Origin of the sequence: Motilimonas thetidivivens, from assembly GCF_046452435.1 — a bacterium.
In the GTDB taxonomy this organism is placed as follows: Bacteria; Pseudomonadota; Gammaproteobacteria; order Enterobacterales; family CBDFNC01; genus Motilimonas.
Genome location: NZ_JBKFDK010000011.1, coordinates 1 through 57671 on the forward strand (window position 1 = coordinate 1; position 57671 = coordinate 57671).

Sequence of the window (57671 nt, forward strand, 5' to 3'; positions counted from 1 at the left end):
TGCCGTGTCAGTGGATGCGCATTATAGGGAGATTCGTTTTCGGCGCAAGGCTTTTTTTGAACTTTTTTCTATTTTTTATTTTTTGCTCAAAAAGCATCCAATTCAGTCACTAATCTGTCTTTTTGGGATTCGAATTTGTTTGCCGACTTTTAACTATCGTTGGATTAACTACGCTTTATTTATCTCGAACATTTCCAGCTAATTGGATTAATGATGCAGATCCCATTTTTAGCTTTAGCAAATGGGTTGCTTTAGGTAACATAGCCGCCTTTTTTTAGCCATGGCATTCGGAGAGTATTAATTAATGTCTTTTGCATTAGGTCAGCGTTGGATTAGCGATACAGAATCAGATTTAGGCTTGGGCACCGTCGTTGCCATAGAAGGACGCGTCGTCACCTTGCTTTTCCCCGCCTCTGGGGAAAATAGAAATTATGCGAAAGATGATGCACCTGTCACCCGCGTGATGTTTAACATTGGTGATGAAGTACTTAGTCATGAAGACTGGTCACTTATTGTCAGTGACATAGAAGAAGAAAATGGCTTAATCACCTATATAGGTACACGTACCGATAACCAAGAAGCGGTTAGCTTGCGTGAAACCATGCTTAACAACTTTATTAAGTTTAATAAGCCTCAAGACCGACTGTTTGCCGGCCAAATTGATCGTACCGAACACTTTGTGTTGCGCTACCGAGCATTACAGCATCAGCATCAGCAGCAGCAATCTGAACTTCGCGGCCTAATGGGAGCACGAGTTGATCTGATCCCCCACCAATTCTATATCGCCGAGGAAGTGGGCAAACGTCATGCGCCGCGCGTATTACTGGCTGATGAAGTAGGTTTAGGCAAAACCATTGAAGCTGGCTTAATCATCCACCAACAGTTGATTTCTAATCGTGCCAAGCGCGTACTTATTCTGGTGCCAGAAACCCTCACTCATCAATGGCTAGTTGAGATGATGCGCCGATTTAACCTGCACTTTAGCATCTTTGACGAAGAACGTTGTATTGAAGCTTTTGCCGAAGCCGATAACCCGTTTGAAACCGAGCAGTTGGTATTATGTAGTTTAGACTTTCTGCGTAAAAAGCGTCGTCGCTTTGAGCAAGCATTAGCAGCAGATTGGGACTTACTCGTTGTTGACGAAGCCCACCATTTAGAATGGGATGAAGCGCAGCCAAGTCGCGAATATCAGATTGTTGAAGAATTAGCTCAGGCCACGTCAGGTGTGTTGCTATTAACGGCAACGCCGGATCAACTAGGCCACCAAAGTCACTTTGCTCGGTTACGCTTACTCGACCCTGACCGTTTTTATGATTACCAAGCATTCGTGGCCGAAGAAGCGCAATATAAAGAAGTTGCTGATACGGTGAATATCCTCACCAGCAACGAAGATTTACCCGCGTCAGCGATTAGCAAATTGCAAGAATTATTGGCTGAACAAGATATTTCTGAGCTCATTAAGACGATACAAGATGGCGATGACCAAGCGCAAGACCAAGCTCGCCACCAGCTAATTGCTCAACTGTTAGATCGCCACGGCACCGGTCGAATCCTATTTAGAAACACTCGCGCATCGATAAAGGGCTTCCCAAAACGTCATTACCATCCTGTTGCCTTACCGCTTCCAGAGCAGTATAAAACGGCGATCAAGGTTGGCCAAATGATGTCAGCCAGCAGCCCTATCGAAACCAAAGCGAAGCAGTTTTTATACCCTGAAGAAATTTTCCAAGAGTTTGAAGGCGCGTCATCATCTTGGTGCAGCTTTGACCCTAGAATCGATTGGCTACTTGAACTACTTAAGGCCAACAAACAAGATAAGGTGTTAGTGATCTGTGCCAAGGCACAAACCGCCCTCGCCTTAGAAGAAATACTGCGCACCCGCGAAGGCATTCGCGGCACGGTATTTCATGAAGGCTTATCGATAATTGAACGAGATCGCGCAGCTGCTTGGTTTGCTCAAACCGAAGCCGGCGCTCAAGTAATGATCTGTTCTGAAATCGGCTCTGAAGGACGTAACTTCCAATTTGCTCGCCACTTAGTGTTATTTGATTTACCAATTAACCCAGATTTGTTAGAGCAACGCATTGGCCGCTTAGACCGTATCGGGCAAAAAAATGACATAGAGATCCACGTCCCCTACCTTGAAGGTACGTCGCAAGCCTTGTTGCAACAATGGTATCACCAAGGCCTTAATGCGTTTGAGCTTACATGTCCTGCCGCTCGCATTATTTTTGAGCAACATAAAGCCGAATTGTTAACTCTTTTAGCTGCGGATAAACCGGATGACGCCGCCATTGCAGAATTGATCAATTCAACTCAAGCACAAGAACAAAACCTGCGCCGACAAATGGAGCAAGGCCGCGATAAACTGTTGGAGCTAAACTCTTCAGGCATACTTAGCAACAGTAGCGTGCTAGAAAAACTGCAAGCTGAAGACGATAAACCCGAGTTTCCGCTGTTTGCGCTCAAACTGTTTGATATTATCGGTGTTAACCAAGACGACAAGGGTGAGAACTGTTTAGTCCTGCACCCAAGTGAGCATATGCTTGTTCCCAATATGCCCGGCCTGCCTAATGACGGGGCAACGGTAACCTTTGATCGTGCAACCGCACTCAGTCGAGATGATGTCCACTATTTAAGCTGGGAGCACCCCATGATCCGCGGCGGCATGGATATTATTTTAAGTTCAGACACTGGCTCTACCGCTGTGTGTTTACTTAAAAATAAAGCCTTACCCGCTGGCTCAATTTTATTAGAGCTGATTTATGTAGTCGAAGCACCAGCCAGTGAGCACAGTCAACTGCAGCGCTTTATGCCTACCACGCCGGTAAGGATCTTATTAGATAAAAATGGCAATAACTTAGCAGCTAATGTCGCGTTTGATACATTTAACAAGCAACTCACTCCCGTTAATCGTCATCTGGGCAGCAAATTGGTGAATGCATCACAGACATTTATCCATCAACTGATTAGCCAAGCCGAAGAACTTGCAAAAGCACAAATGCAGCAGATTGTTGCAACAGCCATAACTAAAATGGAGCAACAACTTGGAGCTGATAAAGCACGCCTAGAAGCATTAAAATCAATCAATCCAAGTATTCGTGAGGAAGAGATACAATTTGTCACAGACTTATTAAATCAATCCGCTGATTTACTAAATCATACTCAAGTTAAACTCGATTCATTGCGCTTTATTGTTTCAACCCAAAACTAATTAATCCTCATTCCAATCGCTATATCACGACTCTAATGATATAGCGATTGGCAAACACGTCTTTAGATCATTTCCTTGCACTTTACGTAAAATCCACTTAGTTTGAAAAGCAAGCACCTTGTATTTTAAGTCAGGTTTATCGTGTATTTTGCCCGTAGATATTTACTCATCATGCTGTTTAGCTCGTTATTTTCTGTGATTAGTTTTGCTGAAGAAACACCAAGCGACCCCGTTGATGACGCAAATCCGGTCACCGAGCAAGCGGATCCCCCAAGTGAGTCCAGTGCAAATGATTTCGACAAATGGCCACAACCGCCCAGTCAAACCCAGTTATTAAGCCAAGACTTAACCCAAACTTATCTACCTGAAAACACCATTGAGCTGGATCCTGACAAGCAAATCACCGTCGTTGTACATCAATCACAACACAGCCCGACAAAAGGTTATGTATTAGTTCAGCCGCAGTGGGACTCGGTTCCTTTTGACCTGCGTAAAACGCAGATGCATAAAACCCTCACCCGCAAAGGCTGGCACGTGATTACCCTGTTACCGCAGCGAAAGTTGATTTTAAATGGTAGTCCTGAAGAAAAAGCTCAGCAATATGAGCAATACTTGACCGAAACGGCCGAGCGACTTGCTGCGATAGCGCAACTACCCGAAACTCAATCTGGTCATGCCGTCATGATCGCCGAGCAAAATATGGCTGTAACTATGCTTTCACTATATCGCCAACAGCTTTCCCCTTTGCCTGATGCCATCGTGCTGTTGGCTGCAAACCAATTGTCTACCTCTGAAAATCAAGCCTTAGCGAATGATTTGAGTGGGATTAGCATCCCCGTATTAGATATTTTCCAAACATCACCGCAACAAATTAGCCCGCTTCAAGAAGTACGAGCCCAAGCAGCCCAGAAAAGTGGTAAGCGCAGCTTTCGTCAATTGGCATTAACTAGCTCATTTATTGACGAGGACATAGGCAAATACATCAATGGTTGGACCAAAAGTCTTGGCTATTAATTTAACGGGTAAAAAAACTGGCAGCTAGCTAGTAATTAAGAGAGCTTTCAATGAATAAACAAGTCGTGTTTCTCGATCGCGCAACTATCCCAACTCATATTAAAATTCAGCGCCCTGATATACCTCATCAATGGCAAGAATACTTAAACACCACCACAGATGATCTTGTTACTCGGGCCCAATCAGCCCACGTCATCATTACCAATAAAGTAGCGATTAGTGCAAACTTGCTCGATGCTTGTCCAAACTTAGAATTGATTGTGGCCGCCGCGACAGGCACCAACAACATTGATTTAGCTGCCTGCCAACAACGCAATATCGCCGTTTATAACGTGCGCCACTATGCCGACCAAGGGGTGCCCGAGCATGCCCTCACTTTGATGCTAGCCTTATTAAAACAATTGCTCCCTTATTGTCGCGATGTACAAGCAGGTCGCTGGCAACAAAGCCCGCACTTTTGTTTTACCGACTATCCAATCGAAAACCTTGCGGGTAAAACCTTAGGCATAATAGGTGCCGGCGCGTTAGGACAAAAAATGGCGCAAATTGCGCAGGCTTTAGACATGAAGGTGTTGCTCGCCGAGCACAAGCATCAAGTTGAAATAAGAGCGGGGCGAACTGCGTTTACGCAGGTGCTACAGCAAGCAGATATAATCAGTTTGCATTGCCCATTAACGCCCGCCACTCAAGATCTATTTAGCGAACCCGAATTTGAACAAATGAAGCCCAGTGCTTTGTTAATCAATACCGCCAGAGGCCCTTTGGTTGATGAACATGCCTTAGCAACTGCGATCTTAAAAGGCCAAATAGCGGGCGCAGCAACCGATGTAGCAAGTGTTGAGCCACTGCGCCAAGACAATCCTCTGGTGCCTTTGTTGTCACTGCCTAACTTTATCATGACGCCCCATATAGCTTGGGCCAGTGAACAAAGTTTAAATGCATTGAGCCAACAACTTAGCAAAAACATCGAGGATTTTTACCAACACAAGCCAAGCAACCGAGTGATTTAGGGCGTACGACTGCGACTAATCAATTGTGATAGGTTATGCCGACCCCTTCATTTGTTTGATTAGTTCGTAGGCTTGCTGAATATCTTGTGCTTTTTCTTTAGCCATCGCCATCATTTCGGGCGGTAATCCCTTGGCAACGAGCTTGTCAGGATGATGTTGATTCATCAGTTTACGATAAGCTTTTTTCACTTCTGCCATAGACGCCGTTTCGGTCACCCCTAATAGCTGGTAAGCATCACCTAATTGTTGCTGTCGATTAACAGAATGACCGGCTCTACCTTGACGGTGAAACTTAATTTCAGCTTCAAGCATAGAAATCAAACGCAATAAATCTTGTTGACTAAAACCCAGCACCTGCGCCACTCGTTCTAACACCTGCTGCTCATTAGGGTGTAGCTCACCGTCGGCATAAGCTGCCTGTAATTGGATTTCTAAGAACATTTGCAACACATTACTGCGGCCACGACAGCTCGCCACAAATTCAGTTAAGGTCTGCTCAAGTGGAAAGTCAGCTTGTTTACCTTGGCGAAACGCCTCTTGTGCGGCTTGTTTATGTTGCGCGTCCAAGTTAAGGCGATCCATTAATAAGGTTGCTACGCCTATCTCAGCTTCGGTCACCCTCCCTTTGGATTTGGCTATATGCCCCATAACCGAAAAGGTGGCATGAAAAAATAATTGCTGCTGGCGCTGCGCTGATTGTTGTGCTGCTTTAAGCAAGCTGGCCCGAAAACGCCCCGATTGGCCGACAGCTTTATCTAACTTGTGCCCCAGCCAAATACCAATCAGCGCGCCAATAATATGGTGGGCTAACATATAGCCAAAAAAGCCGCCCAGTAATTTGCCCCACATATTTTACTTCCTTATCATTCAGATGGCGGTATTGTGACAAACCGCGCGGCATTAAAGCAATTATCAGCATAAAAATATCACCATTTCTCTTAACTGAGTTGGCGAGCTTGGCCGATTGCTTTATCATAGAGAATCACCATATTGCTTGGCCACGGATGGTTAATCTGTCATACCTAGCGATGCTCCTGTAGAGCTTGATTTTTGCGATTAGAGAATTTCAATGATAAAACGGACACTTGTCATCATGGGCACCCTTATTGCCCCAAGTGCATATGTTAACGCAACCGACAATAGTTTAAACGAAAGCAATGTGGTGACCATCGCCGATCTTCCTTTGACTCAACGTTGTTATGCTTATGTGCCTGAGGTGGTTGATGCACCGGATCAAGATCCCAGCCAAACGCAAGTTGAAGTGTATTCAGATACCACATCAAGCCAAGGCAAAACCTTCACTTATCAAGGCAATGTAAAAGTCATTCAAGGCATTAAAACCCTTAATAGTGATGAGTTAACTTACAATAGCGAAACTCAAAAAGCTCAGGCCAAAGGCAACATCAATTTCACCGATGGTCAACTAACCGTCAGTGGTACTCAGATAGATGCTGATTTAAGTAATGACTCGGCCACGTCATTTGATACTCAATATCAATTCCATGGCAAAGGTGGACGTGGTGATACCAAAGAGCTAGAAGTCATTGACCGCGAACATTACAACCTTTATCAAGCCAGTTATACCTCTTGCCCACCTGGCGATAAAACTTGGGAAGTCAGAGCCAAGCATTTAGAAATTGATAACGAAGAAGAAATAGCCACAGCAAAACATGCCACATTTAGACTGTTTGATGTGCCTATCTTTTATTTCCCTTATTTTACTTATCCGATCGGCTCAAACCGTAAATCTGGTTTACTTGTGCCCAGCATTTCTAGTAGTTCAGATAACGGGATTACCTTAGAACAGCCCATATATTGGAACATAGCACCAAATCAAGATGCCACTATCACCCTAAAATCTATGGTTAATCGTGGTGTACAAGCACTAGGGGAATACCGTTATTTAACAGCAACCAGCCGTGGCCAGTTAAACGCTGAATATCTCTATAACGATAAAAAGCTACACCAAGACCGATACCTTTACCATTGGAAGAATAGTTCCCGCGTGGGTGAGCATTTTCGCTTTAACGGCACCTATACCAAAGTGAGTGATGATGACTATTTTAACGATCTTGGCTCAACAGTTGGCTCTCGCACCGATAACCAATTATTAAGAACAGCCAATGCATCTTGGCTAGAAAAAAACTGGAATGCTGAAGTTGAGGTAAGAGACTTTCAGGTTCTTGGTGGCGACTCGCCGCACTTAGTGATGCCGAAATTAGCATTCAACGGCTATTACCCCACGAATTGGAACCACATTGAAGCAAGCCTATTTAGTGAAATAACCAGGTTTGATCATAAAAACGATGATGTTTACACGGGCTCTCGCTTCCATATCGAGCCTAAGGTCATCGTGCCCTTGTATTCACAAGCCGCGTTCCTTAATACCGAGCTTGGCTATATGCTTACCCATTATGAACAAGATATACCGAATACAGTTAAAGAGGCTTGGTATCGTGATCTCGATAAAAGCGTCACTCGTTCATTACCAAAATTTTCAATGCACGGGGGGCTTAACTTTGAACGCGAAACCCAAATGTGGGGAAGTGAATACACGCAAACATTGATTCCTCAAATTAAATATTTATATATCCCACACCGTGATCAACGCAATATCGGCTTATACGATACTTCCGCATTGCAACTCGACTATTACGGTTTGTTTCGAGAGCAACGCTACTCTGGTATTGACCGCATTGCCGATGCTAATCAAATAACCCTTGGCGTATCTACTGGTTATCTGGATGAAAATTTTAAAGAACGTTTCCGTCTCGCTATCGGTCAAATGTTCTACTTCAATCAATCCGATACTTATCTGGTAGGCGATCTAGTTAAGCAAGACAGTAACCGCTCTTCTCTCGTTGCCGAAACCGATTTTAACTTCGCTGATAACTGGTATTACCATGGTGGTATTGAAGTCAATACCGAAGACGGTGAAATCAGTCGAGGTAACAGTACACTTGAGCGTCGCTGGGCGTGGAACAAACTGATGCAACTGAATTATCGTTACGTCAAACCACCTGAAAACCCAGAAAACAACTACATTAAGGGTGGCATCAATCAGGTTGGCGTAAAGGCGTCTTGGCCGTTTAACGATCAATGGAGCGCTATCACAAGTTATTATTACGATACCGACAACGAGCGCTTCTTTGAAAGCTTATTCGGTGTCAAATATGAAGACTGTTGTTGGTCAGTTAGCTTAGTCTACGATCAACACATGAAAACATCATACGGGCAAATAGGCGACATTAAGAACAACTATGACTTGTCCAGCGGCGTCAAACTGCAAATCGAGCTAAAAGGGTTAGCTGGGTTTGGCAACAATGCCAGCTCAGATATAAACCAAGGTTTGTTCGGCTACGGCCGCCCATTTGCGAATAAATAAACATTGCTAACGAAGTAAGAAAATGATGATCAATAAATTGTTAAGCTACACGTTATCCACTTCACTGCTTATAGGCAGTTTAGTCGTTCACGCCGCCCCAGTAGAAGTCGATAAAGTGGCAGCTATTGCCGATCAAGATGTGATCATGGTCAGTGAAGTGAAAGCCTTATCTAAGCAGGTTAAGCGCCAATATAAAGCGCAGCAACAGCCGTTGCCCAGTGAAACTGTTTTACACAAACAAATTTTAGAAAAGCTAATTCAAGATAGCTTACAAGTACAGATGGCCGAAAAGTTGGGGATGAAAATCAGCGAAGCTCAACTTGAACAGACCATACTAGGCATCGCTAAAGACAAGAATCAAACCTTACCAGAATTACAAGCAAGCCTTGCCGAACAAGGAATTAGTTATGCTGAGTTTCGCCACTCCGTGCGTGAAGAGCTACTGATTTCAGAAGTATCAAGGATTCAGGTAAGACGTCGCATCAACATTTCAGAACAAGAAATTGATAACCTAGTGAAAATGATGAATAGCCAAGGGGGTAAACAACTTGAATACCGCATTGGTCACATCATGTTAAAACTCAGTGATGATGCAACCGCCAACGAGATCGAAGCTAGCAATAATAAAGCTGAATCGATTGTAACCAAGCTGCGTTCGGGTGCAGATTTTACCGAACTCGCCCTTGCTGAATCACAAGGCCCTAAAGCACTTGAAGGTGGCGACTGGGGCTGGATGGGCGTTAACGATATGCCAACCTTGTTTGCCAAAGCGGTTGAAGGGGCGAATGCCAACGATATTATCGGCCCATTCAAAAGTGCGAATGGCTTGCACATTATTAAAATTATCGACGAACGCGGCCAAACTAAGGTCACTTCGACAGAAGTTAATGCTCGCCATATCTTAATTAAGCCTTCCATCATTCTTAGCGATGAAAAAGCCAAGCAGCTACTTGACCAATATCGTTCTGATATTATCTCCGGCCGTAAGACATTTGCTGAGTTAGCTAAAGCTCATTCAGAAGATCCCGGCTCGGCAGTAAAAGGCGGTGAGCTAGGTTGGGCCGATCCTGAGTTATATGTACCGGCCTTTAGAGATGAAGTTAACCGGTTAGATATGCGCGAAATCAGCCAACCGTTTCGCTCGACTCACGGCTGGCACTTAGTGCAAGTCATGGGTAAACGCACAACAGATGTTACCGAACAAGCCAACAAACAAAAAGCGTACCAAATTCTATACAGCCGCCGCTATAACGAAGAGGCACAAAGCTGGTTAAATGAGCTGCGTGAAGAAGCTTATGTTAAAATAATGGACAATAAATAACCATGCAGCCCGCTAGAATCGTTATTACACCTGGAGAGCCAAGTGGCATTGGCCCTGATTTAGTATTAGCCCTCAGTCAATACGATTGGCCAGTACAATTAGTTGTCGCCGCCGATCCGAGTTTGCTAGAAGCAAGAGCCAAGCAGCTCAATCTTGATGTGGCTATTTCATTGTATGAGCCAAATCTAGCACCACAGCCGCAAAGTAAAGGTACACTGACCGTTGCGCCTATTTATTTAGGAGCCCCAGCGGTGGCAGGGGAGCTTAATGAAGCCAATGGCCGCTATGTGCTCGATACCTTATCATTTGCTTGTCAAGGCAACCTATCTGGTGAGTTTGCCGCTGTGGTCACAGGTCCCGTACATAAAGGGATCATTAACCAAGCAGGGGTTTCGTTTAGCGGTCATACTGAATTTTTTGCCCAAGAGTCGAATACCTCGGATGTGGTGATGTTACTCGCGACAACAGGTTTACGCGTTGCGTTAGTCACCACTCACATTCCATTGGCCTATGTAGCAAAAGCCATCACGCCAGAGCGTTTAACTAACATCATCGAGATTTTAAACAACGAGCTGAAAGCTAAATTTGCCATTGCTAAACCCAGGATCTATGTCTGCGGTTTAAATCCCCATGCCGGTGAAGGTGGTCACTTAGGCCGTGAAGAAATTGAAGTGATCAGTCCGACCTTAGACGTGCTGCGAGCCCAAGGCATTGATCTTATTGGCCCCCTACCCGCGGATACCTTGTTTCAGCCCAAATATTTAGATGATGCTGATGCCGTGTTAACCATGTATCACGATCAAGGCTTGCCTGTACTTAAGTACAAGGGATTTGGTAATTCGGTCAACATTACCTTAGGCTTACCATTTATTCGTACTTCGGTTGATCATGGCACCGCGCTAGAACTAGCTGGTACAGGTCAAGCAGATCCAGGCAGTATGCTTACCGCGCTCAATCAAGCCATAGAAATGGTAGAGAAAAAACAATTATGAATTCAAAAGTACATCAAGGTCACCGCGCGAGAAAACGATTTGGCCAAAACTTCCTGCATGATCAAAATGTGATTGCCAGCATCGTAGCCGCAATTAACCCAAAAAATGATCAAACCTTAGTTGAAATCGGTCCGGGGTTGGGCGCGTTAACTGAGCCGGTTGCTGAACTGGTTGAGCGATTAAATGTGGTTGAATTGGATAAAGATCTCGCCGAGCGACTTACTTCACATCCGTTTATTCGCCATAAGCTGACCATTCACCAAGCCGATGCAATGCGCTTTGACTTCAACCAGTTGATTGAAGATGATAAGCCGCTACGGGTGTTTGGTAACTTACCTTATAACATCTCAACGCCTTTGATGTTCCATCTATTTACTTTTGCCAATAAAGTCAAAGATATGCACTTTATGCTGCAAAAAGAAGTGGTGAATCGTCTGGCAGCGGGTCCTAATTGTAAAGCCTATGGCCGCTTATCCGTAATGGCACAATACTACTGTGCAATTACGCCTATTTTAGAAGTGCCACCGGGCGCCTTTAAACCTGCGCCAAAAGTTGATTCAGCCGTGGTACGACTAGAGCCTTATGCTGAGCTCCCTGTGGTTGCAAAAGACGTAAAATTGCTCAACAAAGTCTGCACCATGGCGTTTAATCAAAGACGCAAGACCCTGCGCAATAGCTTAAAGAAGTTATTCACCGAGCCACAGCTTGAGCAACTCGGCATAGATCCTAATCATCGTCCAGAAAATGTGACCGTCGCGCAGTACGTAGCGCTTGCAAATTGGCTTTACGACAACCCTATCGAAGAAATGCCTGATAACATTAGCGATGACTCAATGGCTGATTTCGACGAGGAATAAAATGGATAACGAGCAAATTCAAATCAGTGTTGCCACGCAGTATATTCCGGCCCAATCTGAACCAGAACAAAATCGGTATGTCTTTGCTTACACTATCACCATTCGTAACAATGGTGATCAAGCTATGCAGCTACTCCATCGACATTGGTTAATCACCGATGCCGATGGCAAAAAAACCGAAGTTGAAGGCCCGGGTGTCGTCGGTCAGCAGCCCGATATCCAACCCGGCAGCGCGTTCGAATACACCAGCGGCACCGTACTTGATACCCCCCTTGGTGTAATGCAAGGCAGTTACACCATGCAGGCAAAAGACAAAAGCCTTTATCAGGTGGCGATCCCCGCTTTTCGCTTGGCTCAACCCAATATTTTGCACTAATCATGGCGACCTATATTGTTGGCGATATCCAAGGCTGCTTCGCTGAACTGCAGCAGTTATTAGCTCGAGTTGAGTTTGATCCGCGCAATGATGAACTCTGGTTAGCAGGTGATTTAGTGGCCAGAGGACCACAATCTTTAGCGACATTACGCTATATAAAATCCCTTGGAAGCAGCGCACAAATCGTATTAGGGAATCACGATCTGCACCTCATTGCGGCTTGGCTTGGTTTCGCCAAAGTCAAAAAGAAAGATCAAACCTCAGCTATCTTAGGCGCACCGGATTGTGACGAACTCATGCATTGGCTGCGTCGACAGCCGCTGATTGTAGCGCATCCTCAACATCAATTTATTATGGTACATGCTGGTATTTCACCACAATGGACACCGCAGCAAGCGCTAACACTGGCTGAAGAAGTTCATCAAGTGTTGCGCGGCGATAGCTATGGTGCATTCTTTCAGCATATGTACGGAGATCACCCCAATTATTGGTTCGATGATTTAACCGGATTCGCTCGATTGCGGTTTATCGTTAATGTGTTTACTCGCATGCGTTATTGCTATTGCGACGGCAGTTTAGATTTTCAAAATAAACAACCACCACAGAGTAATTCCGATACCAGTTTACATCCTTGGTTTGAAATTGATGGACCCCATATAGGCTCGCAAACAATCCTATTTGGTCATTGGGCTGCTTTAATGGGCGCAACCAAGCGAAGCGACGTGATAGGCTTAGATACAGGCTGTGTTTGGGGTAACCAACTCACCATGTTGCGCTGGCAAGACCAAGCCTTATTCAGCCAGCCGAGTCTCAGTCAGCGCAGTGCATAAGTAAGTAGCTTAGCTAACCTAAATTCTGGTTAATGGAACCAGCCAATAAATATCGTATGAATAAGTAGCAAAACTTCGTTTTCAGGGATGAAAACGCAGAGAGTATAGGGACATATTCAGCGCGTTTTTGCGGATTATTCATACGATATAGCCTAGCCAAAGTTCTGGTTAACCAGCTAAGCGCGTCAATTTAGTAAAAACAAGATCATATTGATTGGCCTCATCGGCATGATGCGTAGCAAGCTGCAACGAATGCCACTGATTACCCGCTTCATAATCGGGAAACTGAGTATCCCCCTCTATATCGGCTTGGATAAATGTCAGATACAAGGTATCAGCGAGTGGCAAAAAGGCTTGATAAATCGCTCCACCACCTATCACCATCACTTCTTCATGCTCTGCAACTAAAGCTAATGCCGCCTCAGGACTTGCGGCAACCGTCACGCCTTCAGCATGCCAGCTTGAGTCACGGGTGATCACCACATTCAACCGGCCAGGCAAAGGACGACCAATCGACTCGTAGGTACGCCGGCCCATCAGCACAGGCTTGCCTAAGGTCGTTGCTTTAAAAAACTTTAAGTCGGCCGGTAAATGCCAAGGCATTTGATTGTCTTTACCAATCACACGATTGTTTGCCATCGCGGCAATCATAGCAATTTTCATAGCTAATACTCGTTTTATACAATGGGGCGGCCACGATAAATCAAAATAGAAGGAATGGCGAGACCAAAACTAAGTGCAAGCAAGATAAACAAGGTTTTCAGGCCATTTTCTATTACGGTTTGAAACAAATGATAGGTAAACCCACCCGCGTTCATTTCAACTAAGCCAAGCATGGTCGCAAACGCATAACTTCCTGGGATCATAGGGATCGCAGCGGCCACGGTGAAAACAGGGCGCGGGATCAAATGTTTACGTGACCAATACAAGCCAATAAAGCCGATTAAAGTGGTAGCAGCTAGGGATGCCCACTCGATAGGCAGACCAAACTGCATTGTTAGGGTCCTAAAACCGTGCCCTATTGCTCCGCCCACAGCACAATACACCAACATCTTTTGCGGCACATTAAATACCATGGCGAAACCCACTGCTGGGATCGCAGCCCAAAACATGTCATCCAACAAGAGTAAAATAAGCTCCATTAACTCAGTCCTCCGGAAATATTCATGACGCCCATCGCAGCAAAGATCCCAGCTGCCACGCTAAAAGTAAGTAAGGTAGCAGCGGTCCAACGGGCAATCCCCATATTAATATGGCCTTTTACCATGTCTGACACGGCATTGATCAAAGGAAAACCCGGCACCAATAGCAATACGCAGGCTGCCATGGCTAAATCAGGTCGATTACCTAACTGATAAATCACGCCGAGACTGGAAATCAAGGTGGCAATAAACGCGGTGATGGCAAAGTTAATAAAGGGATTATGGTGACGATGTGCGAGCTCTTGGCGTACAAACATAGCCGTTGCTGAAGCAACAAACGTCACGCCAAATACCCACCAATCACCGCCGAATAAATGGCTAAAACTGGCACAAGACAAGCCGATCATGAATACCACCAACCAACGGTTGTACTTCATCGGCTGGAGCTTATCTAGCTTACGATTGACTTCAGACGCACTGAGCAGCTGTTTTTCGGCCATCACACAAATCCGTAATACATCACAGACCATTTGCATGTTAATACCACGATCATACACCTTGCGCGTGGTGGTAATACATCGGCCTTCGAATAAAGAAGTCAGCACTAAGGCATCGGCTGAAACGGCAAGCTCAATACTTTGGGCACCAAGAGCGGTGCCTAAACGCACCGTGGTTTGTTCAATTAATCGGCTTTCTGCGCCGTGTTGTTGCAGCAGCTGACCCGCTTTAATGGCAATCCGAGTTATTTCGGTTTGCTGCTGTTTGGTGAGAGGTCTTTGATAAGACATAACTGCAATAAAACTCTTTAGCTAGAATAGTTTTGCTATTTTAATCAATAAACTGAATAAGTATTTAACAAAGAGCAAAAATTACGCTTTTAATTAACTAAAATTTTGCCTGCACCTTGATCAAGCGCAGACTGATTTTAAAAAGCTTGGCTTAACAAAAAGCCGCATTAAATGCGGCTTTAAGGAAAATTACAAATTATGGCTGGTAGATAAACTCGATACCTTCTTCGTCATCTTCATCCCAGTCATCGTCATCATCCCAATCATCAGTGGCTTCTTCGACAGCAGCCTTGTGGTAGTTATCCCACTTAAATTCCACTTGCTCTTGAGTTTCTGCTTCTGCATCTTCCTTAGGTAGACTTTCCATAAACTCGGCAAGATCTAAACAAAGCGCGTTGGTGCCCTGTTTGCTTGCTGCAGCAATTTTGTAGTACTTGTCATTCCAATCCAATGCAGCCAGCACTCGTTCAATGGTTTCTTCGGCTTCATCTTCCAGCACAAGATCGATCTTATTAAAGATCAACCAACGCGGTTTACTCGCCAATTTCGGGCTGTGTTTTTCTAACTCTTCAACAATGATCTTGGCATTCTCAGCAGGATCCGATCCATCGGCAGGAAGTAGATCAATCATGTGCAATAGCACACGACAACGCTCTAAATGCTTAAGAAAACGCACACCTAAGCCAGCCCCTTCTGCCGCGCCTTCAATTAAGCCCGGAATATCGGCAACAACAAAGCTACGCTCACCGCTTAAGCCAACCACACCTAAACTTGGGATCAAAGTGGTAAATGGGTAATCAGCCACCTTAGGCGTCGCGGCTGACACAGCACGAATAAAGGTTGATTTACCTGCATTTGGTAGGCCTAACATGCCAACATCTGCCAGTAACATCAGCTCGAGGAGTAACTCACGAACTTCACCCTTGGTGCCCATGGTTTTTTGTCTTGGCGCGCGGTTAACGCTACTCTTAAAACGTGTGTTACCTAAACCATGGAACCCACCTTTGGCTACCATGAGTTTTTGGCCATGAAAGGTAAGATCCCCGATCACTTCGCCGGTATCGAGATCCGATGCACGTGTACCCACAGGTACCATCATGATCTTGTCTGATCCACGCGATCCAGTACAGCCACGACTCTGGCCATTTTGACCTCGATCTGCGGCATAAAAACGTTGAAAACGGTAATCAATCAAAGTGTTGAGGTTCTCGTCAGCGACTAAGAATACATCACCACCATCACCACCATCACCGCCGTCGGGGCCACCATTAGGAATGTATTTTTCACGGCGGAAGCTAACCACACCATTGCCGCCATCTCCGGCTTGCACTTTAACCTTTGCTTCATCAACAAATTTCATTACTTACTCCCGCCGCAAATAGGTTAACTACTTGCTACTAAACCGAATCTCAGCCTTGGCAAAGTTGCCTGCCGAGTCATAAATTAGCCAATCAATCCAACTAGACACTATAGCAAAAAGTGATGTGGTGCACACTTCTTGTTTGTTCAGCTAGATCCGAAAAAACAAAAAACCCGCCGAAGCGGGTTTTTTTAAAGTTATCTTGTTACTGATTATTCAGCAACAATGCTAACGTATTTACGGTTTAGGCGACCTTTAACTTCAAATTTCACAGTGCCTGAAGCAGTTGCGAAAAGAGTGTGGTCTTTACCTAGGCCTACGTTAGTGCCAGCGTGGAATTTAGTACCACGTTGACGAACTAGAATGTTACCCGCAAGAACTGATTCACCACCAAAGCGCTTAACACCTAAGCGTTTGCTTTCTGAATCGCGACCGTTACGAGTACTACCACCAGCTTTTTTACTTGCCATCTTTTAGTACTCCTATTAAGCGTTAATTGCAGTGATTTTCACTTCAGTGAACCACTGACGGTGACCGGCTTGTTTGCGAGAATGCTTACGACGACGGAACTTAACGATTTTTACTTTATCGCCACGACCGTGAGAAACAATTTCAGCAACTACTTTGCCGCCTGCTACAAATGGTGCGCCAACTTTAACGTCATCGCCATTTGCTACTAATAAAACTTCTTCAAAATCTACAGAAGCACCTGTTTCAAGATCTAGTTTTTCTAGACGTAGAGTTTGGCCTTCTGTAACACGGTGCTGTTTACCACCGCTTTGAATAACAGCGTACATGTCTATTACTCCGTGCTGGCTATAAATTTGAGCCAGATAACTTAATCACAATGGGGGCGGATTGTACGCAAATGATCTCGTACTGGCAAGTTGAAAATGCAAAAAATTTAAAATCTTTCTAGATGATGTTAAAGCACTGCTAAAATCATAGTTTTGTTGTAAAATGCCGAGCTGATTTCAGTCTTCACCCAGTTAAATAACAGAGCGCAAAATGGACCTAAAACAGATTCAACTCTTAGCAAAAACCGATATGGATCAAGTAAATCAACTCATTGCTAAGCGATTAAGTTCAGATGTAGCATTAATCAATCAATTAGGTCTGTATATCATCAACAGCGGCGGCAAACGCATTCGCCCTTTACTCACGGTATTAACCGCCAGAGCGCTGGGTTATCAAGCTGATCAACACGTCCAACTAGCCGCCATCATTGAGTTTATCCATACCGCAACCTTGCTGCATGATGATGTGGTTGATGAGTCAGAATTGCGCCGCGGCCGTGAAACGGCTAATAACCTATTTGGTAATGCGGCCAGTGTGTTAGTGGGAGATTTTCTCTACACCCGTTCATTTCAAATGATGACGGAGCTAGAAAACATGAAGGTGATGAATATCCTATCGGATGCCACCAATGTGATTGCCGAAGGGGAAGTCATGCAGTTGATCAACTGCAATGATCCTGACACCACCGAAGCCTCTTACATGCAGGTAATTTACTGTAAAACTGCTCGTTTGTTTGAAGCTGCTACCCACCTGATGGCGGTGATCAGCAATCAAGATCCTGCGATCGAACAAGCCATGCAAGACTATGGTAAATACTTGGGAACCGCTTTCCAACTCATTGATGATGTTATGGATTACACCGCAGATGCGAAAGAAATGGGTAAAAATGTCGGTGATGATCTTGCAGAAGGTAAACCCACACTGCCTTTGATCCGCGCTCTACAACAAGGGGATCCCGCCCAGCAACAAAGGATCCGCGAGGCGATCGAGTTAGGTAATGGCATGGATCATCTTGATGAGATCTTAACGATCCTCAAACAGACCAAATCCATCGAATATACGCAGCAACGCGCTCAGGAAGAAGCAGACAAGGCGATCGCAGCATTAGCTATCTTACCCGAGTCTGAATATAAACAAGCCTTAATAGGCCTTGTTGACTTAGCTGTAAAGCGAAATAGCTAATAACTGGTAATAACTGGGGGAGGGCTGAGTTTAACTAACAAGCTCACCCTGCATCGGCGGCAAGTTACCAACCACTTGATACAAAAATCTGATACAAAAAAAGCCGCTAATGCGGCTTTTTTTAGTATTAATCCATCTTATGCAAATGGATTAACTAGAACCATGGTTTCGTTACGGTCTGGACCGGTAGAAATAATATCCATAGGTACGCCTGTCACTTCTTCAAGACGCTTGATATATGCCTTAGCATTCTCAGGTAGTGCATCAAAAGAAGTCACACCAAATGTTGGCTCGCTCCAACCAGGCATCTCTTCATAAATAGGCTCAACGACTTCATAGCCTTCAGCAGCCATAGGTGGCACATCTAAGATTTCACCCGTTGGAGTTTTGTAACCAGTACAGATCTTAATGGTTTTTAGACCATCTAGTACATCTAGCTTGGTTAAACAAAAACCTGTGATACTGTTGATTTGGATAGCACGCTTAATAGCCACGGCATCAAACCAACCTGTGCGACGTAAGCGGCCTGTCGTTGCGCCAAACTCATGACCAACCGTACCTAAATGCTTACCATCAGCATCAAGTTTTTCTGCACCGTCATATAGCTCAGTTGGGAATGGGCCAGAGCCAACACGCGTGGTGTAAGCTTTTACAATCCCTAGCACATAATCAATGTGACATGGGCCAAAACCACTACCAGTAGCCACACCACCCGCTGTGGTATTTGATGAGGTTACATATGGGTAAGTACCGTGGTCGATATCCAGTAATGTACCTTGAGCACCTTCAAACATGATGTTGTCGCCGTTTAGGCGTGCTTTATCAAGTACGTCTGTTACATCAACAACCATACTAGTCAGTAGCTCTGCGACTTCTTTAGCTTGCGCCAATACATCTTCGTAACTAACGGCTTCAGCTTTGTAGTACTGAGTTAACTGGAAGTTATGATACTCAACAACTTCTTTTAGCTTAGCGGCGAAATCATCAAAGTTTTTCAGGTCGCCTACTCGTAGGCCACGACGTGCTACTTTGTCTTCGTACGCAGGACCAATACCACGTCCAGTCGTACCGATTGCTTTCTTGCCTCGTGCTGCTTCACGAGCGACATCTAATGCCACATGGTAAGGCAAGATCAATGGACAAGCTTCGCTTATCACTAAACGCTCGCGTACCGGTACACCTTTAGCCTCAAGCATCGTCATTTCTTTAACTAGAGCTTGCGGACACAGTACAACACCGTTACCTATGATACAGGTTACGTTTTCACGTAGCACACCAGAAGGGATTAAGTGGAGAACGGTTTTTTCACCGTCAATTACCAGAGTATGGCCAGCATTGTGACCGCCTTGATAGCGAACCACATATTTTGCACGATCTGTAAGCAAATCAACAACTTTGCCTTTACCTTCGTCACCCCACTGGGTGCCGAGAACAACTACATTCTTACCCATTTTCACTTTTCGCGGTTACTTATTAAAACGGGATTCTAGCAAATTTTATAGCCAAAAGGTGAGTATTTTTTTTCACTAAATAGTTATATGGAAAGATTTAAAAGCATATCGATTCAAAAATTTCTAATAACTATTCTTACTGACTAAGCTACTGCCGGTTTAAAGACGAGCGATATATGCTACTAATCATAAAAAAAGGCCAGCATAAGCTGGCCCACAGAAAGTATATTAGTCCAATAATCTGAACTATGGCGTAGCCTTAGTGGCCCCTTCCATATAGCGGAAGAACTCAGAATCAGGACTTAACACCATCACGTCGCTCTTGTCTTTAAAGCTATCACGATAAGCTTCTAAGCTACGAATAAAAGCGTAAAACTCAGGATCTTTACTGTAGGTTTCAGCATAGATCTTAGCAGCCTGCGCATCACCGTCACCACGCATTTCGCGTGATTGACGATTTGCATCCGCCAGCATTACCGCCACTTTACGATCAATATTAGCTCGAATAATCGTTGCTTTTTCTTGACCTTGAGAACGGTGCTCTTTTGCTACCGCAGTACGCTCGGCACGCATACGCTTATAGATGCTCTCACGAACTTCAGCTGGCAATTCAATTTGCTTAATACGAACATCAAGCACTCGAACACCAAGATCATCCGAACCACCTTGTGCCAATTCTCTTTCTTGCTCTTCGGTTAGCTCAGATCTTTCCGCTTCTGTTGCTTCTTCGCGCTTAAGTTTCTTCAGCGCATTGATCATCACATCATCACGCTCACCAGAAACGATTTCTTTAATGGTACGTGCACCTATTTCATTACGTAAGGCATTGCCTACACGTCGCTTCAATAAGTCCGCAGCCATATCAAAGTTACCGCCGGTAGCAAGGTAAAATTTAGCAAAATCAGCCACTTCCCATTTAACATAGGAATTGATGATAAGATCTTTCTTTTCCGAAGTAACGAAACGATCTGAAGCATCATCCAGTGTTTGGATCCTTGCATCCATGGCGCGCACGGTTTCAAGTAATGGGATCTTGAAATGCAGACCAGGTTCAAAAATCAGCGGTAAGCCTTCGGCGTCACGCTGCACTTTACCAAATTTGATAACAATGGCTTTTTGACCTTCTTCTACTACAAACACCGATGAGAAACCCACCAACAAGCTAGCAGCAAGGATAATCAAAATAAGTTTTTTCATGATTATTCTCTCCCCGAACGAATTCGCGTGCCACGAACTGGCGTATCGTTGATTGTGATATCTGTGTTGTAAGTCGAGCCAACATCAGGTTGCGAAATCGTTGTGTTGTTAGGCTTACTCGTTCTAGTCTGATTACTTTGCTCAAGAATTTTATCCAATGGCAAGTACATCATGCTGTTGCTGCCTTGGCTATCAAGTAACACTTTGCTGGTGCTACCTAATACCGATTGCATAGTTTCGATATACAAACGCTCACGAGTCACTTCAGGCGCTGAACGATATTGCGGTAGTAAGGCTTCAAAACGCGCTACCTCACCTTGCGCTTGTAGGATCACGTTTTCTTTGTAAGCAATCGCTTCTTGCTCAATACGCTTCACTTGACCACGAGCAGTCGGTTCTTTCTCACGCTCGTAAGCTTCTGCTTCACGAATAAAACGTTCTTCATCTTCCTGCGCGGCTATCGCATCGTCAAACGCATCTTTAACGTCAACTGGCGGTCTCGCAGGCAAGAAGTTAACATCGATAATCTCAAGACCCATGTTGTAAGGCGTAGTGATTTCTTCTAACTTGCTCCAAGTATCGCGTCTCACAACATCACGACCCGTGGTCAATACGCTGTCCATCACTGTGTGGCCAACAACGTAACGTAGCGCACTATCAAGAGCTTGCGACAAACTGTCGTCAGCATTAGTCACACTAAACAAATACTGCTGTGGGTTAGCTACCTTGTACTGTACGTCCATTTCTACTTCAACCACGTTTTCGTCTGAAGTAAGCATTGAGCCCTTACCACGTAAGGAACGGATCGTATTAACGTCAACCGGAATAACTTCGTCGATAAACTTAGGATTCCAATGTAAGCCAGGTAGCACGGTTTCATGGTAACCACCAAAACGCAGTACCACCCCTTTCTCGGCTTCTTTAATGGTGTAAAAGCCGCTTACACCCCAAATTAATAAACCGATAATCAATACAATTGTGATACCAAAAGTGCTGACGTCACCGCCACCGCCTTTACCACCAAAAGTACCGCCAAACTTACCACTTAGCTTTTTGAACACTTCATCCAAATCAGGGGGTCCCTGATTCTTATTGTTGTTCTGCCAGGGGTCGCGGTCTTTGTTACCACCATTTCCAGGCTCATTCCAGGCCATTCTATTCTCCACTTGCTAGAAGATATTAATCAGTAAATGTAACAGGCAATTAAGATGCAATAAAGGTTTGAATAACCTCTCCTTGCTGTTTTAAAAGGCGTTGCCAGTCCACCTTTGTCATACGGATGTCGATATTCCAACCACCCGCATCATCAAATACTTCATGCTCAATGCAGTTTAATGCATATAAGGTACTACGCAACTTGCCTGCTGTCGGGGGCAATGCTAAATGCTTTGACACCATAGCACCAGCTAATCGCTGGGTTAATGCACTAAATAATAAATCAATGCCCAGCCCTTCTTTGGCAGAAAGGTAGACAGATACAGGTACGTCTTGATCGTCATAAACGATCTTCGGCGTCATCCCTTCCACCGCATCAATTTTGTTCATGACAATTAATTGCGGCACTTCACCCGCATCAATTTCACTGAGTACAATTTCAACATCACGCATGTTATCTTCATAGCGTTCATAAGAACAATCAACAACATGCAATAATATATCGGCCTCACGAGTTTCTTCCAACGTCGCTTTAAAAGCGGCGACTAAGTCATGATCTAAATGACGAATAAATCCAACCGTGTCGGCAAGGATGGTATTCCCCACATCCGCCACTTCTATTCGCCTTAGGGTTGGATCTAATGTTGCAAACAATTGATCGGCCGCATAGACGTCGGATTGCGTCAGCAAGTTAAATAACGTTGATTTACCCGCGTTGGTATAACCAACTAACGATACGGTTGGCACCTCATTACGCTGTCTAGCCCGTCGGCCTTGTTCACGTTGCTTAGCGACTTTTTCTAAACGACGTAAAATAGATTTAATTCGTCCACGCAATAAACGACGATCTGTTTCTAATTGAGTTTCACCCGGACCGCGTAAACCAATACCACCCTTTTGGCGCTCTAAATGAGTCCAACCTCGAACTAATCGAGTCGATAAATGCCGAAGTTGAGCCAGCTCAACCTGCAATTTACCTTCATAAGTACGTGCTCGCTGGGCAAAAATATCCAGTATCAATGTCGTGCGGTCCAGCACGCGACATTGGCATAACTTTTCTAAGTTACGCACTTGTCCAGGCGTTAAGGCATGGTTAAAAATAATGACATCAGCTTTGCATAAGCTGACTTGTTGAGCAATTTCTTCTGCTTTGCCACTGCCAACAAAGAATTTGGCATGGGGGCTGGAAAGACTACCCGTAATTATAGACACGGCATTTACGCCTGCAGAACTGACTAACATCTTAAGCTCTACTAGATCTTCTCGTTCGCCCTCTTCACGAAAATCGATATGAACCAATATAGCCTGTTCACCTGCTTCATAACGGTCTAACAAGCAAAAAACTCCTTAAAAAAAGGTGGAGACTGGCTCCACCAAAAACAACAAGTTATTCACCGCTCTCGCTGCCACCTGCAGTACCCGAATGATGACTAACTGGGCGAGCTGGGACAACGGTTGAAATAGCATGTTTGTAAACCATTTGGTTTACCGTGTTCTTTAACAAAATAACAAACTGATCGAATGACTCAATTTGACCTTGTAGCTTAATGCCGTTAACTAAATAAATTGAAACTGGAATCCTTTCACGACGCAAAGCGTTTAAAAAAGGGTCTTGTAATGATTGCCCCTTGGCCATTTTATTTTCCTTATTGTTTTGTTGTTATAAAAAAATTTGCGTGACTTAAGATTATATACATGGATTATTTAATCTAGCCAATAACTTGTACGATTTTATCAATATTTTCTCTAGCCCCAGGCTCAAGTACAACCAAATCTTGCCAGCCCCGTAACCAGGTTATTTGTCGCTTAGCCAATTGACGCGTCGCGACCACACCACGATAGACCATTTCTTCGTGACTTAGTTCCCCTTCGAGATATTGCCACATTTGGCGATAGCCGACCGAACGCATCGAAGGTAAATCAAGATTTAAGTCTTCCCTTTGCTTAAGGGCTTGCACCTCTTGCTCAAAACCCGCGTCCAGCATCTTCATAAAGCGAGCTTCAATACGCTGGTGCAAGGTATGACGATCATCAGACATCAACGCAAACTGATGCACCCTATAAGGCAATGGCGGTGCTTTTTGCTGGGTTAGCTCGGTTAAGGTTTTACCGGTAATGCGAAACACTTCTAATGCCCGCGATAAACGTTGCGGATCATTAGGATGAATACGCTGCGCCGCAACCGGATCGATGGCTTTAAGCTGATCATGTAGCACTCCCCAACCTAAAGATTTTGATTCAGCTTCAATCTCAGCGCGAATGTTTGCATCGGCTTGAGGCAAGGGAGATAGCCCTTCCAGTAAGGCTTTAAAGTAAAGCATAGTACCGCCAACCAACAGAGGCACTCGGCCATTAGCAACGGCATTATCCATTAATTCAATCGCATCGGCGCGAAAGTCAGCGGCCGAGTATGATTCACTCGGATCAAGAATATCGATCAGGCCATGAGGCGCTTGCGCTAATTCATCGGCGGTCGGTTTAGCGGTGCCGATATCCATGCCACGATAAATCAGGGCTGAATCCACACTGATAATGTCACAAGGGATACGGCTAGCAATTTCAATCGCCAAATCCGTTTTACCTGAGGCAGTTGGCCCCATTAAAAAAATGGCTTGTGGATCAGAATTATTCAACATCAAAACTCTTTATCGTGGTTGCAAAATCAACAGGGCGAACAAGCTCGGCTTGATAGCGCGGCAGCTCTTTAGCTAAACGGGTTTCCAATTGGCTCAGTAATTGCTGCGCCTCTTGCCATTCAAACGCAGGCTTAAATGCGCTCATGCGCCGCGCCAACCAATGGCAGATGGCCTCAACCTGCGCCCCTTGTAACTCATCCATTTGTGGAGCCAATTGCTGCAATAACTCTACCACTATGTCAGTTTGTGGCATATTGCGCATTTGCGGCGGCACCTGACAGACAATAATGGTGTCACCATGCTGGGTTTTCAACTGTAAACCTAACTTATTCAAGCTAGCTTGATGAAAGTTTGCTACATCGACCAAGTTTGGCCCAGCTTTTATCGCAACAGGAAGTAACAACGGCTGTGAGATACTTTGCTGTTGAAAGTAATCCAATAACTGATGGTAAGTCAGAAGCTCCCAAGCTCGAGACAGAGATAACAACTGCAACTGAGTTTGAACTTGTAACAGCACATATTTTTGCTCAACCAAATGCAGCGCCCCCCCTAGCACCCGTTGATTTTTCTGCTCCGCCTGCTCTGAATTGAATTGCTTTAGGGGCCCATCCTCAGCAAATTGAGTTGGCGGGGTTTGCGTCCAAACAGATTGAACAAAAGCCTGTCGCTGCGGCTGATGCGATGATTGTCGAGAGGGAGGCTGAGCCGTTGTTTGATAGGCAGGGGAACCACCTTGCTCCCGCTGTTGGCGCTCAGCATATTCAAACACGGCATTAGAATGGCTTTTATAACCATGATTAACACCGCGAGCCACCGATTCACAGACTTGATGGCTTGACTCCAATGGCTCAAGGCCTAAGGCTTGGCTCTGTTCATTAGCTGGCGCATTCTCGTTGTGTTCCGCTAATGTCAGCGGCTGAGCGCTGAGCGCATCATTTAATGTTTGCAGGATAAAATCATGCACCAAGCGGCTTTGATGAAAACGTACTTCATGCTTGGCGGGGTGCACATTTACGTCCACCTGATTAGGGCTAAGCTCAATATAAATAATAAACGCAGCATATAAATGCGCTGGCAATTTGTCGGCATAAGCTTGCCTAATGGCATGATTGATTAGCTTATCGCGCATCATGCGGCCATTAACATAGCAATATTGAATATCGTTTTGCGCGCGAGCCCCGATGGGCTCAACAATCCAACCCGACAATTTTAAATCACCATGCTCAGCACTTATCGCCAAGGCGTGTTGCATAAATTGAGCCGAGCACACCGCAGCCACACGTTTTTCTTGTTGGGCTAAGGTCAATGCTGGCCGAAAGTTTTTTACAACCTTGCCATTGTGTTTAAGGGTGAAATGAACCTCGAAATGACTCAATGCAAGGCGTTTTATCAGGGTTTCGATATGACCATATTCAGTTTTCTCTGAACGTAAAAAACGCCGCCGTGCCGGGGTATTAAAAAATAAATCGGCAACTTCAACCGTGGTGCCAACGGGGTGTGCGGTCGGCTCAAGCCTCACCGCCATATCACGACCCTCGGCATAAGCCTGCCAGCCTTGTTGCTGCTCCTGAGTACGAGAAGCAAAGCTTAAACGCGACACCGAACTAATACTGGCTAGGGCTTCACCACGAAACCCCAAGCTAATAATCGTTTCTAAATCATCGAGACTGGCTACCTTACTCGTAGCATGGCGGCTTAAGGCCAACTCAAGCTCTTCTTTGCAAACGCCACAGCCATTATCACGGATACGGATAAGCTGACAGCCGCCTTTTTCAAGCTCAATGTCAATCTTAGTAGCTCCGGCATCTAAGCTGTTTTCCACCAGCTCTTTAACCACGGAGGCGGGGCGTTCCACCACCTCACCGGCGGCAATTTGGTTTGCTAGGCGAGGCGGCAGAATTCTGATTGGCATAATTAACTACTTGGGATCTTTAGTTCTTGATCAATGCGAACTTGATCAGTTTTAAGGTTATTCGCCTGTTTTAGTTGCGCCACCGACACACCATAGCGTTTAGCGATCACCGATAAACTTTCACCGCGTTGCACCACATGCGATTTAGCCGCAATAGAGGCAAAATAGGTACCCACAGGCGGGTTATTTTCAAAGTGACGCTTCACCCCAACAAACACGGCATTAGCAATTTTTTGCTGATGATTAGAGGTACGCAGTAAATTTTCTTCCTGAACGTTGGTGATAAAGCCCGCTTCCACCAATAAAGAGGGGATGTCTGGCGACTTCAACACCGCCAAACTAGCGTGCTCGGGGCGCTTTTTATGTAGCGTAGTTACCTTACCTAACTCTTTCAGCACTTCAACACTCACGCCATAACCCGTGTTCATTGAGTGATCCATCGACATATCGAGCAAGGTTCGCGTCAAGAATAAGTCTTGATCCGTCTGCTTGATCACCTCACCCGCACCACCGAGGAGTTCCGACTGCTCTTCATGTTTTTCAATCCAACGACCGATTTCGGAATTCGCTCTACGTGTCGATAATACCCAAACAGAGGCGCCTCTTGGCTTAGGGTTATGGAAACCATCTGCATGAATCGAAATCAGTAAATCGGCTTGAGATTTGCGCGCTATGTCCGAGCGCTTATTTAAATTCACAAAGTAATCGCCGGTTCGAATTAATACCGCCTTCATCCCTTTTTGCCGATTGATCAAATCAGCAACTTGTTTAGCGATGGCAAGGGTGACATTTTTCTCGTAAGTGCGTTTGCCTAACGCCCCGGGATCATCGCCACCGTGGCCCGCATCAACAGCGATAATAATGTCTCGTTGACCTTGTTCATTAGGTGCCTGTACCTGCTTAGGAGGAGTCGCCACCGATTCCGTCTTGGCTTTACTGTGAGGTAAATCTAATACCAAGCGATGGCCATAAGGCTTAGTTGGCGTCAAAGAGAACACGACAGGCTTAGTCGCTTGCTGTAGATCAAACACTAATCGGTAAGTGCCTTTGGTTTGTGGCGAACTGGTACGAATTTTTTTCAGTAGCGGACTGGTATTTTTGATCTTACTAAAATCAAACTTAGTGGCTGGGCCCTGAATATCAACAACAATGCGATCCGGCTCTGTTAGCAAAAAGTAATCATGCTTTGGCGCATGACTGAGATCCAATACCACTCGGGTGCTATCGGGAGATGGCCAGATCCTGACCCCTTTTAACTCACTGGCTAACGCATTAAAGCTAAAAATTAACAAGCACAGCAGTGTTAGAAGCTTATTCATTAATTGACTCTAATTTACTGATGATCTTATTGCCTACCGCTGAGCAAGGGATCACGTCGACTTCCCTTTGCTCCCCTGCATATCTCAACTCTACCCGCACATCCGGCTCAGGTAAAACCCCTAAGCCTTTATCTGGCCATTCAATTAGGCAATGGCTAGTGTCACTAAAATAGTCCCGGATCCCCATAAACTCGAGCTCTTCCGGATCCCCTAAGCGGTATAAATCGAAATGGAAAACTTGCCACTGGGCTAACTCGTAAGGCTCAACTAAGGTATAGGTAGGGCTTTTCACCTTACCCTTGTGACCTAAGCCTTGAACAAACCCCCGTGTTAAGGTGGTTTTACCTGCGCCTAAATCACCATAAAGAAAAATACAACTGGCTTGTTCGCAACACTGACTTAACTTTCTGCCAAACTCAACGGTGGCCAAATCATCTCTTAGAATCGCTTTAAACATTTGAATAAACCAGAAAACTCAACAATCAGGTCAAAACAATATGCCCTTTGACCTATGGGCATCAACACGGACTATACCTTAGAGAGACATAGTTAATAAAGAGCCAAAACGAGTAAAATAGCAGCAAGCATAACGGATCTAGAGTCTTATACTCAATCAACTAAATGATGCATGTTTCAAAGCCCCATCAGTTTGATTGGATGTACATGCTATATTGTCATATATCATTAACATCAGCTTTGCTCATAGCAGTGACATCAAGCATGTGGCAATCATTATCACTGTGATAAACTTCTCAATTTGCCTGATAGTAATATTTCCATGTCAGAATCTGATTTTGCCCAACTTGCTCGTGATATAAAACAATGGGGTCACGACCTTGGCTTTGACCATATTGGTATTGCAGAAATTGATTTGTCCGCTCACGAGGCGCCATTACAACAATGGCTCGATGCAAATTATCATGGCGAAATGGATTACATGGCACGCCATGGCATGATGCGAGCCCGGCCCAGCGAACTTCACCCCGGCACTTTACGTGTTATTTGTGCCCGTATGAATTACCTGCCACCAGATGCCAGCTTCGCAAAAGACTTAAAACAACCTGATGTTGGTTATATCAGTCGCTATGCCCTTGGCCGAGATTACCATAAAACGCTACGCAAAAGGCTGAAGCTACTAGGTGAGAAAATCAAACAAAACTTACCTGAACTAGATTATCGTCCATTCGTTGACTCGGCCCCTATTTTAGAGCGCCCCTTAGCGGCCAATGCGGGCTTAGGTTGGGTTGGCAAACACTCATTAGTGCTAGATGAGCAAGCTGGCTCTTGGTTCTTTTTAGGTGAGCTACTGGTTAATATCCCATTGCCAATTGATCACCCCATCGCTGACAAATGCGGCAATTGCACCGCTTGTATCACCATTTGCCCAACACAGGCCATTGTTGAACCTTATGTTGTTGATGCGCGGCGCTGTATTTCCTATTTAACGATAGAGCTACAAGGCAGTATCCCAAGCGAATTTCGCCCTCTAATCGGTAACCGTATTTACGGCTGTGATGATTGCCAATTAATTTGCCCATGGAACCGTTATGCCCAGCTATCAAATGAAGCAGATTTTATGCCTCGTGACACCCTTAAAGGTAAGCAATTACTCGAGTTATTTAATTGGAGTGAAGCACAGTTTTTAGACTATACCCAAGGCTCCCCCATACGTCGCATCGGTTATCAGCGCTGGCAACGTAACCTCGCAGTTGCCCTTGGTAATGCACCACATAACCCAACGATTATTGAACATTTACAAACAGCGCTAAGCCATTGTGAATCCACTATGGTGGGCGAGCATATTCAATGGGCTTTAATACAACAGCAACAAAAGGCTGCTTTAATAGACAACAAAAAAACGCAACGACTAATTAGAAGTATCGAAAAAGGCCTCCCCCGCGACGCTTAACTCGTCCCCATTAATTATTCGACTAAGCTCAAACTTAAGCATACCAAAGCAAACTCATCCTTGTTTAATCAGGAGCGCCAAGGCATGCTGACCAAAATAGGATAGAAAGGTAGAACCAATGCAAATATTAGGTGTTGATATTGGCGGCTCTGGCATCAAAGGTGCCATAGTAGAAACAACCACGGGTGAACTGCTAACCGAGCGTCACCGCATTCCAACGCCCCAGCCAGCGACTCCAGAAGCCGTTGCTGATACGTTAAAACAACTGGTTGATCATTTTAATTGGCAAGGCCCCGTTGGTTGTGGCTTTCCTGCCACCGTCGTGCACGGCATTGCTAAAACCGCATCTAATATAGATAAAAGTTGGATCAACACGGATGCTGCAACCTTATTTAGTGAGCGCACTAACTGTCCTTGTTTCGTCGTCAATGATGCCGATGCAGCGGGTATGGCCGAATTTACCTTTGGTGCTGGAAAAGGAAAATCGGGCGTCGTTGTTCTCATCACAATAGGAACAGGGCTAGGTACAGCAGTCTTCACCAATGGCCAACTGTTACCTAACACAGAATTAGGCCACATCATGCTAGAAGGCATGGTCGCTGAGCATTATACGGCTGACTCGGTCAGAAAAGGTGAAGATCTCAGCTGGAGCAAATGGGGCAAACGCTTCAATAAATACTTGCAGCGTCTTGAATTCCTACTCTCACCAGACTGCTTTATCCTGGGTGGTGGGGCTAGTAAAAAACTAGACAAGTTTGCCGAGCAACTGGAAACCGATGCCGAGGTGATCCCAGCCCAATCCCTAAATCAAGCCGGTATCATAGGCGCAGCCTTGTTCGCTCAAAGTGAATTGAAATAACGCTTTTTGAGCCATGGTACAAATCATAAGGAAGGTAGCTTAGGCTGCCTTTTTTGATCGTGACAAGAAACCTAAAACGGGTTGACTTGATATATATCTGGGAGCTTTAAAACAAGAGAGGAGTTGGAACGGAAGTAAAAATTGGAGCGGTACACGAGGTTCGAACTCGTGACCTCGACCTTGGCAAGGTCGCGCTCTACCAGCTGAGCTAGTACCGCTTCACTAATTGCTTTTTTAAAGACTTAGTTGTGTCTTGAATTTGGAGCGGTACACGAGGTTCGAACTCGTGACCTCGACCTTGGCAAGGTCGCGCTCTACCAGCTGAGCTAGTACCGCTTCACTTATTGCTTTTTTAAAGACTTAGCTTTGTCTTAAATTTGGAGCGGTACACGAGGTTCGAACTCGTGACCTCGACCTTGGCAAGGTCGCGCTCTACCAGCTGAGCTAGTACCGCTTCATTTATTGCTTTTTTAAAGACTTAGCAGTGTCTTGAATTTGGAGCGGTACACGAGGTTCGAACTCGTGACCTCGACCTTGGCAAGGTCGCGCTCTACCAGCTGAGCTAGTACCGCTTCATAGTTAGCTCATTTTAATAAATCATCTCAACCTAGGTCGCGATTCTTTATACGGCAGCTGAGCTAGTACCGCTTCATGTTTAGCTCATTTTCATAAATCATCTCAACCAAGGTCGCGACTCTTCATACGGCAGCTGAGCTAGTACCGCTTCATCATAAACAAACTACATCTGACCAGAGACGCCATTTGCCTACGGGAAGCGAATTATAGGGAGCTTTTATTTCAATGCAAGTCTTTTTTCAATTCTTGAAGCGTTCGCTTATAAAACCAACAAATCACTTAAAAAGTGAAGAAGTGTTGCTTGTAATGAACTAATTCACCGATGGACTCACGAATGTCATCCAATGCCAGATGTGTTCCTTGCTTCTTAAATGCTTTAACCATATCCGGTGCCCAGCGACGACCCAGCTCTTTAATCGTGCTCACATCGATATTGCGATAATGGAAAAAGGCTTCAAGCTCGGGCATGTGCTTCACCATAAAACGGCGATCTTGGCCAATGCTATTACCACACATTGGCGACACACCTGCTGGTACCCATAGCTTAAGAAAATCAAGCGTCATAGCCACTGCATCATCTTCCGAGAATGTGCTCTCTTGTACACGTTTAACTAAGCCTGATTTAGTGTGAGTATTGGTACACCAATCATCCATTTTATCTAATTCAGCTTGTGGTTGATGAATGGCAATCACTGGCCCTTCCGCCAAAATATTTAGCTCACTGTCTGTGACAATAGCAGCAATTTCAATTACCTTGTGTTGCTCCGGCTCCAGGCCAGTCATTTCCATATCGATCCACACAAGATTGTTTTCATTAATGCTCATTATTGTCTACCTGTTTATTTGCAGTAATTTAATCATAATAGCTGTATCATACGCTGTTTAATATTTGAGACAAAGCAAAGGTATCATGTGGCCAAAAAAAAGCGCTTAAGCAATAACCAAAGCCGGCGAGTCAGAGCAAACCAAGCCAAGCGATTAGAAACCACCGCAACCGAGCAGTTGGACGAATCCTTGTTTGGCCAACCGATTCAAGGTGTGGTTGTCAGCCGCTTTGGTCAGCACGCAGATATTGAAGATGAGCACGGACAAATTCAGCGTTGTAATTTAAGACGCGCTATAAAGTCTCTGGTTGCAGGCGATAAAGTGGTATGGCGCCCCAGTACGGTTGGTGACCAAGGCATCATTGAAGCCGTGCACCCTCGTCAAACCGTACTGACACGACCAGACATGTATGATGGCATCAAGGCCATTGCCGCCAATATAGATCAAATCATTATCGTTTCTGCGGTACTGCCCGAATTTTCGAGCAATATCATTGACCGATATCTAGTTGCTTGTGAAGAAACCGGCATCGACCCCGTTATCTTACTGAACAAAGTTGACTTACTTGAGCAAGACGCCTTCACTGAACTTGATGCTAGCTTACAAATCTATCGTGATTTAGGTTACCAAGTTTTTCTCAGCTCAGCGCAAGACGGTAAAGGCCTAGCAGCCATTCAAGACTTGTTAAAAAACAAAACATCCATCTTCGTGGGCCAATCGGGCGTGGGTAAATCGTCTTTAGTGAACGCCTTGATGCCTGAAGTTGATGCGCTCACAGGTGATGTCTCCGAAAACTCAGGTTTAGGTCAGCACACCACCACAACGGCGAGGTTGTATCATTTTCCCCATGGCGGTGATCTGATAGATAGCCCGGGGATCCGAGAATTTGCCTTATGGCATCTCGAGCCCGAACAAATTTTTGATGGTTTTGTTGAATTGCGTGCGCTAAATGGCTTATGTAAGTTTCGTGACTGTAAACACAAATCAGACCCAGGCTGCGCCATTGTTGAAGCGGTAGAAAATGGTAAGATCCACCCATTAAGATACCAAAGCTACTTGCGCATAACCGATGCCATGGCAGAAAACAAACCGAGCCGGGTGATCCCCGAGCATAAACGTTAATTTAGGACATTTCGGCCGCAGGCATTGCCGCGCCCGTTAGTATTTATTTAGGATAATTTCGTGTTAGATCAATTAAAAATTTTAGGGCAATACCTACTACCTAAGCACTTGATTTCTCGTCTTCTTGGCAAACTAGCCAGTGCCGAAGCTGGCGGTTTGACGACCTTTTTGATTGAGACCTTTATCAGAAAGTACCAAGTTAACATGGCTGAGGCTCGCTATAGCGATCCTAAACACTATAAAACCTTCAACGACTTTTTCACCCGCGAGCTGTGTGAAGGAGCGCGCCCTATTTTAGCTGAGGAAAATCAACTGGCGATGCCCGTTGATGGCAAGGTAAGCCAAGTAGGTCAAATCACCCAAGGACGAATTTTTCAAGCTAAAGGACACGACTTTAGTGCACGTGAATTACTAGGCGGCTTTGATCTTGATGTCGCTCCTTTTGATGAAGGCAGCTTTGCAAACATCTATCTTGCGCCTAAAGACTATCATCGCATCCACATGCCTGTTGCGGGCAAACTAGAGAAAATGCTGTTCGTACCGGGGGATTTATTCTCGGTCAATCCCCTGACCGCCGAAAATATCCCAAACCTGTTTGCACGTAATGAACGCGTAGTCGCGATTTTCTCGACCGAAAAAGGCCCAATGGCCATGGTATTAGTGGGAGCAACCATAGTCGCCAGCATTGAAACCGTTTGGGCGGGCACCGTTGCTCCGGCTAATGGCAAACAAGTGCAAGTGTGGGATTACAGCAACCAAGATATCTACTTAGAAAAAGGCCAAGAGATGGGCCGCTTCAAACTCGGTAGTACTATCGTTGCGCTGTTTCCAAAGGACACCTTAGAATTTGCTGAGACCTTAACGCCAGGCGCACCCACTCGTCTTGGTGAAGTGTTTGCAACTTACCAATAAACCTAAGCTTTCATAAAAACAAAAGGATAACGCGTGCCCGCTAATGGCTTACTCTCGGTTCACATTGCGGTAGCGCTGTTAGCTGGCACCGGCTTATTTTCTCAGCTGGTGTCGCTGCCTGCACTTGATATCACTTTTTATCGTTGCGTTGTGGCTTTTGCTTTGCTGAGCCTGATTTTAGTCATCACTCGCCAGTCCTTTCGTTTACACAATGGCATCGACTATTTAATTGCCATTAGCTTAGGCTTTTTAGTCAGCACCCATTGGGTCACTTATTTTTATGCCATGCAATGGTCAAGTGTCGCGGCGGGTATGATTGCACTTTATACCTATCCCGTGATCACTGTGCTGATAGAGCCTTTGATCCTGCGCCAATTACCCAAAATACGGGATCTGTTATGCGCCTTAGTGGTGCTTTTAGGCATAGTTATCATGCTACCTATGTCTGAACCCTTGGGTGAAGCTGGCGCAGGGATCTTGCTGGGGGTCTTCTCTGCCGTGTTATTTGCCGCACGTAACCTGCTATATAAATACAAATTTAGCCAATACAGTGCGACCAAGACCATGTGTTATCAAACCTTAGTCGGTACCTTGTTACTGTTACCCTTAGTATCATTATTATCGGATTCAACCCCTTGGCAGCTACCAAGTAATGATAACTTGGCTTTATTGTTATTATTGGGCACCTTGTTTACTGCGCTTCCTCACGCCCTGCTGGTTAACTCACTACGTTCACTCAGCGCCTCAAGTGTTGCCTTAATCTCCTGTCTACAGCCATTTTACGGCACTCTCCTTGCTATTATCGTGTTAGTCCAATGGCCGAGTTGGCAAACCATTTTCGGTGGCGTGCTGATCCTAAGCGGAGCCTGTTATGAGACTTACAAAAGCAGAAAAACAACAATAAAATAGCGAGTTAGCTATGCTAATATCAATAAGCTAAGTACTCAGAGGGCACCATCTTGAAAATTCTTATCTTATCCCTATGCATTTATTTTTCCCTCAGCGGCACTTTACTCGCGGCAACCAATGACATAGCCCAACTTGAGAATAAAATATCTTTATTGAAAGCCGAGCCAGAATCGAGCAGCAATCTCACCCTGATAGAAACCTATGAAAAAACGATTGCTTATCTAAAGGAGTCCAAACTCTACGGTGAGCAAGCAAAACGCTACCAAGAGTTGATGGATGATTTTCCCTACCAGTCTTCGCAACTACAACAGCAAATAGGACAGTATCAATCCCCCCCTTTTCCAGACATTAGTGATTGGTCAAAAAAGGTGTTAGAGGAAGAGTTAGCACTTCGTACCTCGCAACTGGTTGCTATGCAGCAAACCAGGGAAGATAAAAAGAGATTAATCAATGATATTGAAAAGCAGGTTTCTGGTTTTCAACAAACAATTGAAAAGCTTAGGGATGAGCTTGTATCGCTGCAACATAAGCTCGACATCCAGTCGTTTGACAGTGACAGTGATAAGGTGTCACAAGCCAAACTAGTGCTAACTCAAGTCAATGAATCATCCCTCTCCAACCATATTCTAGCGTTAGAGCTAGAGCAAATTAGCGCAGGTAATCGTAACGAGCTCTACCGCTTAAATATTGAATTACTCGATAAAAAAATCAGCAACTTACAGAGCTTTATTTACCACCTTCAGCAAGCCATAAACTCCCGCTTAAAACAAGCGGCAGAAACAGCCATCGCTAAAGGTGAAGAGTTAGCCGAGCACTCCCTATCTAGCTCACCACTGCTGACTCAACTTCTCAAAGAAAATCAAATCTATAGTGAAGACCTAAACAAGTTGGCTAAGCAACTCGATGATTCTATCGATATCCAATCAACGGTTGATCAGCAAATGAATGAAATCAATACGGCCGTGGATAACATCAGGGAACAAGTAGAGTGGTTAAAAGTCTCCAACGCCTTTGGTGAACACTTAAGAACGCGCCTTAAACAGCTGCCAAAAGCGCCCCCATTAGAAGCAACCGAACAAAACATCGTCTCGACTCGATTAGCAAAATACGACTACCAACAAGCGCTTGAGGCATTAGATAACTTGTCCGTTGCGCAAAAAAGCTATATTAAAGCAGCCAAACTAGCATTTTCAGAGCAAGAACAACGCGAAATCAGAGCTCTCTTAGAGACCCGTAAACAACTGCTCACTCAATTAATCACTTTGTCTGAGAACTATATCTACGAGCAAGCTAAGCTCAAAGTCAGCTATAGCCAGATGACCTCGAAAATAGATCAAATTCAAGGCATTGCCGGTCAATATCTATTTTGGATCCCCAACACTAAAGCGATTAATACAGCTATTTTTTCCGATACCTTAAAATCGGTCTCCTGGCTGTTTAGCCCAAATAATACCCGACAAATCCCTTTGGCCATTCGCGACAAATTACAAGAAAACGCAATAGGTTACGCTATTGGCTTAATTGTTTTGATTTATTGCTGGGTGTTTTCTAATCGCAATTTCCGTCATTATTTAAAGGACACGGCAGAGCGCGTTGGGAAAGTAACCCAAGACAAAATCAGTTATACCTTTAATACACTTTTAGTCTCTATATTGCTCGCACTACCTATTCCTGCTCTTGTGTTTAGTCTGGCGCATCTTCTCGTCACCAGTTGGAAATACCCCTTTGCGCAAAATGTCGGCGCTGCATTAATTTCAGTTTCTGTTGCCTTGTGGCTGTTTTTGATCGTGAAAAACTTGTCTAGACCCAACGGCTTGTTTATTGCTCACTTTAAATGGCAAGCAGAGATGGTTGCCCAGCAATATCGCGAGTTTCGCGCAATGATGCTGATTGCACTGCCCAGCCTAGGTGTCTACTCATTTGCTAGTCACTACGAAGGCGAGCCGGTTTATAATAGCCTAGGTTTGTGTGCTTTTATTTTACTTAACCTTGCATTAGCGACCTTTTATTGGCGGGTATATAAGGCCAAGCTGCCTTTAACTTACCATCTTACAAAGCGTAAAAATCCACACATATTGCACCACATTGTAATGCCTTCACTGGTCGTGGTTAATCTACTCAATTGTATTATGGCGCTGTCTGGTTATTTTTATACGGCGAATGCACTGCTTAACCAGTTTCAAGTATCTATATTTATCTTACTGGTGTTTGTGCTTACTTATTTCCTCATTCATCGTTGGATGTTCATCCAAAAACGTCGCTTAGCCTTTGACCGAGCCAAAGCGAAACGAGCTGAAATACTGGCGCAGCGTGAGAAAGAAGAAGAGCCTGAAACGCGTATCGAACAATTTGATAACATTGAAGAGCCGGAAATAGATTTAGATACCATCAGTGCTCAATCCCTTGGCTTATTGCGTACCTTATTGTATTTATCCTACGCCTTGTTGATGATTTATCTTTGGGCTCAAGTCTATTCTGCTTTTTCTTTTCTAGACAGTGTGACCATCTGGAATTCGTCCTCCAGTCTCAACGGTAAAGACATTATCGACCCCGTCACCCTGCAAGATCTCATCTTTGCCATTTTTAGCCTTTGGACTATGTTTGTCGTGGTTAAAAATTTATCAGGGGCACTGGAACTTCTGATCCTGCAACACATCGACTTTGCGCCCGGCACGGGATTTGCCATTACCACCATCGCGCAATACATGGTTATTATCATCGGGATCACGGTTGGTTGTTCATTCTTAGGCATTGATTGGTCAAAAACGCAGTGGCTAGCAGCGGCATTAACCGTTGGCTTAGGTTTTGGTTTACAAGAAATCTTTGCCAATATTGTATCGGGTTTGATGATCTTGTTCGAAAAGCCCATACGCATCGGCGACACCGTCACTATTCGCGACTTAACCGGCACGGTCAGTAAAATCAAAACCCGTGCCACCACCTTAGTTGACTTTGACCGCAAAGAAATCATCGTGCCAAACAAGGCATTTATAACCGAGCAATTTATTAACTGGGAATTATCAGACCCTATCGTGCGGGTAATTATTAACGTAGGCGTCACCCTCGATGCAGATCCCGCTACGGTAACCAATACCCTGTATAAGGCCATGGGCAGTTGTTCACTGGTGTTAGATACACCGCCTCCTCAGGCTTACTTTATCGGTTACAGTAATGGTATTAAGCAGTTTGAGTGTCGTGTTTTTGTCAATGACAGTGACAACTTAATGCCCATCAAGCATGAGGTGTACTGTGCCATCGACAAAGCCTTTAACGAAGCCAATATCATCATTAATAATCCGCAGCTTGATATAAACATCAAACGGGCGAGTAAAATCAATCATGCAAGACGATAACAAGTGGTAAAAACTGTGGCCTAAAGCAAAGCAAGCACTACCTATTAATTGGTAGAGTTGAGTGAGTTTAACCATCGACGGCGGCTAAAATGAAACTAAAAAAGTGGTTTCCCCTACTGATCTGCTTTGCTATTCCTCTCGCTGTTTTGGCATTACCCAGTCAGTTAATTCCTTTGCCTGAACTGACCTTGGTACAACACCGAATTATCGCCATTTTTCTGTTGGCGGCATTGCTTTGGGTGTTTGAGCCTGTGCCCGTATTTGCTACATCGTTACTCATTATCACGTTAGAAGTCGTGATGCTTTCCGATCAAGGCTTGCAAATGTTTGTCAGCCAACAAAGCGAAACACCTCTTGGCACTTTACTGCCCTATCAAGATATCTTTGCTAGCTTTGCTTCACCCATCATCATTTTATTTATGGGCGGTTTTGCTTTGGCCATAGCCGCATCTAAATACGACCTTGATATTAATCTTGCACGCGTATTACTCAAACCGTTTGGCAATCAAGTTCAATATGTCATGCTCGGGTTGATGCTGATAACCGCGGTGTTTTCCATGTTTATGAGTAATACCGCCACCACGGTAATGATGCTAGCTATCTTAGGGCCCATCATCGCTTGCGCCCCCGAAAACGACTTAGGGGCCAAAGGCTTGGTGCTTGCCATTCCGATTGCGGCCAATACGGGCGGTATCGCCACACCAATTGGCACTCCGCCCAACGCCATCGCCCTACAATACCTCCCCGAAGGCGCGGTTAGCTTTGCCCAGTGGATGATGGTGGGATTGCCTTTTGTCTGTGTACAGTTGGCCATCGCTTGGTTTTTATTGCGTTATTTGTACCCATCCAAGAACAAGCACATGGAGTTAAAATTAGCCGGTCAATTCTTACACTCCCCTAAAGCTTGGGTGGTATATATTACCTTTGTAGCCACCATTATCATGTGGCTAACCACCCAACTTCACGGCATGAACTCCTATGTAGTTGCCATCATTCCGCTGGCTGTTTTTACGCTAACTGGAGTGATCACCAAGCAAGATTTAAAGCTCATTAACTGGGATGTATTGTGGTTAGTTGCCGGTGGTATCGCCATGGGCATGGCATTGGATAAAAGCGGACTGGCGGTAAAGCTCGCAAACAGCCTTAATTTTGCTGATATGGGAGTATGGCTGGTGATCATTAGCTTGTCATTAACCTGTTATGCAATGGCTAATTTTATGTCTAATACCGCGACAGCTAACTTAATTATGCCGATTGCAGCAGCCGTCGCCACCACCATGAGTAGCGGTGAAGTAGCTGGGCAATCGGAGCTAGGGTTGATCCCCATTCTAGTGGTAGTCGCCTTCTCCGCCTCACTCGGTATGGTACTTCCGGTTAGCACACCGCCTAATGCGCTTGCCTACTCAACCGGCTTTATTGCCACCAAAGATCTATTAAAAACCGGCATCATCGTTGGGGGCACTGGATTAACCTTAATGTACCTAACCCTGTTATTTATAATCTAAGTCGAGGGAAATGGAGGGGGCAAACGCTCGCATAAATATGCGTAAATCCCCACCTAGCTCAAGTAAAACTTTATTAACTGTTTATATAATAAACATTATTTGGTTTAGAAGATGACTATGACGCGTTTTGAGCTAGTATGTTTGCACAGCAATGCAGAGCGACTGCTTAGTCTTCAGAGCAGCTTAGGCTCATTAACTTCGCACTTTAATTTACGATTATTTCGCGATGTTGAGCAGTGGCAGCAAACTGAAATGGCAAGCTCATCCATTGCGTTGATCATCGCAGAGTTAAACACCAACACGTTAGCATTGTTGAGCCATCATGCTCAGCATAATCTCGACACGGCGATAGTGGTTTTCCCACCTGCGGATGCCAGCTTACTGGTTGATTTAATCAATCAAGCTCGGGTTGATTTTGTCATCCCCCCAGAGAGCCCAGAGGCTCTACAACAAAAAATACACCAGCTGCTGTGTCAATTTCTCACCCAGCGACAAATGCTAACGCATGATTATGAAGCTGTATTTGGGCCGCTACCGATTAAACCAACCCTAGCCGCGAATCAAACCCAATTTTTAGATTATGGTTTGTACTCAGATGCAGAGCTATCCGATTTAGTGATCAATACCCTCTATCGGGTATTTAAAGAAAACGATGAGCAACACGTCTGTCGTAGCTATCACAAAAACCATTTACTGACTCGTGAAGGCGAACACAATACGGCCCTGTGGTTTATTGCCAAAGGTGAAGTGCTACTCAAAAAATCCACCCCACACGGGCCTGAGCAAGAGGTAACCGTAATGCGTTCAGGCTCGATGGTGGGCGGAATGTCTTTCATTACGGGTGAACCAGCATTTACCACCAGCATTACCTTAACCGATACCGAAGTGATCAAGTTAGAAAAAAGCCAGTTTGCCACCTTGATGAAATCAAACAGTGAATTACTTGGCCCCTTCACCCACTTATTGCTGCGTAACTTTAACCGACGTCTGCAAGGCAGTATTGTTACCAAGCTAAAATTGCAATCCACCTTGCAATCACTCGACGCAGCTCACGCTCAGCTGGTTGAAACAGAAAAAATGGCGGTATTAGGGCAACTCGTTGCAGGCGTGGCTCATGAATTAAATAATCCGGTGGCGGCCATTTTACGCGGCACCGACACCTTAAAAACCAAGGTGCCTTTTTTATTAGATCAAGATCTTGATATCGCAACTCGCCAGCTTGGTGCGAGCACCTTAAGTAATGCCATGCAAATCACGCCACTTTCAACAGCCGTGATACGCCAACGAACCAAGGCAGCCATCCCTCTATTTGGCAATAATGCGTTGGCCAAAAAAGCGGTGCAAATGGAGCTCGACAGCCCAATTCAATTTCAACACCATTTTGCCAACTGTAGCCAACAAGAAATTGAACAAAATATTAAGCTACTGGATAACTACTATCTGGTTGGTAATTTTTTACGTAGCATTGATGTTTGCGCCAAACGCATAGCGGATTTAGTTAAAGGGTTAAAACACTATGCAGGACAAGACGTAGAGCAAGCCGTTTTCGCCGATATTCATGAAGGGCTAGAAGAAACCTTGGTTATCTTTGAAAACAAACTCAAAGCCTATGAGGTGATCAAATCCTATCAGGATATTCCATTAGTGCAATGTCACCCTATCGAATTGCAACAAATTTGGACGAACCTTATCGCCAATGCGATTGATGCCACTCAAGGCACAGGCTGCATCCAAATATCAACTTCGAGCCTAAATCGCTATCAACGCGATTTTGTCTGTATTAGCGTTGAAGACAATGGCCCCGGCATTGCTGAGAATAAGCGCGCCGCAATTTTTGAATTGAACTACACCACAAAACGAGAAGGCAACTTTGGTTTAGGTATAGGTTTAACCGTCTGCCAACAAATAGTTAAACGCCACCACGGTGAAATAAAAGTATTCAGTAGCACGGACGAAAATCAACATTTTACCCGCTTCGATGTTTACCTCCCGGTGATAAATCCTATTATCAAACAAAGGGCGAGAGCTGAGAATCAACAGGAGTCATAATGAACAAATACATAATTTTATGTGTCGATGACGAAAGAGAAGTACTAGACAGCGTATTAGCCGACCTTGATGAACTGAGCCCGTTATTTGACTTAGAGGGTGCACAAAGTGTGGATGAGGCCAGAGAATATCTCATTGATGCGCAACAAAATCAGCAACACTTAGCCTTAATTTTATGCGACCACTTAATGCCCGGCACTAAAGGGGTCGATTTTTTGATAGAGTTACAACAGCAACCTGATTACAAAAAGGCTAAAAAAGTCTTACTAACGGGTCAAGCCGGACTGGAAGACACCGTTGATGCCCTCAATCGCGGCGGCTTGGACTTTTACATCGCTAAACCTTGGCAAGGTGATGAGCTACTCGCCCACGCCCAAGAGTTGCTCACGGACTACATTCTCGACAACGAAAAAGACCTGATGCGCTACGCCAGAGCACTGGATGCCGAAAAAATATTTTCAGCCATACACGTCAGACGCCAAAGCATCTCAGATGAATAAACTTAGGATGGTGTCGTGGCAAGGTTCTGTTTTGATGGCTCAAAATCTGATAATCATACCCAATCAATTTGAAGCTGCATGTTTCAAGTTGATTAGGTATAAATGCCCCCGAGTTTAATTTTGAGTATCAGATTTAATGGAATTTAAACGCCGATTACCATGTAAAAAACCGAGTTAAACAAGTATAGTGATGTCCAACATTATGCTCGGCTCAGGTTTTTTTCAAAAAACACCCTAGAATGGAACTTATGCCCCCCTTTGAAGCTGCAGAAAAGCGGCTAAAAATTCAATTCGATACTAGCGTAGATCTCCTTCAATTCCCGAGTAGCTTCTGGCAACAACAGTTAAACTTTTGTTCAGCGACGATTTTATCAAGCGTATGCAATCAGCAGATTCATGCCTATTTGTTATCAGAATCAAGCTTATTGGTTTTTAAACATCATCTCATTCTAATTACCTGCGGCTTATGCCCTCTAATCAATACCGCCATGGCATTGATTGAGCATTTTACGCCACAATCTGTACGTGAGCTTAGCTTTCAACGCCAAAGCGAACAAAACCCAGAATTACAACTAAGCCAGTTTAGCGAGGATGCAGCTAGGTTACGAAGTATCTTTAACAAGCTTAAAGTCTCAACAAACAGCGTCCATTATCTGCATGATTTAGCGCCTGCCTCCCCGAATGCTTTACATTGGCAACTCAGTCCCTTACCTAAACAATGGCAATGGCGCTTATCTAATCAAAACTTAGATAAACCCCGCTTGCGCCAACTATTGGCATTAGAGCAGTTAAATCAAGACTATTTGATTGATGATTGGTTGTTTGAGCCGATTGGCTATTCCGCCAATGGTATTGCTCGTAAGAATAGAAGCCAAGATTACTTTTGCCTGCACCTAAGCCCCGAGCCTAGTTGTAGCATCTTGAGCTTAGAATGCTCAAATGCTACTACCCTAGGCATGCTAAAAAACCACTTAGACCAATTTACTCAACTATATTCCCATACCACTTAAGGTATTGATTAGATTTCTAATTGCTGAGCTTAATTGAGGGTGAGCTTGTTCGAAGTTAAGCATTTCTTGCTCTAACTGCTCAGCAACTTGCTGCTGCGGTGTTTTCCCCGTTTTTAGCGCTAATTCTATTTCATCGGCCACTTGCCTTAAATTTGAAACCGTACACTCGTCAGCGGGAAATGCTTTTCTAATAGCGTTATCTAATTGCTCAAGATCTTGTGACAGCTTTTGTTTCATAGTAACGTCCTTTGGTTAAACAAACAGGATATTGGAAAATTACCTCGCCCAAATAATGCGGCTATTCACAATCTTAATACTATCTTGCTTTGTAAGATGAAATTGCGCTCATCAGCACAAAAATACCTTGATACTCGTGATTTAATAATACTAAAAACAACCATCCAAGACAGATGATTAAACTAGCTGCCAACTCAATACCAAGAAAATCATGGCAGTCATTAAGGGCAAAAAGTGGGCAATTTAAACAACGCTAACCGCGAACCTAACTTAACTTCCAAGTGGCTCCCACCTTTGGCGGTATTTGTTTTTATGCTGTGCTTGAGTAGTTTTTTCACCCTTTACCAACTTCAGTATAACCAAAGTTTTCAACTTCAGACTTATAACAATCAAGGTCAGGCCGTCGCTCGGCGCTTAGGTGAGCTGCTATCGCAAGAAAAGCTAAGCGATGTGGTGAGCTTAACAAACCACCTTGCTAACGATAAGCGCATTGTGAAAATGGTCATTTTCGACCACCAGCTTAATCAAATTCACTCTTGGCCATTTAGTCAAAGAACCACGCCACCTAGTTTAGCTGACAAGCTGACACCTTGGACGAGTGATTATTGGATAAAACAAGAAATTCGCTTAGAAGATACAGTAAAGGGGTACATTTATACCCAAATTAGCTTTAACACCCTTTTACTGCATGCTCAAAAAAGCATTTATGTTGGTGTTGCTTTAAGTGTGCTGTTTAGCTTGATTTGCCTCTGGATTATACGTCGCCCATATAAGCACTTTCGACAGTTTATCTTAGGCTTAGCATCATTAATGCGCGATTTTAATCCTAAGTCTACCCCTCATACCAAGGCGCAAAAACACTATACCTTAGCCTTGTTTAAGGCCGATTTCGATGCGCTATTGCAAAGTATTAAAGCCAAAGAGAAATACCAAGATGAAACTATGGCTCAACTGGAAAAGCGCAAGGTATTTGCAGAAACCATCATCGAAACGGTTCAGCATAGCCTAGTGGTGTTGGATAAAACCTACTGTATAAAACGGGCAAATCAGGCCTTTTATAATCTAATGGAAGATAATGAAGATGATTTTATCGATCTTTTCTTACCGGATTTTATGCCGCAAATTTCAGAGCATAAAGCCGAGCTAGATCTGATTTTCATAGGTGATAGATGGCAGTACCGTAATCAACTCACATTAACGAGTAATAACAAAACCAAATACTTGCGTTTTACCGCAACACGCTTAAGTCAGATTGGTCATGCCAGTCAGTTACTTCTTGCCTTAGAAGACATTACCAGTGAAATAACCTCTGCCCGTCAAACCCAGCTAGCAGCCAAAATGTTTCAGGCTAATCGTAACGGTGTCGTCATTTTGGATCGCCGTCATTATATTCAAATGATTAACCCAGCCATGCAATCACTTTTAACCGAGCAACTTGATGGCATTGAACTACGTGGCGATTTTAAACAACTGATAGCGAATGCCAAACAGCGCCAGTTAATTGATAACATCTTAGCCCAAACCAAGAGTTGGCACGGCAAGGAAGAATTAACCTTCGGTGAAGAAAGCATCCCATTTGAAATTAACTACACCGCCATTTTTGACAAGCAAGGAAACAAAGAATACAGCATATTACAGTTCGCCGATTTACGGGAAAGCTACCAAATCGAAAAGCTAGAAAAAATGGCCTTGCATGATGAACTGACAGGCTTGCCTAATCGGGCCAACCTAATGCAAAGCTTAGAGAAAACGCAAACCTATCATCAACATAGGAAACTAAATTATGCCATCGCTTTCTTAGATCTTGATGGCTTCAAGCAAGTCAACGACAACTATGGTCATGATGCCGGTGATTATTTATTACAACAAACAGCTCAACGCCTGCGTCAACATATCCGCCAAACGGATTTAGCGGCGCGACTTGCTGGTGATGAATTTGTGTTGGTTCTCGAAAATTATCAAAATATTAATGCTCTTCATAAGCTAGCGCAAAAGCTACTCGAAGCATTAACCCAACCTTGTCAGTTGGGAGCAGAAAGTTTTGCTGTCTCAGCTAGCATTGGCATCATTTATGTCAACCAAGCGAGTATCCACATGGCCATCTCCGAGCAACTTAAACTTGCTGATGAGGCCATGTATCAAGCAAAACAGCAGGGTAAAAATCAGGTAGTGATAAGAGAAACTTAATTTAGCTATAAACCATCATTTTGGCCTTCGGCCTTGAATAATTTGATCACCCAAAGGTAAAGTGGCAAAGCGACAACCATCACTGCGGCGCTTGCTAGCCAATCTAGATCAGGATCATCAATCAAACCTTGACCTAAATAGATGATACCTAAAACCAGTAGCCAGTAAGCAATTCTAACGACTTGACCTAGATGTGAATCATTTACTTTTCTTAAACGCATGACATCAACCTATGCTCGTTCAACGGGAAATGCGATCACCTGATCTATATGCTCAGCCCCCAAGGCCAGCATCACCAAACGATCTACCCCTAATGCTACCCCAGCGCACTCAGGTAAACCATGCTCTAACCCCGCAAGTAACAAGTTATCAATCGGCATTTCTGGTTTACCCGTAGCACGACGCTTGGCATTATCAGCGATAAAGCGCGCTTTTTGCTCAGTCGCATCGGTGAGTTCATTAAAGCCGTTAGCTAGCTCTATTCCTTGATAATAAACCTCAAAGCGCTCCGCAACGCGGGGATCTCCCGGATGTAAGCGTGCTAATGCAGCTTGCGAAGCCGGAAAGTGATAAACAAAACAAGGCGCATCCTGACCAATTTGAGGCTCAATAACCATGCAAAAGAGCAGCTGAAGCAAGGTATCCTTGCAGGTCTCGGTAGCCGCAATTTCAGTAAAGCCATGGGCATCTGCCAGTTGCTTGAGCTCAGCTAGATCGGCTCTTAATGGATCAACTTGTAAAAACTGCTCAAACGCCTGTTGGTAAGTTAAGCGAGAAGGCACATCACAATTGAGTACCAGCAGTAATAAATCTGCCACTTCATCCATCAAGGCAAGATCATCAAACCCAGGGCGATACCATTCCAACATAGTAAATTCAGGGTTATGAAATCGGCCAGATTCTTCATTTCTAAATGCTTTACAGATCTGATAAATAGGCCCAGAGTCAGCGGCTAACAGGCGCTTCATATGAAACTCGGGCGAGGTTTGCAAATATAAACTTTGCCCTACCGCCGCACCTGGGCCTATGTATTGACTGATAAATGGAAACAGATTTATATCCGTAATACTGGCCTGACTCATGGCGGGAGTATCCACTTCTAATACCCCACGCTGTTCAAAGAAAGACCTGATTTTATTAATAATCTCAGCCCGTTGCTTAAGCGCTTGAAGAGATGCTGTCGGGAACCAATTCATCCAAAAATTTCTCCCTTACAATTAAGCGTCATGGTCATGGTCATGGTCATGGTCATGGTCATGGTCATGGTCATGGTCATCAAGTGTCACACCAAAACGCGCAAACAAGGCCGCACTAGGCTCAGATTCATCTTCGCCGCTAGCCAAATAATATAAATGTTCCCATGTCAGGGCGTAAGCTAAAGCAAGTCTTTGTAAACGTTTACGTTTCAAATTTCGCTCTGGTAATACTGCCGCCCCTGCAAATTGCTGCAACTGCTCGATAATATTGACAAATTTCATCACAGCATGGGACTTTGGAGGGTTTAAACCCGCTTGGTTAAAGGCAACTAACGCGCGCCAAAAACGAGGATCGGTTTCGGGATCCTGATACCGCTCTGCTTGGCAAATATCGTGGTAGAATGAACCACTGTTGCCGCCTTGTCGGGTGATATATTGCGCTAATTGTTCGGCCAGAAAAGCTTGACCATATTGCGTGATCAGCGCCTGAGATAAAGGAGCCTCGGATTGCGCTAATTGCTGAAAAAATGTCTGCCATTGCTGAGCCACGGCTTATCTCCCTGTAAATTATTCACTAAATGGTATTCTATAATCGTTGCTGCAAAGCGTGCTTGAGAGCGTCAACCTTACTGCCCTGCGCGAGTGCTCGCGTTAACCTTGTTCGTTCGTGTTGAATTTTAACATGCGCTTGTTGTAATTGCGTTGTCAGAGAAAGATCTCCCTGACTAAATCGGCGCCATGCCCACATTTTCGCCGTATTAGCTTGCAAGGTCCGCTGGTAGCTTTGACTATATGCGATACCTTGTTGCTCTAGTGCTTGTTTTATCGCTTGACTCATAGCCACATCAAACTTCACATTCTGTGTGGCATGCTGCTGATACAAAGACAGAATTGTACTTAGATCTGAATGCTTTTTCGCTCGCACCAGCCGCTGCATCAAAGCTTGTTTTTGCGGCTTACGAAGCTCATCTTGCTCTTTATCTGGATGTAATTGATGCGCCAACCGCTTGTATAGTTTTTGCATTGTTTTATCACGTAAGATAGGCGCAGCCAAATCTTGCCAATGCTCAACGCTCACCCCATTTGCGCTTTGCTGCCCCGTCTTTGTTGCTTGGCGAGCAAGCTCAAGCCAGTCAGTTAATGTATCGGGTGAGGCAATCAAACTAAGCAGCTCTTGAGTGGTGATGTCACAATCATGCTCAAGCAATATAGTTAACGCTTTGCGTAGTTGGCTTAAAGTGGCATGGCTGGGAATGATATCTTGCTTTGCCACCACAAGCATTTGCTCAACAAGAGCGTAAATAAGATCCCGTATCGGCTGCATATCAGCAAGTCCATGTTCCCCCAAGGCTTGGGCATCCTTGATTATCCAATTCACGAGTTGCTGGCGCTCCAAGTCCTCAAGCTGACCTGAAGAAATGTACGCTAACCACTGTTGTAACTGCTGTAACTTTAGGCTTATCAGCTCTAACTCAGCTGAGCCAAGGGCTGACATATAAGCCTGATGATAAGCTGTGGCTTGCTGCTCTAATGCTTGCTGATGTTGACCTAACTGCGATACCTGCTGCAATAAAAGCTGCGCTTCAACATCACTAAAGTGTAATCGGTTTATTTGGCTCGAGGAGGGGGACTTGGCAGACTCAAACATAATGACATGTTAACTTTTTTGGCATCGCAGTGCGTCTATGTTAGCTAACTATGCTTGTTGACACCATGCTACTCGCCATCTTTTTCAACTTGGGCTTGTTAAAGATGATGTTGCTTTTTGCCGACGCTGGCTTTTATTTTGGTACATAGCATTATCAGCTATTTTAAGCAGCTCAATAAACGAGTCAGCTTGCTCAGGATACATGGCCATGCCAATACTCGCGCCCGTGCTCAGCGGTTTATCATGCCAAGTTATGGGCTCAGACAAGGTTGCACTAATTTGCTGTACTTTCTTTTCCGCTTCTTTGCTGCTAGCCAGTAAGTCTAGCCAAACCACAAATTCATCCCCCCCTAGCCGGCCAACTAGATCCGACTCTCTGACTAGAGTTCTTAACCTTTCGGCGATGGTATTGAGCACAAAATCCCCCGCATCATGGCCATAGTTGTCGTTAATATCTTTGAAATAATCCAAATCAATAAACAACAATGCACCATGGCTATGCGTTCGCTTACTTCGCATCATGGCAATGGATACCTGATTAGAAAAAGCTCTGCGGTTAAATAATCCCGTTAATTCATCATGCTCGGCCAAATATTGTAATTTAATATGTTGCGCGCGTAATTGGCTAGTTTGCTGCTCGACTTCATACTGCAACAAGTCTCGTTTGATGGTGGTTTTTTGCAGGGAATCTTTCATTTGATTAAAGAATTCCGCTAACTGAGTAAACTCGTCACGCGGTCCAGGCCGTAGTCGACTGGTAAGCTCTCCTTTAGCAACATCTCGCATACCATATTGCAGCATGGTAAATCCTACTCGAAAACGCCTCAACGTAGCATAAGCAAACAGAGCGAGTACCACCGCGATCAACAGCAACAACACACCGATAAAATACAGCATATTTAGCGAAACGCGCTGCGCATCTTCGATAGCTCTATGGTGCAAACGGTATAAATCTTCGGTTATCCCTTGGATAGTCATATTAAGCCGAGCTTGCAACATCGAATAGTGCTCTTTATCGGCTTGTGGATCTGAAATATGGACAGGCTCATTAAGCTGCATATTGAGTAGCGCCCCCATCGTGGCATTCATACGCTTTAAATTTGCCATCTCAGGCAAACTCGAAGTCGATAAAGCAGAGGAGTGCTCAAGTAATTCGCTTAATCCCACTTGCGTTTGCTGCGCTTGAACTAAAGCCAGCTCATCTTGGTATTGATGAAAATGCCATAAATGGCTACGCAATAGATCCAAATTCAACTGAATTTTCATAATATGGGATAACTCAACATTGGCATGAGCTTGATGCGAATGAAGGCGAAAGAGGGAAATAATCATGACAAAGATAAGTCCAACCGAAAGTAGGGTCAGAATCAATAAGCGTCGAGAGATAACCAAATTCACTGCGGCCCCGCGATAGCTGAGACTGGATCAGATAATTGCCAAACTAGCATACTGCGAAAGTCAGGAATCTCTTGCGACTCAACTAAGCCTTGATCCATCGCCCAGCGCGCCTGAGTTTGTAAATTAGACAGCAAAGCATTCCCCAAGGATAAACGAAATAAATAGTCTGACCACGACCAACTCAGTTGTTCAAAAGGCACATTTAAATGCTCACTCACCAAGGCTTGGCTACGTTTGGGATAAGATGTAAGCATAAGATTGGCTTGTTCAATAGCCCCTAACAACGCGGCCAAAACCGCTTGGTTTGGCATGTTGGGCTGCTGCGCAATTAAATTAAATGACAGATTGTATACCCCATCACTTTGCAGCTGTCGTACTTGTTCTGGTCGAGTGATATTCAATTCGTAGCCCAAAGGTTCCCATCCCGAAATAGCGTTAACCTCTTGCTTAATCAAAGCGTCAACCAATTGATTTTGAGAATAAAACCCCCTATCTACCCGCGCGATCTCAAGGCCATTTAAAATCAACAAGCTGTCTAAAAAAAACTCACTGGCACTGCCTTTGATCACCCCGACTTTTTTACCCAGCAGATCATCCACACTATTGATACCATTACCTTTAAGAGTCAATAACTTAACATCGTTACTTGATTCAACGAAGGAAGTGAGCAACCTAAGCTCCGGATGGCGAAAACTTTGAAACATAAACACCGTTTCCGAGGCCGTAGCGAGATCAACCTTATATTCCAATAACATATCAACGCAATGAACGCCTCCTCGGCAAGGTACCAACTCAACATTGAGTCCTTTTGCCTTAAACATCCCTTTACTTTGAGCGATGAAAAAAGCAGAAGACAAAGGTGTTTGCGATACGGCGATGCGAATAACAGGTACAACCGCAGGTGTTTCGGTAGTGGCAGTCCCCCCCCAAAAGGGACGAGTGAAGATCACAACGAGCACCACTCCTACACATGCCATCGCGGTTTTGATCATTAAGCTTCATCCCTGCCTTCTCTCTAACTAGTTAAAGTGTAGCTAGGAATCACGAAATTAGATGAATTTCTGTGCAATCAAGCACGCTGATTTAAACGCTAAATAGATAACCAGATCACACCCCTTACTCACACCTTGGGCAGTGTCCTTTATTGAAATTAAAGTAGGCTAATATTGTGTAACTGAAAAGGAAGTTTAATTGCTTGTTTTAACGAGTAATTAAATTAATCAAATTGTCTTATTTCAGCCCCTGTTTTTGATCAAGATCATGCCTTTTACAGGGGAAGAGAGGATCATCAGTCATAACAGCAAAAACACTCCTTAGGAGGTAATTAGTGGAAATAATCAAAACGGATGTAGCCATCATAGGCGCAGGTGGAGGTGGTCTTCGTGCAGCCATTGCCGTCGCTGAGAGCGACCCTAGCTTAGAGATAGCGCTAATATCAAAAGTCTATCCCATGCGCAGCCATACTGTTGCGGCGGAAGGTGGCGCAGCGGGCGTAGTGCAAGATCACGATTCGTTAGACAACCACTTCAACGACACCGTATCAGGTGGCGACTGGCTTTGTGACCAAGATACGGTGCAATACTTTGTCGAAAATGCAACTCGCCAGCTAACCCAACTTGAACATTGGGGCTGCCCTTGGAGCCGCCGTGAAGATGGTAAGGTTAATGTTCGCGCATTTGGTGGGATGAAGATCGAGCGCACTTGGTTTGCCGCCGACAAATCCGGCTTTCATATGCTACATACCCTGTTTCAAACATCGATTAAATACCCCTCTATTAAGCGTTTCGATGAGCACTTCTGTTTAGACTTACTGGTCTTTGATGGCAAAGTTCAAGGCGCCGTGTTACTCGATATTGCCGAAGGTATTACCCGTGTCATTCAGGCAAAAAGTGTTATCGTTGCCACCGGTGGTGCTGGCCGAGTTTATACCTATAACACCAATGGCGGCATTGTCACCGGTGATGGCATGAGTATGTGTTATCGCCACGGTGTGCCGCTGCGTGATATGGAGTTTGTCCAGTACCATCCGACCGGACTTCCCGGCTCGGGCATTTTAATGACCGAAGGTTGTCGCGGCGAAGGCGGTATCTTGGTTAATAAAGATGGCTATCGCTACCTGCAAGATTATGGTTTAGGCCCAGAGATCCCGGTTGGTCAAACCAAGAATAAATACATGGAACTAGGCCCTCGCGATAGACTCAGTCAATGTTTCTGGCAAGAACAACAAAAAGGCCGCGTCATTAGCAGCAAACGGGGTGATGTGGTACATCTCGACTTGCGCCATCTTGGTGAAGCCAAAATCAATGAGCGTTTACCTTTTATTCGTGAACTTGCAAAAGCTTATGTTGGTGTCGATCCTGTGCACGAACCCATCCCCGTGCGCCCAACAGTACATTACACCATGGGCGGCATAGAAACCGACGCCCTCACCGCCACGCGTCTGGCCGGCCTTTATGCCGTTGGTGAATGTGCTTCCAGTGGCCTACATGGCGCCAACCGGTTAGGCTCTAACTCCCTGACCGAGCTGGTTGTGTTTGGTGAAGTTGCCGGTCAACAAGCGGCTAAATTTGCGAAAGAAAACAAACATGTTGCGATAGCAAAAGTTCGTGATGCCGCCAATGAAGTCATAGATAAAGCCCATACCTTACTGCACAGTGAAGGCACAGAAAGTATCGCCAGCATTCGCAAAGAAATGGGCGATTGCATGGAGGCAGGCGTAGGCATATATCGCACCCAAGCTTCGATGCAGCAAGCCATAGACAAATTAGCCGAACTAAAACAGCGCTACAAGAAGGTAAAAATCAACGACAAATCCAGTGTGTTTAACACCGAGTTTTTATACGCAGTTGAACTAGGCTATCTCCTTGATACCGCCGAAGCCATGGCTCATAGCGCTATTTTACGTAAAGAATCGCGTGGCTCGCACCAACGCATCGATGGCTATGAAAAGCGTGACGATGAAAATTATCTCGCTCATTCACTGGCATTTTATAACCCAGATGCCGCACCAACCATAGATTACAAATCCGTGGTAATAACTAAGAGCCAACCTGCTGAGCGCGTTTATGGCGCGGCCTCAGAAGCGCAAGAGAAAGCTAAATCTACGGAGGAAAAACATGACTGAATCTAGCATAGAGATCGACATCCTTCGCTATCGCCCTGAACAAGACAATGCGCCGTTTATACAAACCTATCGCATTCCTTATGATGAAGAAATGTCGATGCTGGAAGCCTTACAATATATTAAGGATGAGGTTGACGGCACCTTAAGCTTTCGTTGGTCTTGTCGCATGGCCATTTGTGGTAGCTGTGGCATGATGATAGACGGGGTGCCCAAACTCGGTTGTAAGGCTTTTTTGCGTGATTACTACCCCAATAAAATCAAGCTAGAGCCTCTAGCTAACTTCCCCATTGAGCGAGATTTAGTGGTGGTGATGGATGATTTTATTGCCAAGTTAGAGAGCATCAAACCCTATATTATTCCCGCCGAGGAAAAGTCACTCGAGCAAGGCGAATACATTCAAACACCAGAGCAAATGGCGAAATACAAGCAGTTTTCCATGTGTATTAACTGTGGCCTGTGTTACGCCGCTTGCCCTCAATACGCCTTGAATACGGACTTTACCGGCCCCGCTGCATTGGCATTATTAGCCCGCTATAACCGCGACTCTCGTGATGCAGGCAGCGCCGAGCGTATGGCAATCGTCAACGCCGAGGAAGGGGTGTGGGGTTGTACCTTTGTTGGTTATTGCTCCAAGGTCTGTCCAAAAGGAGTAGATCCTGCAGCCGCCATTCAATTGTTTAAAGTCGAAAGTGCCAAAGATTACTTAATTGGCATGTTTAAACCCGAATAGGAGCCCATCATGCAACCAAGTTCAAGTAAACGTAAACCCTACCAACGGGAGCTGCCCGTCGATTGGTGGCTCAAACATGCGTTTTATACCAAGTACATGATCCGTGAAGGCACCAGTATCGCCATTACTATTTACAGCTGTATTCTTGCTTGGGGGCTACTGCGCCTTTCCCAAGGAGAGCAAGCTTGGCAAGGCTGGCTTGAAGCTCTGCAGCACCCTATTGCCATCATTTTCCATCTTATTGCACTTGCATTGGCCTTATACCACACCATCACTTGGTTTGATTTAGCGCCAAAGGCTGCGGATATTTGGTTAAATGGCAAAAAGTTAGAAGATAAAGTCATCGTGATCGCTCACTATGTTGGCTTAGCAGTAGCCACTGCGGCTGCACTTATCATCATTACTTACTAGGGGGCGCTATGAGTCATCAATCTACACAGCAACCAAAACGCTCTCACGAGCCCGTTTTTTGGGGATTATTTGGTGCTGGCGGCATGCTTACCGCATTTTTAACTCCGGTTATGATCCTCATTACTGGGATCCTTGTTCCACTGGGTGTCATCGACAGTGAAGCGCTTAGCTATGAGAGAATGCACGCCTTTGCGACCTCTTGGTATGGCGCAGCGATTTTACTGGTGTTGATTGCCCTGCCGCTTTGGCATACCTTGCACCGAATTTTTCATGGCTTGCATGATATTGGTGTTCATCGGGGGCGTGACTGGCAACAAGTTATTTGTTACGGCGCAGCCTTTGCTGTGAGTGTATTTTGCTTCACCTTGTTGGTGCAAATGTTTTAGTTGCTAAGAACACGTCAGCACTGTTAAAGCAGTGCTGACGTGTTTAGAGTTAGCCTATGGCCAAATACAGAGGAAGTTTTGATTAATAATAATTAACCTGTTGATGCTGTTTTTTTACCGGAAAAATTAAGCAAGTTCCTATTCAAGGTGTATGCTTTTGAGAGAACCCATAGCGCAGTTGCGAATTTATGACTCATTCTCAAAAAAACGTCTTGCAGTTTTTATCAACTAATGTGAACCATACTGCAAAGGACGGCCAAGTAAGCAGCTCACCAAACAAGTTGGCTCAGCGATTACAAAGCTTGTACTCAATTTCTGAGCTAGGTAAAGAGTCGATGCCTTTTCATCAGCTGTTTAGCATATTTCATCGCTCACTCAAACCCGCTATTTATGCTGAAAACATCTTAATCGCCTTATACAATCCAGAGCGAAGCCACATTCATATTCCTTATTTCGTCGATCAGGCCGATGACGAATTAGAGCTCACTGGATTCACCCCCGCTCGCGAGTTTATTGAGACCACTTTAGTTGGTTATATATTTCGTCGCAAACAGCCTATGCTGGCCGATAATCAAAAGCTAATGCGCCTGAAGCAATCAGGTGCGGTCACCTTTCGGGGTACAGCGAGTCAGTGTTGGTTGGGATTACCTCTGATATATCAAGGGGAAGTGATGGGGGTTTTAGCACTGCAAAGCTATGATGCTCAATACAACTTTAGCCAAGATGATCTGGAGTTTCTGCAATACGCTAGCAACCCGTTAGCAGCTGTTTTAGGCTATCAAATGACTAAGGCATCACAACAGGCCTATGCGGAGCAATTAGAAGATTTAATTGATTGGCAGCTTGATGAACTCAAGCAAGTTGGTAAAAAAGCGGTGCAGTTAGAAACATTTCAAAAAGCTGAGATAAGCCCAAGAAGTTGCAAGCAAAAAGTAACCCATTAAGCCGCGAAAAATGACCCGAAAGGGCTAGGATAGGTCGAGATAAAGCATAAAAAAGCGGAAATAATCCGCTTTTTTATTGGGTCGTGTTACTTAACTCGGCCAACGTATTCAGCAGAGCGGGTATCCACTTTAATCACTTCACCAATTTGAATGAATAAAGGGACACGTACTACCGCACCGGTTGATAAAGTGGCAGGTTTACCACCCGTACCGGCTGTATCACCTTTTAGGCCTGGATCCGTTTCCACAACTTCTAGCTCAACAAAGTTCGGTGGCGTTACCGCAATCGGGTTATCATTCCAAGTGGTAATAGTACATACGTCTTGTTCAACTAACCATTTAGCTTGCTCACCCACGGCTTTTGCATCAGCAGCGACTTGCTCAAAAGTATCGTTGTTCATGAAGTGCCAAAACTCACCATCGTTGTAAAGGTAAGCTAAGTCATAGTCCATTACATCAGCGGCTTCTACAGATTCACCTGATTTAAAGGTTTTCTCTAGTACTTTACCTGACAGTAAACGGCGGATACGAACACGGTTAAAGGCTTGGCCTTTACCTGGTTTTACAAATTCGTTTTCAATGATGGCACAAGGCTCGTTATCGAGCATAATCTTTAGGCCACTGCGAAAATCACTGGTACTATATGTTGCCATTTTTTCCTCTTAGCAAAATCGAGTTACGCAAATGCGGCAAATAATAACCCGAAATGACCTCTCTGTGCAGAGGCATTGGCAAAAAGAACTAGCAAATGCGATCAAAACCCCGCAAGAATTGATAAAAATCCTAAACTTGGATGAACAAGAATTTGCTGCAGGGTTTGTCGCCCGCCAATCTTTCCCTATGTTGGTGCCCTTACCTTTTGTCGCCAAGATGATCCCAGGAGACAAAAACGATCCTTTATTGCGCCAAGTATTGCCGCTAGAGCAAGAACTTATTCAAGTACCAGGCTACCAACTTGACCCTCTTGAAGAGCATGACACCGTGGTACCTGGGTTACTGCATAAATACAAAAGCCGAGTTTTATTTATCGTCAAAGGCGGCTGCGCCGTGAATTGTCGTTATTGCTTTCGCCGTCATTTTCCTTATCAGGATAACAGCCCGAATAAAAGCCAATGGCAAGCCGCTATCGATTACATCGAGCAGCACGGTGAAATCAACGAAGTCATTTTAAGTGGTGGCGACCCTTTAATGGCCAAAGACGAACACCTTGACTGGCTAATCACTCAGCTAGAGCAAATACCGCACCTTACTCGAGTTCGCATCCATACTCGCTTACCTGTGGTTATTCCGAGTCGTTTAACGCCAGAGTTGCTATCTCGATTACAAGCCAGCAGGCTAAAAGCGTTGATGGTGCTGCATATTAATCATGCCAACGAAATCGATCAGGCACTGCGCCAAGGGCTGCAACAAGCCCGAGCCCATAACATCACCTTACTAAACCAAAGTGTGCTGTTACATGGGGTTAATGACTCACCTCAGGCCTTAGTGGCGTTAAGTGAAGCCCTATTTGAAGCGGATGTATTGCCCTACTATCTACATTTACTAGACAAGGTTGCGGGCGCCGCGCATTTTGACGTACCAGAACAGCAAGCCAAGGCGTTGATTCAAGAAATGCTGATTGCGCTACCCGGATTCTTAGTTCCTAAACTTGTAAGAGAAATTGCCGGGGAAGCCAGCAAAACTCCCATAGATTTACATCGGTAAGTTAACAAGTCACACCAGCAAGGCCTATATCTAGAACGAAAAAACGCGCTTGAAGCGCGTTTTGGTCACTCTTAATCACCCAAAAAAATTAGACTTGGATATTGATATTTTGACCAATCGAACTAGATGGATCAGGCTTTGGCGCTGAATTCGAGGACTCTAGCGTTGCCGACTGGATCAATTGTAGCTCTTGCTGCCCTTGACCCTCTTGTTGCTTTTTATTCAGTGCCGCTTGCCA

53 protein-coding genes and 4 tRNA genes (1 of these 57 running past the window's edge) are annotated in these 57671 nt (G+C 44.7%); 27 read left to right on the top strand and 30 right to left on the bottom strand.

The features are described from left to right. The first annotated feature begins 304 nt into the window (after window positions 1–304). From rapA to ACK8OT_RS09850, 3 genes are all read left to right on the top strand, one after another. A complete protein-coding gene (gene rapA / locus ACK8OT_RS09840; RefSeq protein ID WP_410196341.1) occupies window positions 305–3214 on the top strand; it encodes an RNA polymerase-associated protein RapA in 2910 nt (969 codons plus the stop codon). Window positions 3215–3355: 141 nt separating this feature from the next. Beyond that, window positions 3356–4228, top strand: a complete 873-nt coding sequence (locus tag ACK8OT_RS09845) for a DUF3530 family protein (RefSeq protein ID WP_410196342.1) — start codon at window positions 3356–3358, stop codon at window positions 4226–4228. A 50-nt stretch (window positions 4229–4278) separates the two neighbouring features. Continuing rightward, window positions 4279–5238, top strand: coding sequence for a D-2-hydroxyacid dehydrogenase (locus ACK8OT_RS09850; protein WP_410196343.1), 960 nt, complete (start codon window positions 4279–4281; stop codon window positions 5236–5238). Window positions 5239–5271: 33 nt separating this feature from the next. On the opposite strand, the gene djlA is transcribed toward ACK8OT_RS09850, so the two are convergent. After that, window positions 5272–6087, bottom strand: a complete 816-nt coding sequence (gene djlA, locus ACK8OT_RS09855) for a co-chaperone DjlA (protein WP_410196344.1) — start codon at window positions 6085–6087, stop codon at window positions 5272–5274. Between the two features lie 220 nt (window positions 6088–6307). Between djlA and lptD the strand changes: the two genes are divergently transcribed. From lptD to ACK8OT_RS09885, 6 genes are read left to right on the top strand one after another with little or no spacing between them, the layout of a single operon-like run. Next, window positions 6308–8623, top strand: coding sequence for an LPS assembly protein LptD (lptD, locus tag ACK8OT_RS09860; protein WP_410196345.1), 2316 nt, complete (start codon window positions 6308–6310; stop codon window positions 8621–8623). 22 nt (window positions 8624–8645) lie between these two features. Beyond that, a complete protein-coding gene (gene surA, locus ACK8OT_RS09865; protein WP_410196346.1) occupies window positions 8646–9944 on the top strand; it encodes a peptidylprolyl isomerase SurA in 1299 nt (432 codons plus the stop codon). Window positions 9945–9946: 2 nt separating this feature from the next. Then, window positions 9947–10936, top strand: a complete 990-nt coding sequence (gene pdxA / locus ACK8OT_RS09870; protein WP_410196347.1) for a 4-hydroxythreonine-4-phosphate dehydrogenase PdxA — start codon at window positions 9947–9949, stop codon at window positions 10934–10936. Further along, window positions 10933–11793 (top strand): 16S rRNA (adenine(1518)-N(6)/adenine(1519)-N(6))-dimethyltransferase RsmA, encoded by an 861-nt coding sequence (gene rsmA / locus ACK8OT_RS09875; protein ID WP_410196348.1) that lies wholly within the window; start codon window positions 10933–10935, stop codon window positions 11791–11793. The genes pdxA and rsmA overlap by 4 nt, the downstream gene beginning before the upstream one ends. 1 nt (window position 11794) lies before the next feature. Then, on the top strand, window positions 11795–12169 hold the full coding sequence (apaG, locus tag ACK8OT_RS09880; protein WP_410196349.1) for a Co2+/Mg2+ efflux protein ApaG: 375 nt from the start codon (window positions 11795–11797) through the stop codon (window positions 12167–12169). Between the two features lie 2 nt (window positions 12170–12171). Continuing rightward, complete coding sequence (locus tag ACK8OT_RS09885) at window positions 12172–12999, top strand: symmetrical bis(5'-nucleosyl)-tetraphosphatase (protein ID WP_410196350.1); 828 nt, start codon at window positions 12172–12174, stop codon at window positions 12997–12999. Window positions 13000–13167: 168 nt separating this feature from the next. Here ACK8OT_RS09885 and folA read toward each other — a convergent pair whose 3' ends face one another. The 6 genes from folA to rplU all read right to left on the bottom strand — a co-directional run bounded on the left by folA (window position 13168) and on the right by rplU (window position 17086). After that, window positions 13168–13662 carry a type 3 dihydrofolate reductase gene (folA, locus tag ACK8OT_RS09890; RefSeq protein WP_410196351.1) on the bottom strand — a complete coding sequence of 165 codons (495 nt, stop codon included), beginning with the start codon at window positions 13660–13662 and terminating at the stop codon, window positions 13168–13170. Window positions 13663–13676: 14 nt separating this feature from the next. Beyond that, complete coding sequence (locus tag ACK8OT_RS09895; RefSeq protein WP_410196352.1) at window positions 13677–14141, bottom strand: threonine/serine exporter family protein; 465 nt, start codon at window positions 14139–14141, stop codon at window positions 13677–13679. After that, on the bottom strand, window positions 14141–14929 hold the full coding sequence (locus ACK8OT_RS09900; RefSeq protein WP_410196353.1) for a threonine/serine exporter family protein: 789 nt from the start codon (window positions 14927–14929) through the stop codon (window positions 14141–14143). Before ACK8OT_RS09900 ends, ACK8OT_RS09895 begins: the two co-directional genes overlap by 1 nt. Window positions 14930–15125: 196 nt before the next feature. Further along, on the bottom strand, window positions 15126–16289 hold the full coding sequence (gene cgtA / locus ACK8OT_RS09905; RefSeq protein WP_410196354.1) for an Obg family GTPase CgtA: 1164 nt from the start codon (window positions 16287–16289) through the stop codon (window positions 15126–15128). Window positions 16290–16501: 212 nt separating this feature from the next. Then, window positions 16502–16759 carry a 50S ribosomal protein L27 gene (gene rpmA, locus ACK8OT_RS09910; protein ID WP_410196355.1) on the bottom strand — a complete coding sequence of 86 codons (258 nt, stop codon included), beginning with the start codon at window positions 16757–16759 and terminating at the stop codon, window positions 16502–16504. 15 nt (window positions 16760–16774) lie between these two features. Then, on the bottom strand, window positions 16775–17086 hold the full coding sequence (gene rplU, locus ACK8OT_RS09915; RefSeq protein WP_232804003.1) for a 50S ribosomal protein L21: 312 nt from the start codon (window positions 17084–17086) through the stop codon (window positions 16775–16777). 211 nt (window positions 17087–17297) lie between these two features. Here rplU and ispB point away from each other — a divergent pair, with 211 nt between their 5' ends. Then, a complete protein-coding gene (gene ispB, locus ACK8OT_RS09920) occupies window positions 17298–18269 on the top strand; it encodes an octaprenyl diphosphate synthase (protein WP_410196356.1) in 972 nt (323 codons plus the stop codon). Between the two features lie 137 nt (window positions 18270–18406). Here the strand turns inward: ispB and ACK8OT_RS09925 are convergent, their stop codons facing one another. The 9 genes from ACK8OT_RS09925 to tsaE all read right to left on the bottom strand — a co-directional run bounded on the left by ACK8OT_RS09925 (window position 18407) and on the right by tsaE (window position 28396). Beyond that, window positions 18407–19720, bottom strand: coding sequence for an adenylosuccinate synthase (locus ACK8OT_RS09925; protein WP_410196357.1), 1314 nt, complete (start codon window positions 19718–19720; stop codon window positions 18407–18409). A gap of 246 nt (window positions 19721–19966) precedes the next feature. Further along, window positions 19967–20917 (bottom strand): protease modulator HflC, encoded by a 951-nt coding sequence (hflC, locus tag ACK8OT_RS09930; RefSeq protein WP_410196358.1) that lies wholly within the window; start codon window positions 20915–20917, stop codon window positions 19967–19969. Window positions 20918–20919: 2 nt separating this feature from the next. Next, window positions 20920–22071, bottom strand: coding sequence for an FtsH protease activity modulator HflK (gene hflK / locus ACK8OT_RS09935; RefSeq protein ID WP_410196359.1), 1152 nt, complete (start codon window positions 22069–22071; stop codon window positions 20920–20922). Between the two features lie 49 nt (window positions 22072–22120). Continuing rightward, complete coding sequence (gene hflX / locus ACK8OT_RS09940) at window positions 22121–23407, bottom strand: ribosome rescue GTPase HflX (protein ID WP_410196360.1); 1287 nt, start codon at window positions 23405–23407, stop codon at window positions 22121–22123. Between the two features lie 52 nt (window positions 23408–23459). Then, entirely contained in the window at window positions 23460–23708 is a 249-nt protein-coding gene (hfq, locus tag ACK8OT_RS09945; protein WP_410196361.1) for an RNA chaperone Hfq, read from the bottom strand. A gap of 73 nt (window positions 23709–23781) precedes the next feature. Then, complete coding sequence (miaA, locus tag ACK8OT_RS09950; RefSeq protein WP_410196362.1) at window positions 23782–24708, bottom strand: tRNA (adenosine(37)-N6)-dimethylallyltransferase MiaA; 927 nt, start codon at window positions 24706–24708, stop codon at window positions 23782–23784. Next, entirely contained in the window at window positions 24698–26620 is a 1923-nt protein-coding gene (gene mutL, locus ACK8OT_RS09955) for a DNA mismatch repair endonuclease MutL (protein WP_410196363.1), read from the bottom strand. Before mutL ends, miaA begins: the two co-directional genes overlap by 11 nt. A 2-nt stretch (window positions 26621–26622) precedes the next feature. Next, window positions 26623–27939 carry an N-acetylmuramoyl-L-alanine amidase gene (locus ACK8OT_RS09960; RefSeq protein ID WP_410196364.1) on the bottom strand — a complete coding sequence of 439 codons (1317 nt, stop codon included), beginning with the start codon at window positions 27937–27939 and terminating at the stop codon, window positions 26623–26625. Then, entirely contained in the window at window positions 27932–28396 is a 465-nt protein-coding gene (tsaE, locus tag ACK8OT_RS09965; RefSeq protein WP_410196365.1) for a tRNA (adenosine(37)-N6)-threonylcarbamoyltransferase complex ATPase subunit type 1 TsaE, read from the bottom strand. The genes ACK8OT_RS09960 and tsaE overlap by 8 nt, the downstream gene beginning before the upstream one ends. 321 nt (window positions 28397–28717) lie before the next feature. On the opposite strand from tsaE, the gene queG reads away from it, so the two are divergent. Both queG and ppgK read left to right on the top strand, forming a co-directional pair. After that, window positions 28718–29848 (top strand): tRNA epoxyqueuosine(34) reductase QueG, encoded by a 1131-nt coding sequence (queG, locus tag ACK8OT_RS09970; RefSeq protein WP_410196366.1) that lies wholly within the window; start codon window positions 28718–28720, stop codon window positions 29846–29848. 118 nt (window positions 29849–29966) lie between these two features. Beyond that, entirely contained in the window at window positions 29967–30707 is a 741-nt protein-coding gene (gene ppgK / locus ACK8OT_RS09975) for a polyphosphate--glucose phosphotransferase (protein ID WP_410196367.1), read from the top strand. Between the two features lie 142 nt (window positions 30708–30849). Here the strand turns inward: ppgK and ACK8OT_RS09980 are convergent. The 5 genes from ACK8OT_RS09980 to orn all read right to left on the bottom strand — a co-directional run bounded on the left by ACK8OT_RS09980 (window position 30850) and on the right by orn (window position 32108). Further along, window positions 30850–30925, bottom strand: a tRNA-Gly gene (locus ACK8OT_RS09980). Between the two features lie 42 nt (window positions 30926–30967). After that, a tRNA-Gly gene (locus tag ACK8OT_RS09985) sits at window positions 30968–31043 on the bottom strand. 42 nt (window positions 31044–31085) lie between these two features. After that, window positions 31086–31161, bottom strand: a tRNA-Gly gene (locus ACK8OT_RS09990). Window positions 31162–31203: 42 nt separating this feature from the next. After that, window positions 31204–31279: transfer RNA gene (locus tag ACK8OT_RS09995), tRNA-Gly, on the bottom strand. 283 nt (window positions 31280–31562) lie between these two features. Beyond that, window positions 31563–32108 (bottom strand): oligoribonuclease, encoded by a 546-nt coding sequence (orn, locus tag ACK8OT_RS10000; protein ID WP_410196368.1) that lies wholly within the window; start codon window positions 32106–32108, stop codon window positions 31563–31565. An 87-nt stretch (window positions 32109–32195) separates the two neighbouring features. Here orn and rsgA point away from each other — a divergent pair, with 87 nt between their 5' ends. From rsgA to ACK8OT_RS10040, 8 genes are all read left to right on the top strand, one after another. After that, window positions 32196–33230, top strand: coding sequence for a small ribosomal subunit biogenesis GTPase RsgA (gene rsgA, locus ACK8OT_RS10005; RefSeq protein WP_410196369.1), 1035 nt, complete (start codon window positions 32196–32198; stop codon window positions 33228–33230). Between the two features lie 60 nt (window positions 33231–33290). Further along, entirely contained in the window at window positions 33291–34142 is an 852-nt protein-coding gene (gene asd, locus ACK8OT_RS10010; protein WP_410196370.1) for an archaetidylserine decarboxylase, read from the top strand. 33 nt (window positions 34143–34175) lie between these two features. Further along, window positions 34176–35051 carry a DMT family transporter gene (locus ACK8OT_RS10015; RefSeq protein WP_410196371.1) on the top strand — a complete coding sequence of 292 codons (876 nt, stop codon included), beginning with the start codon at window positions 34176–34178 and terminating at the stop codon, window positions 35049–35051. Window positions 35052–35101: 50 nt separating this feature from the next. Then, window positions 35102–38404 (top strand): miniconductance mechanosensitive channel MscM, encoded by a 3303-nt coding sequence (mscM, locus tag ACK8OT_RS10020; protein ID WP_410196372.1) that lies wholly within the window; start codon window positions 35102–35104, stop codon window positions 38402–38404. Window positions 38405–38493: 89 nt separating this feature from the next. Beyond that, on the top strand, window positions 38494–39909 hold the full coding sequence (locus ACK8OT_RS10025; protein ID WP_410196373.1) for an SLC13 family permease: 1416 nt from the start codon (window positions 38494–38496) through the stop codon (window positions 39907–39909). A 117-nt stretch (window positions 39910–40026) separates the two neighbouring features. Continuing rightward, the gene (locus ACK8OT_RS10030) at window positions 40027–41958 is read left to right on the top strand and encodes an ATP-binding protein (protein ID WP_410196374.1); all 1932 of its coding nucleotides are present in this window, start codon (window positions 40027–40029) and stop codon (window positions 41956–41958) included. Next, window positions 41958–42458, top strand: coding sequence for a response regulator (locus ACK8OT_RS10035; RefSeq protein WP_410196375.1), 501 nt, complete (start codon window positions 41958–41960; stop codon window positions 42456–42458). The genes ACK8OT_RS10030 and ACK8OT_RS10035 overlap by 1 nt, the downstream gene beginning before the upstream one ends. A 248-nt stretch (window positions 42459–42706) precedes the next feature. Next, a complete protein-coding gene (locus ACK8OT_RS10040) occupies window positions 42707–43468 on the top strand; it encodes a hypothetical protein (protein ID WP_410196376.1) in 762 nt (253 codons plus the stop codon). Here ACK8OT_RS10040 and ACK8OT_RS10045 read toward each other — a convergent pair. Next, entirely contained in the window at window positions 43448–43705 is a 258-nt protein-coding gene (locus ACK8OT_RS10045; protein WP_410196377.1) for a DUF4404 family protein, read from the bottom strand. The two genes, ACK8OT_RS10040 and ACK8OT_RS10045, sit on opposite strands and share 21 nt — an antisense overlap. A gap of 234 nt (window positions 43706–43939) precedes the next feature. Here ACK8OT_RS10045 and ACK8OT_RS10050 point away from each other — a divergent pair, with 234 nt between their 5' ends. Beyond that, on the top strand, window positions 43940–45892 hold the full coding sequence (locus ACK8OT_RS10050; RefSeq protein ID WP_410196378.1) for a diguanylate cyclase domain-containing protein: 1953 nt from the start codon (window positions 43940–43942) through the stop codon (window positions 45890–45892). 5 nt (window positions 45893–45897) lie between these two features. Here the strand turns inward: ACK8OT_RS10050 and ACK8OT_RS10055 are convergent, their stop codons facing one another. The 6 genes from ACK8OT_RS10055 to ACK8OT_RS10080 all read right to left on the bottom strand — a co-directional run bounded on the left by ACK8OT_RS10055 (window position 45898) and on the right by ACK8OT_RS10080 (window position 51126). Further along, entirely contained in the window at window positions 45898–46113 is a 216-nt protein-coding gene (locus ACK8OT_RS10055) for a hypothetical protein (protein ID WP_410196379.1), read from the bottom strand. Window positions 46114–46122: 9 nt separating this feature from the next. Then, window positions 46123–47088: an elongation factor P--(R)-beta-lysine ligase gene (epmA, locus tag ACK8OT_RS10060; protein WP_410196380.1), complete on the bottom strand. Its 966-nt coding sequence runs from the start codon at window positions 47086–47088 to the stop codon at window positions 46123–46125. 21 nt (window positions 47089–47109) lie between these two features. Beyond that, window positions 47110–47637, bottom strand: a complete 528-nt coding sequence (locus tag ACK8OT_RS10065) for a hypothetical protein (RefSeq protein WP_410196381.1) — start codon at window positions 47635–47637, stop codon at window positions 47110–47112. Window positions 47638–47674: 37 nt separating this feature from the next. Continuing rightward, entirely contained in the window at window positions 47675–48736 is a 1062-nt protein-coding gene (locus ACK8OT_RS10070; protein WP_410196382.1) for a hypothetical protein, read from the bottom strand. Window positions 48737–48820: 84 nt separating this feature from the next. Further along, the gene (locus tag ACK8OT_RS10075) at window positions 48821–50134 is read right to left on the bottom strand and encodes a diguanylate cyclase domain-containing protein (RefSeq protein WP_410196383.1); all 1314 of its coding nucleotides are present in this window, start codon (window positions 50132–50134) and stop codon (window positions 48821–48823) included. Beyond that, complete coding sequence (locus ACK8OT_RS10080; RefSeq protein WP_410196384.1) at window positions 50131–51126, bottom strand: ABC transporter substrate-binding protein; 996 nt, start codon at window positions 51124–51126, stop codon at window positions 50131–50133. Before ACK8OT_RS10080 ends, ACK8OT_RS10075 begins: the two co-directional genes overlap by 4 nt. Window positions 51127–51461: 335 nt before the next feature. Here ACK8OT_RS10080 and frdA point away from each other — a divergent pair, with 335 nt between their 5' ends. The 5 genes from frdA to ACK8OT_RS10105 all read left to right on the top strand — a co-directional run bounded on the left by frdA (window position 51462) and on the right by ACK8OT_RS10105 (window position 55729). After that, the gene (frdA, locus tag ACK8OT_RS10085; protein ID WP_410196385.1) at window positions 51462–53258 is read left to right on the top strand and encodes a fumarate reductase (quinol) flavoprotein subunit; all 1797 of its coding nucleotides are present in this window, start codon (window positions 51462–51464) and stop codon (window positions 53256–53258) included. Further along, entirely contained in the window at window positions 53251–53988 is a 738-nt protein-coding gene (locus ACK8OT_RS10090) for a succinate dehydrogenase/fumarate reductase iron-sulfur subunit (protein WP_410196386.1), read from the top strand. Before frdA ends, ACK8OT_RS10090 begins: the two co-directional genes overlap by 8 nt. A 9-nt stretch (window positions 53989–53997) precedes the next feature. Then, window positions 53998–54399: a fumarate reductase subunit C gene (locus ACK8OT_RS10095; RefSeq protein ID WP_410196387.1), complete on the top strand. Its 402-nt coding sequence runs from the start codon at window positions 53998–54000 to the stop codon at window positions 54397–54399. Between the two features lie 8 nt (window positions 54400–54407). Beyond that, entirely contained in the window at window positions 54408–54785 is a 378-nt protein-coding gene (frdD, locus tag ACK8OT_RS10100) for a fumarate reductase subunit FrdD (RefSeq protein ID WP_410196388.1), read from the top strand. 188 nt (window positions 54786–54973) lie between these two features. Continuing rightward, window positions 54974–55729: a GAF domain-containing protein gene (locus ACK8OT_RS10105; RefSeq protein WP_410196389.1), complete on the top strand. Its 756-nt coding sequence runs from the start codon at window positions 54974–54976 to the stop codon at window positions 55727–55729. An 86-nt stretch (window positions 55730–55815) separates the two neighbouring features. Here ACK8OT_RS10105 and efp read toward each other — a convergent pair whose 3' ends face one another. Next, window positions 55816–56382, bottom strand: coding sequence for an elongation factor P (efp, locus tag ACK8OT_RS10110; protein ID WP_410196390.1), 567 nt, complete (start codon window positions 56380–56382; stop codon window positions 55816–55818). Between the two features lie 31 nt (window positions 56383–56413). Between efp and epmB the strand changes: the two genes are divergently transcribed. Next, a complete protein-coding gene (gene epmB, locus ACK8OT_RS10115) occupies window positions 56414–57433 on the top strand; it encodes an EF-P beta-lysylation protein EpmB (protein ID WP_410196391.1) in 1020 nt (339 codons plus the stop codon). Between the two features lie 88 nt (window positions 57434–57521). Here the strand turns inward: epmB and ACK8OT_RS10120 are convergent, their stop codons facing one another. Beyond that, on the bottom strand, window positions 57522–57671 hold the 3' portion of the coding sequence (locus tag ACK8OT_RS10120) for a hypothetical protein (protein ID WP_410196392.1). 39 nt of this gene lie beyond the right edge of the window; 150 of the gene's 189 nt are visible here — the last part of the coding sequence; its start codon lies beyond the right edge, outside the window — the gene reads right to left on this strand; it ends in the stop codon at window positions 57522–57524.

What these genes read in the sequence shown, in the direction of transcription:
- rapA (WP_410196341.1), top strand. Translation starts at nt 305, where the DNA reads ATGTCTTTTGCATTAGGTCAGCGTTGGATTAGCGATACAGAATCAGAT.
- ACK8OT_RS09850 (WP_410196343.1), top strand. Translation starts at nt 4,279, where the DNA reads ATGAATAAACAAGTCGTGTTTCTCGATCGCGCAACTATCCCAACTCAT.
- djlA (WP_410196344.1), bottom strand. Translation starts at nt 6,087, where the DNA reads ATGTGGGGCAAATTACTGGGCGGCTTTTTTGGCTATATGTTAGCCCAC.
- lptD (WP_410196345.1), top strand. Translation starts at nt 6,308, where the DNA reads ATGATAAAACGGACACTTGTCATCATGGGCACCCTTATTGCCCCAAGT.
- surA (WP_410196346.1), top strand. Translation starts at nt 8,646, where the DNA reads ATGATGATCAATAAATTGTTAAGCTACACGTTATCCACTTCACTGCTT.
- pdxA (WP_410196347.1), top strand. Translation starts at nt 9,947, where the DNA reads ATGCAGCCCGCTAGAATCGTTATTACACCTGGAGAGCCAAGTGGCATT.
- rsmA (WP_410196348.1), top strand. Translation starts at nt 10,933, where the DNA reads ATGAATTCAAAAGTACATCAAGGTCACCGCGCGAGAAAACGATTTGGC.
- apaG (WP_410196349.1), top strand. Translation starts at nt 11,795, where the DNA reads ATGGATAACGAGCAAATTCAAATCAGTGTTGCCACGCAGTATATTCCG.
- ACK8OT_RS09885 (WP_410196350.1), top strand. Translation starts at nt 12,172, where the DNA reads ATGGCGACCTATATTGTTGGCGATATCCAAGGCTGCTTCGCTGAACTG.
- folA (WP_410196351.1), bottom strand. Translation starts at nt 13,662, where the DNA reads ATGAAAATTGCTATGATTGCCGCGATGGCAAACAATCGTGTGATTGGT.
- ACK8OT_RS09895 (WP_410196352.1), bottom strand. Translation starts at nt 14,141, where the DNA reads ATGGAGCTTATTTTACTCTTGTTGGATGACATGTTTTGGGCTGCGATC.
- ACK8OT_RS09900 (WP_410196353.1), bottom strand. Translation starts at nt 14,929, where the DNA reads ATGTCTTATCAAAGACCTCTCACCAAACAGCAGCAAACCGAAATAACT.
- cgtA (WP_410196354.1), bottom strand. Translation starts at nt 16,289, where the DNA reads ATGAAATTTGTTGATGAAGCAAAGGTTAAAGTGCAAGCCGGAGATGGC.
- rpmA (WP_410196355.1), bottom strand. Translation starts at nt 16,759, where the DNA reads ATGGCAAGTAAAAAAGCTGGTGGTAGTACTCGTAACGGTCGCGATTCA.
- rplU (WP_232804003.1), bottom strand. Translation starts at nt 17,086, where the DNA reads ATGTACGCTGTTATTCAAAGCGGTGGTAAACAGCACCGTGTTACAGAA.
- ispB (WP_410196356.1), top strand. Translation starts at nt 17,298, where the DNA reads ATGGACCTAAAACAGATTCAACTCTTAGCAAAAACCGATATGGATCAA.
- ACK8OT_RS09925 (WP_410196357.1), bottom strand. Translation starts at nt 19,720, where the DNA reads ATGGGTAAGAATGTAGTTGTTCTCGGCACCCAGTGGGGTGACGAAGGT.
- hflC (WP_410196358.1), bottom strand. Translation starts at nt 20,917, where the DNA reads ATGAAAAAACTTATTTTGATTATCCTTGCTGCTAGCTTGTTGGTGGGT.
- hflK (WP_410196359.1), bottom strand. Translation starts at nt 22,071, where the DNA reads ATGGCCTGGAATGAGCCTGGAAATGGTGGTAACAAAGACCGCGACCCC.
- hfq (WP_410196361.1), bottom strand. Translation starts at nt 23,708, where the DNA reads ATGGCCAAGGGGCAATCATTACAAGACCCTTTTTTAAACGCTTTGCGT.
- miaA (WP_410196362.1), bottom strand. Translation starts at nt 24,708, where the DNA reads ATGTTGAATAATTCTGATCCACAAGCCATTTTTTTAATGGGGCCAACT.
- mutL (WP_410196363.1), bottom strand. Translation starts at nt 26,620, where the DNA reads ATGCCAATCAGAATTCTGCCGCCTCGCCTAGCAAACCAAATTGCCGCC.
- ACK8OT_RS09960 (WP_410196364.1), bottom strand. Translation starts at nt 27,939, where the DNA reads ATGAATAAGCTTCTAACACTGCTGTGCTTGTTAATTTTTAGCTTTAAT.
- tsaE (WP_410196365.1), bottom strand. Translation starts at nt 28,396, where the DNA reads ATGTTTAAAGCGATTCTAAGAGATGATTTGGCCACCGTTGAGTTTGGC.
- queG (WP_410196366.1), top strand. Translation starts at nt 28,718, where the DNA reads ATGTCAGAATCTGATTTTGCCCAACTTGCTCGTGATATAAAACAATGG.
- ppgK (WP_410196367.1), top strand. Translation starts at nt 29,967, where the DNA reads ATGCAAATATTAGGTGTTGATATTGGCGGCTCTGGCATCAAAGGTGCC.
- orn (WP_410196368.1), bottom strand. Translation starts at nt 32,108, where the DNA reads ATGAGCATTAATGAAAACAATCTTGTGTGGATCGATATGGAAATGACT.
- ACK8OT_RS10025 (WP_410196373.1), top strand. Translation starts at nt 38,494, where the DNA reads ATGAAACTAAAAAAGTGGTTTCCCCTACTGATCTGCTTTGCTATTCCT.
- ACK8OT_RS10030 (WP_410196374.1), top strand. Translation starts at nt 40,027, where the DNA reads ATGACGCGTTTTGAGCTAGTATGTTTGCACAGCAATGCAGAGCGACTG.
- ACK8OT_RS10035 (WP_410196375.1), top strand. Translation starts at nt 41,958, where the DNA reads ATGAACAAATACATAATTTTATGTGTCGATGACGAAAGAGAAGTACTA.
- ACK8OT_RS10040 (WP_410196376.1), top strand. Translation starts at nt 42,707, where the DNA reads ATGCCCCCCTTTGAAGCTGCAGAAAAGCGGCTAAAAATTCAATTCGAT.
- ACK8OT_RS10045 (WP_410196377.1), bottom strand. Translation starts at nt 43,705, where the DNA reads ATGAAACAAAAGCTGTCACAAGATCTTGAGCAATTAGATAACGCTATT.
- ACK8OT_RS10055 (WP_410196379.1), bottom strand. Translation starts at nt 46,113, where the DNA reads ATGCGTTTAAGAAAAGTAAATGATTCACATCTAGGTCAAGTCGTTAGA.
- epmA (WP_410196380.1), bottom strand. Translation starts at nt 47,088, where the DNA reads ATGAATTGGTTCCCGACAGCATCTCTTCAAGCGCTTAAGCAACGGGCT.
- ACK8OT_RS10070 (WP_410196382.1), bottom strand. Translation starts at nt 48,736, where the DNA reads ATGTTTGAGTCTGCCAAGTCCCCCTCCTCGAGCCAAATAAACCGATTA.
- ACK8OT_RS10080 (WP_410196384.1), bottom strand. Translation starts at nt 51,126, where the DNA reads ATGATCAAAACCGCGATGGCATGTGTAGGAGTGGTGCTCGTTGTGATC.
- ACK8OT_RS10090 (WP_410196386.1), top strand. Translation starts at nt 53,251, where the DNA reads ATGACTGAATCTAGCATAGAGATCGACATCCTTCGCTATCGCCCTGAA.
- ACK8OT_RS10095 (WP_410196387.1), top strand. Translation starts at nt 53,998, where the DNA reads ATGCAACCAAGTTCAAGTAAACGTAAACCCTACCAACGGGAGCTGCCC.
- frdD (WP_410196388.1), top strand. Translation starts at nt 54,408, where the DNA reads ATGAGTCATCAATCTACACAGCAACCAAAACGCTCTCACGAGCCCGTT.
- ACK8OT_RS10105 (WP_410196389.1), top strand. Translation starts at nt 54,974, where the DNA reads ATGACTCATTCTCAAAAAAACGTCTTGCAGTTTTTATCAACTAATGTG.
- efp (WP_410196390.1), bottom strand. Translation starts at nt 56,382, where the DNA reads ATGGCAACATATAGTACCAGTGATTTTCGCAGTGGCCTAAAGATTATG.
- epmB (WP_410196391.1), top strand. Translation starts at nt 56,414, where the DNA reads ATGCGGCAAATAATAACCCGAAATGACCTCTCTGTGCAGAGGCATTGG.